Below are 57,671 nucleotides of genomic sequence, written 5' to 3'. Positions count from 1 at the left end.
GGGCGGATTCCCGGCAGGAACTCGTGCGCGTCCCAGACGAGTTTGACCGGCCGCCCCGCGGCGCGGCCCCGGATCGCGGCCCGGGCACCCACCCCGAGCATCCGGAAGTCGTTCGCGTGGATCAGGTCCGGGGCGAGTTCGTCGAGCACCGGCCCGTACGCCAGCTCGTAGTCCCACAGCCCCGGTTCGAGCCGTCGCCAGGCACCGTCGCCGTGCACCAACTGCCAGAACCAGGTGTACGCCCGGTCCCACGGGTTGCGGTACCGGCGGGCGTACTGGGCCCGGTTGTGCATCTTGGTCCGGACCCAGACCCAGTGGCCGAGCAGCGTGGCCAGGACCAGTTGGATCCGTCGCCACCGCTGCGCCACCGCACGGCGCCGCCCGGACCGGGCTTCGAGATCGAGTAGGGCTCCCCGCACCCGCAGGTCCGCCTGCCAGGCCGCCACCTGCTGGGCCCGGTGTTCGGCGATCCCGGTGGGGGGATAGGCAAGCGGCCAGCGCAGCCAGGCACGCCGGAACTGATGGCGTTTGCGGAACAGCGGCTCCGGCATGGGAAGCAACCGCACCAGCGCCGAGCCGAGCCGCCAGCTCTGCGGTGCTCCGGTCGGCGACCGGCCCAGCAGGGTCACGTCCCAGCCCGCGTCGGCGGCCGACCGGGCCTGCTTCTGCACCCGGGAGTCCCCGTTGACGCCGTTGTCGACCAGCATGACGATCCGGCCCCGCCCGCGACGGGGTCTTCCGGCGTCGTCGTGCGTCATCGTTCGCGCCTCCGTCCCGCCGGACCGCCCCGCGGACCCGGCGAGTGTACGGGGCACCGCTGTTGACCAGCGCGGGAACGAGGTGACGGGAACATGAACAGCTTCCGACGAGATCGATCGGCACCCGCTCCGTCGTCCGCCGCCCCGGACCGGCCGGGCACCCCTCAGCGGGTGACCCGGGCCGGGTGCTTCGCGGCCCACTCGGCGAGCGTGTCCCCCCGCAGGGCATCGAACAGGCTGTGGCTCTCGGCCGGGTCCAGGCTCTCGTACTCGCCCCCGGGTCCACGCTCGGAGTGGTACGTCCAGCCGATCCCGACCGCGTCGGTGGCGGCGACCGCGCGCAACGTGGAGAACAGCTCGGCCGGTGTCGTTCCGTCGAGATCCAGTACGAGGTTGCCGCCGACCGCCCGGACCAGCTCGGTGACCCGGACCGGATTCATCGCGGTCGCCGGGTCGGTGGCCCTGTGCATCAGCGCCTCGGCGAACCGTTGCCCGTTGCGGTCGCGGTCGTGTGCCCCGTTCTTCAGCTTGTACCGCTGACGGAGCAGGTCCTGGGCCGCGGCGCCGTCGAGTTTCTGGCAGCCGGCCGGGAAGGTCCGGGCGGTGTGGCGCGACCGGACCTGCTCCGGCAGGCAGACCCGGACTCCGTCGAGGGCGTCGGTCAGCTCCCGCAGGCCGGCGTAGGTGAGCGTGGCGGTGGCGTCGAACCGTACCTGCGACAGTTCGGTGACGGTCCGCTCGGTCAGCGCCGCCCCGGCCACCAGGTCGGGCCGGCTGCCGGGACGGTGACTGCCGAGGTAGAAGGCGGAACTGAGCTTGTCGAAACCGTGGCCGGGCACCTCGACGCCGAGGTCCCGGGGCAGCGAGACGAGATAGGGCCGGCTCCGGTCCGCCGGTATGTGCACGATCAGCACGGTGTCCGCGCGGTGTCCGTTGGTCCGGCCGTCCCCGCCGTCGACGCCGAGGATCAGGAAGTTCAGCGGCTCGGCGGGCCTGGTCGGTCCGGTCGCGAGCGGCGGTACGGCGATGTCCACGATCGGCGGCACACCCACGCCGCGACCCAGCGTCGGCAACACGAGTACGGCGATCATGGCGAGTGCGGCCCCGGCCGCCTGGACCGAACGCCGCCGGCGCCGTCGGGCCGTCGCCGCGACCCCGATCGCCGTACGAAGCGGCCCGATGTCCGGGGTCAACTGTTCGTGCCGGGCGAACGTCGCCCGCAACTCGTCCTCGACCACCCGTGGGTCCGGCCCGCGCGAGTCGTCGAACCCGCGCGGGTCGTCGAACACCCGCTTGTCGTCGTCGCTCATCTCAGGCCTCCACGAATTCGGCACGAAGGGTGGCAAGCGCCCGGGATATGGCCGACCGGACGGTGCCGACGGCACAGCCGAGTACCTCCGCGATCTCGGCGTCGGGCAGGTCCTCGTAGTACCGCAGCACCAGCGCCGCCCGCTGCCGGCGCGGCAGCCGGGCCAGCCAGGTCCAGACCTGGTCGCGGTCCACGGTCGCCTCGGCGTGGTCGACGCGTACGACCACCGCCTCGTCGGGATCCGCGCGCAGCAGAACCCGCCGGACCCAGGACCCCCGCTGCCAGTCGAGGTACTGGTTGGTCAGCATCCGGCGGACGTACCGCTCGGGTACGTCGGCACGGACGACCCGGCGCCAGTTGAGCTGGACCCGCACCATCGTCTCCTGAACGAGATCCTGGGCGAGATGGGGATCGCCGGTCAGCATCACCGCGTAGCGCAGCAGCGCGGGAAGCCGGGAGTCGGCGAACTCCTCGTACGTCACGGACACCTCCGGGGGCCTTCCCTCGTATAGACGGGTCGGCGGGTCGAGAAGATTGCCGGAAATGAAGATCATCTGTTCGGCTGACGTGACCAACGGGACAGCGCCGGACGTCAAGCGACCTTAATCTCCGCTGGCCGTACCGATCCTCACCGGAGCAACCCGCAATGCGGAACGCCACCCTCCGGCGCCGGCCGGCCGGAATCCGGTTCGCCGGGGTGCCGGGGTCGCGGGCGGCGGTAATCAGGACGACGGGACGTGCGGTGACCTGTCAGCATGGTTGCCGTGTTGATCACCGTGACCACCACCCACCAGCCGGCCACCGACCTGGGCTACCTGCTCGTCAAGCATCCGGACCGGGTGCATTCGTTCACGGTGCCCACCGGTACGGCGTACGTGGTGTATCCGGAGGCCAGCGCCGAGCGGTGCACGGCCGCGCTGCTGCTCGACACGGATCCGCTGGCCCTGTCCGGTGGCCGGGGCCGGTCGGGCCGGGGTACCGGCAGCACCACGCCCGACGACTTCACCCTCGGCCAGTACGTCAACGACCGCCCCTACGCCGCGTCGAGCCTGCTCTCCTCGGCGCTGTCCATCGTGTTCCGTTCGGCGCTGCGCGGTGCCTCGAAGGACCGGCCGGAGCTTGCCGCGACGCCGATACCGCTGGAACTGCGGGTGCCCGCGCTGCGTTGCCGGGGCGGGGCGGACCTGGCCATCCGGCTGTTCGCCCCGATGGGCTGGACGGTGACCGCCACCGGGATCCCGCTCGATCCCGAGCACCCCTCCTGGGGCGACAGCCGGTACGTCGACCTCACCCTCACCGGCACGCTCCGGCTCGCCGACGCGCTGAACCACGTCTACGTCCTGCTGCCGGTGCTGGATGACGCCAAGCACTACTGGGTCGCGCCGGACGAGATCGACAAGCTGCTCCGGGCCGGTGCCGGATGGCTGGCCGAACATCCGGAGCGGGGACTGATCACCCGCCGCTATCTGGCGCACCGGCGGGCGCTGGCCGGCACCGCGCTGACCCGGCTCGCCGAGCTGCGGCTGGCGGACGAGCCGGCCGGGGCGGACAGCGTCGTGGAAGCAACCGACGGTGGTGCCGACGAGGATGCCGGGCTGCCGGCCACCGTCGTCCGGCAGCCGCTCGCGGCGTTGCGCCGGGCCGCCGTACTGGAGGCGCTCCGCTCCTGCGGTGCCACCCGGGTCCTCGACCTCGGCTGCGGCGGCGGCGCGCTGCTGACCGACCTGGTCCGGGACCGCCGTTACACCGAGATCGTCGGCACCGACGTCTCGTCCCGGACCCTGGATCTCGCCCAGCGGCGGCTGCGCCTGGACCGGCTGCCCACCCGGCAGCGCGACCGGATCAAGTTGTGGCAGTCCGCGCTGACCTACCGGGACGACCGGCTGCGCGGGTTCGACGCCGCCGTGCTGATGGAGGTGGTCGAGCACCTCGATCCGCCGCGCCTGCCGGCGCTGGAGGCGGCCGTGTTCGGGCACGCCCGTCCGGAGACGGTGATCGTGACGACCCCGAACGTCGAATACAACGTGCGTTACCCGGGCCTGCCCGCCGGTACCTTCCGGCACCGTGACCACCGCTTCGAGTGGACCCGGGCCGAGTTCGCCGACTGGACCGCCGCCGTCGCCGCGGGCCACGACTACACGGTGGCGATCAGCGGTGTCGGGGACGAGGACCCCGAGGTGGGTGCGGCCACCCAGCTCGCCGTCTTCACCCGGTCCACCGCCGGCGCGGCGGCACACCCCACGGCACCCCCGGCACCCGCCGAACCGGCACCCGCGACGCCAGCCGAACCGGCACCCGCAGTGGCTGTGGCAGTGGCAGTGGAAGAGGAGATCTGATGGCCACGCTGGACATTCCCGAGCTGGCCCTGGTCGCCCTGGTCGGCATCTCCGGATCGGGCAAGTCGACCTTCGCCCGCACGCACTTCGGCCCGACCCAGGTGCTCTCCTCGGACACCTTCCGGGGCATGGTGGCGGACGACGAGAACGACCAGTCGGCCTCCGCCGATGCCTTCGACGTGCTGCACTACGTGGCTGGAAAGCGGCTCCGGGCCGGTCGGCTGACAGTGGTCGACGCCACCAACCTCCAGCAGCACGCCCGGGCCGGGCTGGTCACCGTCGCCCGGGAACACGACGTACTGCCGGTGGCGATCGTGCTGGACGTCCCCGAACCGCAGTGCTGGGAGCGCACCCGGAACCGGTCGGACCGGACCTTCGGTCGGCCCGTACTCGGCCGGATGCAGCGGGACCTGCGGCGCAGTGTCGGGCGGCTGGAGCGCGAGGGCTTCCGCAAGGTACACGTGCTGCGCGGCGTCGAGGAGATCGAGGCCGCCGAGATCCGTTACGAGAAGCTGTACAACGACCGCCGGGAACTGACCGGACCGTTCGACATCATCGGCGACGTGCACGGCTGCCGCGCGGAACTCGAGGCGCTGCTGCTCCGGCTCGGCTGGACGCTGCATCGCGACGAGGCCGGGCGGCCGGTGAACGCGATCCATCCGCAGGGGCGTACCGCGGTATTCGTCGGTGACCTGGTCGACCGGGGACCGGACTCGCCCGGCGTACTCCGCCTGGTGATGGGAATGGTCGCGGCCGGCACCGCGCTCTGCGTGCCCGGCAACCACGAGCAGAAGCTGCTCCGCAAGCTGCGCGGCCGCAACGTGACGGTGTCGCACGGCCTGGCCGAGACCCTGACCCAGCTCGACGCCGAGGAACCCGACTTCGTCGCCGAGATCGCCGCCTTCGTCGACGGCCTGGTCAGCCACTACGTGCTGGACGGCGGCCGGCTGGTGGTCGCGCACGCCGGGCTGAAGGCGGAGTACCAGGGCCGGGCGTCCGGCCGGGTCCGGGCGTTCGCGCTGTTCGGCGAGACGACCGGCGAGACCGACGAGTACGGCCTGCCGGTGCGCTACCCGTGGGCCCGGGACTACCGCGGCTCGGCCATGGTCGTCTACGGCCACACCCCGACCCCGGCACCCGAGTGGATCAACAACACCATCTGCATCGACACCGGCTGCGTCTTCGGCGGCACGCTGACCGCCCTGCGCTACCCCGACAGGGAACTGGTCTCGGTGCCAGCCGCGAAGGAGTACTACCCGCCGGTCCGGCCACTTCTCGCCGAGCCGGACCGGGCGGCCGGGAGCCCGAGCGCCGCCGAGCGGGGCGACTTCGGACTCGACCTGCGGGACGTGACCGGACGCCGGCACATCGACTACGGCTACGGCACGCTGACCGTACCGGCGGAGAACGCCGCCGCCGCGCTGGAGGTGATGAGCCGGTTCGCCGTCGATCCGCGCTGGCTGCCCTGGTTGCCGCCGACGATGGCACCCTGCTCGACCGCCACCGTCGAGGGATTCCTGGAACATCCGGCACAGGCGTTCGAGGACTACCGGAGCGCCGGGGTGGACCGGGTGGTCTGCGAGGAGAAGCACATGGGCTCCCGCGCGGTGGTGCTGGTCTGCCGGGACGGCACCGGCGCCCGACGGTTCGGCCCGGGTGACGGGGTGGTGTACACCCGTACCGGCCGACCGTTCTTCGGCGGCGAGCAGGACCGGGCCCTGCTGGACCGGGTACGCGCCGCCGCCACCGCCAGCGGGCTGTGGGCGGAACTCGACAGCGACTGGCTGCTGCTCGACTGCGAGTTGCTGCCCTGGTCGGCGAAGGCCGGAGGACTGATCCGGGAGCAGTACGCCGCGGTCGGTGCGGCGGGTCGGGCGGCGCTGCCGGCCGTACTGGAGCTGCTGGACCGGGCCGACGGGCGGGCCCTGCCGGTCGGCGAACTCCGGCACCGGATGGCGCGACGGCATGCGGACCTGGTCCGCTACACCGAGGCGTACCGCGGGTACGTACGGCCGACCGACGGTCTGGACGGGGTGACCCTGGCGCCCTTCGCCGTGCTCGCGAGTGAGGGCGCCACGCACGCCGCTCGGGACCACGGCTGGCACCTGGCCCTGGCCGACCGGCTGCGCGCCGCCGACCCGGAGCTGTTCACCCCGACCCGGCGCCGGGTGGTGGACCTCGCGGACGCCGGGGCGACCGCCGAGGCGACCGACTGGTGGCTGGAGCTGACCGGGTCCGGCGGCGAGGGAATGGTGGTGAAGCCGTACGCCGGGCTGGCCGCCCGGGACGCCAGGGGCCGGCTGCTCCAGCCGGGCGTCAAGTGCCGTGGCCGGGAGTACCTGCGGATCATCTACGGTCCGGAGTACGCCGAACCGGACCAGTTGGCCGTACTCCGGGACCGGTCCCTGGGCCGGAAGCGGGGGCTGGCCCTGCGCGAGCACGGGCTCGGCCTGGCGGCGCTGGACCGGCTGGCCGAGGGCGCTCCGCTCTGGCGACGGCACGAGTTGGTCTTCGCGATCCTCGCCAACGAGTCGGAGCCGGTCGATCCGAGGTTGTGACCGCCTCGATCCCCTCGGCCGGACCGGCCTCGCCGGCATCGCGCGACGGCTGCCGGTGCGCTCCGCCTAGACTGCTGTGGTACCCGCCACCATGCTGGCGGACCCCTCACCGCGCCATGCCGAGAATCTCGGAGGTCTGCTCGTGCCGACGCCCACCACCACGCTGGCCCTGGGTCCTGAATTCCTGGATCCGGAGTGGTTGATCTCCACGTTCGGGCTACTCGGCATCCTGGCCATCGTCTTCGCCGAATCCGGCCTGCTGATCGGCTTCTTCCTGCCCGGTGACTCGCTGCTGTTCACCGCCGGGCTGCTCACCGCCGACGGCGAGTACATCACCTTCCCGCTGTGGCTCGTCTGCCTGCTCATCACGATCGCGGCGATCGCCGGCGACCAGGTCGGCTACGCGTTCGGCAAGAAGGTCGGCCCGGCGCTGTTCCGCCGGCCGAACTCCCGGCTGTTCAAGCAGGAGAACCTGATCAAGGCGCACGACTTCTTCGAGAAGTACGGTGCCCGGTCCATCGTGCTGGCCCGGTTCGTGCCGATCGTCCGGACCTTCACCCCGATCGTCGCCGGGGTGAGCGGGATGCGCTATCGCACCTTCGTGACCTACAACGTGATCGGCGGCGTCCTCTGGGGCACCGGGGTCACGGTGCTCGGTTTCTTCCTCGGCCAGATCCCGTTCGTCAAGGAGAACATCGAGCTGATCCTGATCGCGATCGTCTTCGTCTCGGTGATCCCGATCGCCATCGAACTCCTGCGGGCCCGGCTGGCCGCCCGGCGCGGCACCACCCCGGCCGAGCAGGCCGAGCTGGAGCACGCCGCGCAGGAGGCCCAGCGGCACCGGCGCGGCGGATACTAGGCAGAGCGGGTAGGCGGCAGCACAGCGGCAGGTAGAGAAGCGGGTCGGCCGGTCAGATGCTGGTCGACCCGCTGTCGTCTGTCCGGGCGAGAAACTCGGCGGGGCAGTCGGGAAGATCATCCAGCCGTCCGGCGGCCAGCGCCCGATAGGTCAGCCGCGCCGCCTCCTCGAGGTTGGCGGCCCGCTTGTGGGCCAGTTCCACGCTGTCACCCAGCACCGAACAGCCGTGCTGGCTCAGCACCAGGCAGTTGGTGCCGTCCCGGGCCGCCTCGGCGGCCAACTCGGCGAGTTCGGTGGTACCGGGTGCCCGGAACGGTACCCGGGCCACCCGACGCAGGTAGAAGCCGTGATCGGTGGTGACCAGCCGGATTCGTTCGCCCAACGCGTCGAGTAGCAGGACGGTCTGGGGGTGCAGGTGCACGATCGCCTGGACGTCCGGACGGGCCCGGTAGGTCGCCAGGTGCAGCCCGACCTCGCTGGTCGGCATCGGCCCCGACGTGGTCGGCCCGCGTGGTCCGGGCGTAGTCGGGCCACGCGGTGCGGGCGTAGTCGGGCCGCTCGGTGCGGGCGGCCGGACGCCGTCCAGGAGGATGGTTCCGTCCTGGACGGTCGGCGGCGGACTCGGCGACACCGACTCTGCTCGGTGCACCGACTCCGCCGGACGCACTGACCCGGCCGGGTACGTCGCCCCGTCCGAGATGCGTACTCGGACGAAGGAGGCCCGGTCGAGCCGGTCCAACCAGGTGCCGCTCGCGGTGACCCAGCAGGAGTCACCGTCGGACAGCCGGGCGGACAGGTTTCCACCCGAGCCGACCACGAGGCCAGCCCGAACGACGTCGTGTCCGACGTACGCGAGCTGATCCCGCAGGTCGCCCCGGAGGTAGTTCACACCGCTGGTCCGGCTGGACCCACCGCGCCATCAGCGGTTGGACCGCCTGGCGCCGTCCTTGACAGGGCGGACACCAGACGGGCCGCGCGCTGAGTCAGCGAGCCTTCTTGGTGGCTCGCTTACGCGGCGGGGTCAGCAGATCGGCGATCGTCGCGATCGCCGTCGGCACCAGGCGGTAGTAAGCCCACACGCCCCGCTTCTCCCGCTCCAGCAAGCCGGCTTCGGTGAGGATACGGAGGTGATGGCTCACCGTCGGCTGCGAGAGGCCAAGCGGCGCGGTGAGATCACACACGCACGCTTCGCCCTCGGGCGCCGACTGGATGAGGCTGAGCAGCCGCAGCCGAGCGGGGTCAGCGAGGGCCTTGAGGACCCCCGCAAGCCGCTCAGCGTCAGCACGCTCGATCGGCTCGCCGGCAAGCGGCGAGATCTGAGGCATAGTCATTTCGGCCAACGCAGTTCCCACGTATTCCATCCTTCCACCAGCAGCATCGACCCGCCTGCATATCAGCAGATCCGAATCGGCAAACTTTTAGGCCACTAGGCCGAGGTCAGCCAACGTATAGGCTGCCCGGTATGGCAATCCGGCGGCTCGTACGGCGTCGCCCGCACCTCGATCAACAATAACCGCCACGCCCACGACCACGGCCCCGGCCTCCTGTAACGCCTCCACAGCGGTCAGCACACTGCTTCCCGTCGTAGAGGTGTCCTCTACCGCCAACACTCGGCGACCACTCAACTCCGGACCTTCGATCCGGCGCTGCAGACCATGCGTCTTTCCGGCCTTGCGTACCACGAAGGCATCCAGCCGACGCTGACTCGCCGAGGCGACGTGCAGCATCGAGATGGCAATCGGGTCCGCACCCAACGTCAGGCCGCCAACCGCCTCGAAGTCCCAGTCAGCCGTAAGGTCGAGCATGGTCCGACCGACCAACGGTGCCGCCGCGTGATGCAGAGTCACTCGCCGCAGATCGACGTACCAGTCCGCCTCACGACCCGAGGACAACACAACCCGTCCGTGTACGACGGCGAGGTCAGTGATGAATTTACGCAGGTCGTCGTGGTCCCCCATGGCGGGTAAGGGTACTGCGCCGAAGTGAGAGCCGAACGGCCGACCCGGCTAGAAGCCCTGGCACGCCGCCTGGACAGTGGCCGACGAGGCGTAAAATCAGCTACTCTCCGCACTGAATCTTGCCCATGCCCGGGTACCGCACACCCGCCCGGCGGGTCTGCGGATCCGCTACGCGGCGCGGCGTTCAGCCCTCCGTGCGACCAGTCCGCCCCCGGGTGTCCCGGGCGACCGCCCGCCACAGCCGACCCGGCGCGTGCCGCAGGCCGAAGACCACCAACTTGTACTTCCAGTCCGGCACGCTGACCATGCGGTTCCGATCCAGGTCACGTAAGGCGTCCCGGACCACGTCATCGGCGCGCAGCCACATCCACTCCGGAGTCTTCGACATGTTGATGCCGGCCCGGTCGTGGAACTCGGTACGGGTGTAGCCGGGGCAGAGCGCCATCACCCGTACCCCGGACGGACGCACCGACTGGGCCACGGACTCGCTGAAGTTCGTCACCCACGCCTTGCTGGCCGAGTATGTCGACCCGGGCATCACCGGCCCGAAGCCGGCAACGGAAGAGACATTTATCACTGCCCCATGTCCCCGCTCGGTCATCCCTGGCAGGGCGGCGAGGGTCAATCGGAGAACCGCGTGCACGTTCAACCGGAGCAGCCGCGACTCGTCCTCGACCGTCGAACTGACGAAGGACCGGTTGAGACTGATCCCGGCGTTGTTGACGAGCACGTCGATCGGTTCCGACGCGTCGGCCAGCCGCTTCTCGACCGTCGCGCAACCCTCGTCGGTGGCCAGGTCGGCGGAGAGGGTTCCGACGGTGATTCCGTACCGGGTGGTCAGCTCGGCGGCGGTCTCGGTGAGCCGCTGACCGTCCCGGGCCACCAGCACGAGGTGGTAACCCTCCTCGGCGAGCCGCCGCGCGAAGGCCGCTCCGATCCCGGCGGTGGCGCCGGTGACCAGGGCCCGTGCCGGCCGCCCGGCCCGGTCCGCGGTCGACCGCCAGGCAGGGCGGGGCGCGCTGCCGGGCCGGGTGGAGGCTTGGGCCACGGGCGGTTCCTCAGGTCGGCGGCGTCCGGCGGGAGTTGCTCGGACTGCGGCACCGGGGGGACGGTGGTACCGCTCCCACAACGTAGCGGAGCCGTCCCGGCCAGAAAAGAGCGGACGTGCGGCGATCCGGCCCGGACACGACGATCCCCCGGCGGTACGTCGGGTCCGGCCGGGGGATCGTCGCGAGAAGTCAGCTCGTCGGTGGGCTGCTCGGCGGTCCGGACGGATTCCTCGGGTCGGTGCCGGACGGATTGTTCGGGTCGGTGCCGGGCGGGTTGCTCGATGGCCCGGGCGGGTTGCTCGGGTCGGTGCCGGACGGCGGCGTCTGCCCCGGATAGGCCGGATCGGTACCCGACGACTGCTGCGGGTACGCCGGATAGGCCGGCTCGCCGCCTGACGACGCCACCTGCCCCGGGTAGGCCGCGCCCGGTACCGGAGGCTCGAAGCCGGCCGGCTGCTTCCGGAAGAAGGCGTTGGACGCGGGCAGCGCGAGCAGGACGATCACGGCCAGCAGCAGCACGAAGACGAGAATGGAGCAGACCAGCGAGAGCGGCCCGGTCCACGGCGGCAGGGCGTCCTCCAGCCTTTCCTGGATCACCTTCGGGTCCGGCATGTCTCCTGTGGAGCTGGTGTTCATGCCGCCGGCCGCCGTGCCGCCGAGACCGACCCCGGTGCAGCAGACCCCGAGGCCGGCCACCACCCAGGTGGCGATCCGAGCGCCGTTGCGCCCCTGGTTGTTCAGCAGCGCCAGCACCACGTAGCCGACGGCGAAGAGCAACTGCACCACCGCGACGAACGCGCTGACGCCGACGATGAAGTCCTCCGCGCCCTCGACCGAGGACCCGGCGTACGCGTCCCCGTAGACCTCGGAGACGGTGCCGATGGTGCTCAGGCCGGTGATCGCAACGACGGCGAGCAGCACGGCCGCCGCGTAGAGCAGGTAGCTGGAGATGGTGACGCTGCCCGGACGTGGCCTCGCGGCCGCGGTGGGATTCACTGGTTCCGACACGGCTCTCCCTTCCCTAGATGAAGTCCCTGGCTCAAGTTCCCGGAGTCGGGTTCCCCGAATCGGTGTTTCCGGAGCAAGGTTCCCAGATAACGGCCCACGGTAGCGGTAGCCACCTCATCGACGGGGGGCGAACCGCCGCTGACGGCACCGAGGACCGGCCGTGGACCAGGGCGGACGGCCAGCCGGACCGGCGGGGACCGTCAGTCGTGTTCGAGCCGTACGGCGGCGTACTCGCCCAGCGTGGTCTGGTCCATCAGGCAGCCGCTGAACGTGGTCAGCGTCGCCTCGTCGTCGACAAGCGCCCGCCAGGCGGCACGGGCGGCGGCGGGATCGACCCGGCCGAGCAGCGTGGCGGCGTACGCCCGGCCGGCGGCCGAACCGTTGTCCAGCAGCCAGTCCAGCCGGGACCGGACCGCCTCGCTCCGCTCGGGCAGCGCCGCCTCGATCGCCCGGTACGCGACGGTCGGCGGCAGGACCTGACCGGCGAGGCCCACTCCGCCGAACGCGACGACGTCGGCGGTGGCCAACTCGCGCACCGCCGACGTCAGGTCGTCGTTCTGTCCCGGCAACTCTGTCATGCCACCAATCCTCGCCCAGCGGACGGCGGTCCGCCCGGCGAGCACCTTCTGGCTCCGAGCGTCCGGGCTGGCTCCGAGCGTCCGGGGCTGGTTCGAGCGTTCAGCCCCGTGCCCGGAGCTCAGGCCCGTGCCCGGCGCTCAGGCCCGGACGACCGCCAGGCCCTCCTTGGTGTCGGCCAGGTCGACCCGGACGGTGTCGCCGTCGCGTACCTCCCCGGCCAGCAGCGCCTTCGCCAGCCGGTCGCCGATCGCCGACTGCACCAGCCGACGCAGCGGCCGGGCGCCGTAGATCGGGTCGTACCCGTGCTCGGCCAGCCAGGTCCGGGCCGCGTCGCTGACGTCCAGGCCGAGCCGGCGTTCGGCGAGCCGCCGCCGGAGCCGGTCGAGCTGGATGTCCACGATGCCGCGCAGCTCCGGACCGGTGAGCGTGGCGAAGACCACGATGTCGTCCAGCCGGTTCAGGAACTCCGGCTTGAAGTGGATCCGGACCACGGCGAGCACCGCCTCCCGACGCTCGTCCTCGGACAGGGTGGGGTCGGCGATCGTGGCCGAGCCGAGGTTGGAGGTGAGGATCAGGATGGCGTTGCGGAAGTCCACCGTCCGGCCCTGCCCGTCGGTGAGCCGGCCGTCGTCGAGCACCTGGAGCAGTACGTCGAAGACGTCCGGATGTGCCTTCTCCACCTCGTCCAGCAGGATCACCGAGTACGGGCGCCGGCGCACCGCCTCGGTGAGCTGCCCGCCCTCCTCGTACCCGACGTAGCCGGGCGGGGCGCCGACCAGCCGGGCCACCGAGTGCTTCTCGGCGTACTCGCTCATGTCGATCCGGACCATGGCCCGCTCGTCGTCGAAGAGGAACTCGGCGAGCGCCTTGCCCAGCTCGGTCTTGCCCACCCCGGTCGGGCCGAGGAAGAGGAAACTGCCGGTGGGCCGGTCCGGGTCGGCGACGCCGGCACGGGCCCGGCGGACCGCGTCGGAGACCGCGGCCACGGCCTCGGCCTGACCGACGACCCGGCCGCCGAGCGACGACTCCATCCGGAGCAGCTTGGCGGTCTCGCCCTCCATCAGCCGACCGGCCGGGATACCGGTCCAGGAGGCCACCACGGCGGCGATGTCGTCGGCGCCGACCTCCTCCTTCAGCATCGCCCCGTCGACCTGTAGTCCGGCGAGTTCCGCCTCGGCCCGGGACAGCTCGCCCTGCAGGCCGGGAATGCGTCCGTACCGCAACTCGGCGGCGCGTTCCAGCTCGCCGTCCCGCTCCGCCCGCTCGGCCTCGCCGCCGAGCCGTTCCAGCTCCTCCTTCGCGGTCGAGATCCGGGTGATGTGGTCCTTCTCCAGGTGCCACCGTTCGCTGAGCACGGTGAGCTGCTCCCGCTTGTCCGCCAGTTCCCTGCGGAGCCGTTCGAGGCGTTCTGCCGAGGCCGGGTCGGGCTCCTTGGCCAGCGCCATCTCCTCGATCTCCAGCCGGCGTACCGCCCGCTCGATCTCGTCGACCTCGGTCGGCCGGGAGTCGATCTCCATCCGGAGCCGGGAGGCGGACTCGTCGACCAGGTCGATCGCCTTGTCCGGCAGGAACCGTTCGGTGATGTACCGGTCCGACAGCGAGGCGGCGGCGACCAGGGCGGCGTCGGTGATCCGTACCCCGTGGTGAACCTCGTAGCGTTCCTTCAGGCCGCGCAGGATGCCGATGGTGTCCTCGATGGTCGGCTCGCCGACCACGACCGGCTGGAACCGGCGCTCCAGCGCCGGATCCTTCTCGATGTGCTCGCGGTACTCGTCCAGGGTGGTCGCGCCCACCATCCGCAGCTCGCCCCGGGCAAGCATCGGCTTGAGCATGTTGCCGGCGTCCATCGAGCCCTCGCCCCTGCCGGCGCCGACCACGGTGTGCAGCTCGTCCAGGAACGTGATGACCTGGCCGTCGGAGTTCTTGATCTCCTCCAGCACCGACTTCAGCCGCTCCTCGAACTGGCCCCGGTACTGCGCACCGGCGACCATCGCGCCGAGGTCGAGCGAGACCAGCTTCTTGTCCCGCAGCGACTCGGGCACGTCGCCGGTCACGATCCGCTGGGCCAGCCCCTCGACGATCGCGGTCTTGCCGACGCCGGGCTCGCCGATCAGCACCGGGTTGTTCTTGGTACGCCGGGACAGCACCTGGACGACCCGGCGGATCTCGGCGTCCCGGCCGATCACCGGGTCGATCTTCCCGTCCCGGGCGCTCGCGGTCAGGTCGACGCCGTACTTCTGCAACGCCTGGTAGGTCTGCTCCGGGTCGGCGGTGGTGACCCGGCGGTCGCCGCCGCGCACCGCCGGGAAGGCGGCGACGAGGTTCTCCTCGGTGGCTCCCGCGCTCTTCAGGGTGCTCGCCACCGCGCCGCCGACCCGGGCCAGCCCGGCCAGCAGGTGTTCGGTGGAGGTGTACTCGTCGCCGAGCGGCCGGGCGATCTCCTCGGCCGCCCCGATGGCGTTGACGAACTCGCGGGACAGGCTCGGTTCGGCGACGCTCGACCCCCGGGCGGCCGGCTGGTTCTCCACCGCGCGGGCGGCGGCCCGTCGGACGTCGGCCGGGTTGGCCCCGACGGCCCGCAGCAGGCCGGCCGCGGTGGAGCCGCCGGTGTCCAGCAACGAGAGCAGCAGGTGCCAGGGCTCGACGGTGGCGTGGCCGCGCTGGTTCGCCGTCGCGACGGCGCCGGTGATGACTTCGCGGGTCTTGGTGGTCAGACGTTCGGCGTTCATGGGCTCCCAATACGGTCCGCCGACCCTGGTACGGGTCGGCATCGGCAGCGTGGCGTCGGCGTCGCCGCCCAACGGGCGACACCGCCTCCAGTACTGACGACACAATCAGAGTTGAGTCTATTCCACTCAACTTCAGGACCGTGACGTCGGTCACAGTCGAAGCTGCGGTGGAGGCGGACCGCACCGGATGAACCGTGTTCCGGCCCCTCGATCGACAGACGGTACCGTTGGCCCCGTGCGAGTACGTGTGGAACAGACGGCGCTGCCCGGTATCGGTGTACGCCACGACCTGGTGACTACCTCCGGCCGTCGGCTCGGCGTGGTCACGCACCGCAATGGACGACGGGATCTGGTGCTGTACGACCCCGACGATCCGGATTCCTGCACCGCCGACATTCCGCTCACGGACGACGAGGCGGAGGCGCTGGCGGACATCCTCGGCGCCTCGCTGATGCTGGGCCAGCTCTCCGGCCTGCGCCAACAGGCTGCCGGACTGCTCACCGAGCAGGTCTCCATCCCGGCTGGCTCGCGGTACGTCGGCCGGCCGTTGGGCGACACGCAGACTCGCACCCGTACCGGCGCCTCCATCGTCGCGGTCCTTCGGGAGCGCGAGGTGATCGCCTCACCAGATCCGACGTTCCGGTTCGAGGCCGGCGATGTTGTGGTCGTGGTCGGCACCCGCCAGGGACTCGACGGTGTCACCGCGATCCTCGCCGAAGCCGATCCGGACGGCTGAGGCGTATGCATCACACCACTGTTCTGCTCATCGAGGTCGGTGCGCTGCTGCTCGTCCTCGGGCTGCTCAGCCGGCTCAGCCGGCGGATCGGGCTCTCGCCGATCCCGCTCTACCTGCTCGCCGGGCTCGCCTTCGGGCACGGCGGGGTACTGCCGCTGTCGGCCAGCGAGGAGTTCTTCGAGGTCGGCGCCGAGATCGGCGTGATCCTGCTCCTGGTCATGCTGGGCCTGGAGTACTCGGCCAGCGAACTCGTCGGCAACCTGCGCGCGGCCGCACCGGCCGGGCTGGTCGACGGTCTCCTCAACGCGTTGCCGGGCGCGGCCTTCGGGCTGCTGCTGGGCTGGGGCTGGGTCAGCGCGATCGTGCTGGCCGGGGTGACCTGGGTGTCGTCGTCCGGCGTCATCGCCAAGGTGCTCGCCGACCTGGGCCGGCTCGGTAACCGCGAAACGCCGGTGATCCTGTCGATCCTGGTCATCGAGGACCTCGCCATGGCCCTCTACCTGCCGTTGGTGACCGCGATCCTCAGCGGCCAGGCACTGCTCGGTGGCAGCATCGCGCTGACCGTCGCGGTGGTCACCGTGGTCGTGGTGCTCATGGTGGCGATCCGGTACGGCCACGTCATCTCCCGGATGTTCTCCGCCCAGGACCCGGAGGCGTTGCTGCTGGGCGTGCTCGGGCTGACCCTTCTGGTCGCCGGGATCGCCGCCGGGCTGAAGGTGTCGGCCGCGGTGGGCGCGTTCCTGGTCGGCATCGCCCTGTCCGGGCCGGTGGCGCACAACGCGACGGAGCTGCTCTCGCCGCTACGGGACCTCTTCGCCGCCGTCTTCTTCGTGTTCTTCGGGCTGAACACCGATCCGCGGGCCATCCCACCGGTCCTGCTGCCGGCCATCGCGCTGGCGGTGGTCACCATGGCCACCAAGGTGGTCACGGGCTACCTGGCGGCCAGACGGGTGGGCATCGCCCTGCCGGGCCGCTGGCGGACCGGTCTGGCGCTGGTACCCCGGGGCGAGTTCTCGATCGTCATCGCCGGCCTGGCGGTCGGCACCAGCCTGGTGAATCCGCAGCTCGCCCCGCTCGCCACCGCGTACGTGCTGGTGACCGTGGTGACCGGCCCGATGCTGGCCCGGCTGCCCGACTTCGGGTGGTTCAAGCGCTGGCTCCGCCGGCAGGCGGCCCGCGGGTTGCCACCGGCGACGGCGACCGAGTGACCGGTGCGCGACCCCGGCGTCGCGCACCACATAGCGGGATCACCGTTCGGCCGAGTTCACCGTCACGTAACGGGTTGATGAAATGGCACGTGGCGACCCTTCCGCAGCTTGGCAACAGCGCGTTACCGTGTCGCCGCAGTAGCCACTGGTACTTGCCGGAGCCAGGCGTTCCGGCGGTCGCGCGAGCGGAAAGGCGGCCCGTTTGAGCGTGCAGGACTCCGCGTTCCGAGGATTCGCCAATCCGGTCGACCCATCACCCGCCGAGCTGCGGGCCTGGGCGTACGAACCTGATTCGGTGCCGCTGCACACGATGCCGAAGGACTGGGATCTGCTTGTCTCCGGCGACCGGCTGATCACCACGCTGTTCGACCTGGCGATGGATCGATCATGTCCGGCCCGCCGGTTCGCGCTGCACTGCCTCTACATCTACGCGGCGGACGGGATCCGGACCAAGTTCCAGGCCCATCCGAAGCGGCGGTTGCGCAAGCTGGTCGAGCAGGCCGAACGGAACGGTGACGACCAGATGATCATCTGGGCCCACAACACCCGGATGCTCCAGGCCAGCCCGGACCTGTTCGACTACCGCGACTGGTGTGAGGGTGGTCTGGTCCGGCAGGGCCGCCGGCTCGGCTGACCACGGCCGCCCCGGGCAAGGCGGGTCCGGGACCCCCCGTGGACCCCGGACCACCAACCACCACTGGTGCCGACACCGGAGCAGGGGACCCGACCTGTGTACCGGCAGGCCCCGGCTTTCCGGGCCGCACCACTGGTCAGGGTACTGACCTCACCCGCCGTGGGCGTCCGAATCGGGGAGCCGGCCACGCGGGGTGCTCGGACCGTCCGGGATCGGCCCCGGGATCCGGCAGGAAGAGCTGGCGCTCGAACGACCTGTCGACGAGCGCCAGCGGAGATCTTCGCTTGAGCCGTCGCGATGCCGATCGGCGGCTGCCGTACCGGCGTGCGTCGTTGTTGCCCTCCTAGGTTGGCACCGGGATCCGGTCCCGGTCCGGACTACTCGCACCGCATCCAGTTGAAGTGGTACGTCGTGCTGACGGCGCCGTCGGTGGAGTCCATCATCATGAAACTGGTCGTCGTCGGCTGCGACGAACCACGGTTCACCCGCAGCTCCGTGTTGATGTTGAACAGGCGCACCTCGCCGCACGGGGCGTAGACCAGCGACGCCACGTCGGTGGTGTCGGTCGCCTGCCAACTGTCGCTGACCGGACCGGCGAAGGTGTGCGTCCGGGCGTCCGTCGCTGACGTGCCCTGGATGTAGTAGCTCGCTCGTTGCATGCCGCTGGCGCCGCGCTCGAGATGGGCGAAGCCACGGTAGTCGGCCTGCCCGATCGCGTACGTGAAGCCCCCCGGAACCTTTACCTCGAGGACCAGTTGACAGTTCTTCCGGAAGTCGGTCGGCGCGGTGCCGGCGCCGGCCTGGGCGAGGTAATCGCTGTAGGTCACCGTGAACGCCGTGTTGTCGGGCGCCGCGGCGACCGCCGCCGTCCCCTGCCGGCAGCCCGACCCGTTGACCGTCACTATCTCGACGGTGATGCGCTCGGCCGGGGGATTTGTGGTCGGCACGGGGTCATCGAGTACCGGCAAGCCCAGTAACGACGCCGCCAGAGTGCCGATGACTAACGTGTGCAACATTTGCGGGGCTCCCTTCGGTCACCGTCGCGCGAGCCGTTGCCCGCGCGATGTACAACACTTCATCCATCGATCGGATGGCCCTCTTCGTCGGGCACCCGCACCGGCTGGACAATGCCGGCCGGGCGGGTACCCGCCCCTGGGACGGGGTACGGGAACAGTTCCCGTATCCGCGGTTCAGGGGTACTGCGTCAGGACTCGTCGCACTCTTTCCACGCGAAGTGGTAGATGGTGCTGATGCCGCCGTCCGTCGAGTCCATCGTCATGAAACTGGTGGTGGTCGCAGGGTTGGACGTACCGAGGTTCACCCGCAGTTCGGTGTTGATGTTGAGGAAGCGCATCTCGCCGCAGGGCGCGTAGCTCACCGAGGTCAACTCGGAGGTGTCGGTCGTCTGCCAACTGTCGTCCAGTGGGCCGCTGAACGAGTGGTTCTTGTACGTCGTCGGCGAGGAACCCTGGAAGTAGTAGTTGGCCCGCGAAACAGCGGTCGCACCGGACGCCAGGTACCCGTAGCCCCGGTAGTCGGCCTGGAGAATCGCGTAGGTGAAGCCCTCCGGAACATGGACCTGCAGGGCCAGTTGGCAGTTCTTCCGGGAGTCGGTCGGCCGCGCCCCCACACCGACCTGGGCGAGATAGTCGCTGTAGGTCACAGTGAAGGCGGTGTTGTCGGGGGCGACCGCGACAGCCGCAGTCCCGGCCGGGCAACCCGAACCATTGATGGTAATGACATCAATGACAATCTGCGCATCCGGAGGCTCCGTCGGCGGATCCATCGGGATGACTATCGGGCCGCCGAGCATCGAGGCAACGAGACTGCCAATGGCCAGCACACTGATCATGGGTTCCCTCCCGATCGTGGCGATAATGTTGCGCGCGCACGTTCACTTTAACTCTCACTATTGATGTTCGTCAATGTCTGAAAAATGGATGCACCCTGGGCCGATTAGTGGTACGACCTGACTTTCAACAAAAAGCAAGGGCCCCCGGCCGATTGGATGGACATTAATCATTCCATCAAATCGGCCGGGGGCCCTATTTCGCGCCAGCCCCGCAAACCGCCGTCAGAAGACGCGTTGCGGCGGGGTGATCAGCACTCTCTCCAGCTGAGGTGGTACAGGCTGCGCACACTGCCACGGGTCGAGTCCATCGCCATGAAGCTCGTGCCGTTACCGGAACCGCCGCCATCCACCCGCAGCTCGGTGTTGACATTGAGATTGCGGTCCTCGCCACACGGCGCGTAGACCAGGGCCGCGGCGCGATCGGACGTGCGCCAGAAGTCGCTGTACGGTCCCTTGAACTCGTGACTCGTCTGCGCGGTCGGTGAGGTCCCCATGAAGTAGTAGTGCGAGTGCTGCGAGCCGGTGGCCCCCGGCTGGAGGTGTGCATAGCCCTGCAGGTCCACCTGGGCCACCGCGAAGGTGAGGCCCTGGGGGATCTGCACCCGCAGGCTGATCTGACAGTTCTTCCGGGATTCTGTCGGCCTCGCCCCGTCGCCTCCGAGGACGTAGTAGTCGCTGTAGGTAACCGTGAAGGATGTATCGTCTGCTGCGGTACTCACCCTGGCCGTTCCCGCCGAGCAGCCCGAGCCGTTGACGGTCTCCACGCTGATGGTGATCCGTTCAGCGGGTTCCGCCAGAGGCTCGGTAGTTACCGTCGAGGCAAACAGTGCCGCCGCGAGTACGCCGCCGACAGCCATCACGTTGGACATACTGGTTCCTTCCGGTCGTCGCGATGCGGTCGCGCCCGCCGCTCACCATAGTCACAACATTGATTAACGTCAATTAAAGAATCTTCACGTAATTTTCACACTGACACCGACAGTTGATTCTGGACCTGATCAATTAATCGACGCCCGACGAGCACACAGGCCACGCCGGGTCGGACACCATGATTCATAAGGCTCGCCGGCCAGCATGCTCGAACCCGGTCGGGGGTCGGACCGGATCGACGGTGCGTCTTCTGAACGCGTCGGCATGCGGTGGAAACCCGGTGGCGAACAGATCAACGGTTTGACGTCGCCAACACGTACGATCGACCCTCATGCCGATTACCGGGGTAATGAATCCCACGCGTTCGAGGTAATCGTTTCCGAGCGCCGGATGACGATTACTAGATCGACAGGGACGCCGCTTTCGAAAGCCTTCGGGTAATGGACGCCGGCCGGACCCGGTCAGGCCGAGGGATCGGACCGACGCGGGCGCCAGACCACCAGCGCGGTCGAGGCCCGGGTGGTGGGGACCAGGTCGCGGCGGGGCAGACCGCCGAGCGCCTCCAACTCCGCCATCCGCCGGTACGCCGCGTCCAGTTCCGCCTGCAGATGCGCCACCCGCTGCTGGAGCTCGTCGGCAAGCTGCTCCAGGACGATGATCCGCTTGATTCCGGCCAGGTTGACCCCGTCGTCCTGGCTGAGTCGCTGCACCTCGCGCAGCAGCGCGACGTCCCGGACGCTGTACCGGCGTCCGCCCCCGGGCGCGCGGCCGGGCTGGACCAGGCCCATCCGGTCGTACTGCCGAAGGGTCTGCGGATGCATGCCGGCCATCCGGGCCGCCACCGAGATCATCAGAACCTTGGCGTCGGACGCCTGCTCGATCGAGACGACGACGTATTCATCAGCCACCTTGATCACCTCCGCGTTGACCGGTCAGTTGAAACGACGCACCCGGGCGTCCAGATGTTCCCGTCCCGCCGAGGGCGTCTGTGCGGCGAACGCCTCCAGCGCCTCACGGGCCTCGGCGGAGAGCTGCTCGGGCACCACGATCTCCACGGTCACCAGCAGGTCACCGGCCTGGCCGTCGCGCCGGGCCACGCCCCGCCCACGGGCCCGCAGCGTACGACCGCTCGGCGTACCGGGCGGCACCCGCAGGGTGACCGCGGCGTCCAGCGTCGGCACCCGCAGGTCGGTGCCGAGCACCGCCTCGGCGATGGTGATCGGCACGGTCAGCGTCAGGTCGTCGCCACTGCGCCCGAACAACTCGTCGTTGCGCACCTTCACCAGCACGTACAGGTCGCCGGCCGGACCGCCCCGGTCACCGGGCTCCCCGCGCCCGGCGAGCCGGATCCGCTGGCCGTCCGCGACCCCGGCCGGGAACCGCACGTTGAGGGTGCGCGACTTGGTCACCCCGCCGGTGCCCCGGCACTCCGGACACTTCTCGTCCACGATCGTGCCGACGCCCTGGCACTCCCGGCACGGCTCGGAGAAGCTGAACGACCCCTGGTTCCGGGTGACCACACCGGCCCCGTGACACTGCGGACAGGTCCGGGGCAACGTACCCGGCTTGGCCCCGTCGCCGTGGCAGGTGTCGCAGACGCCGGGGGCGCGCAGCGTCAGGGGCACCGTGACGCCGCGTACCGCGTCGTCGAAGTCCAGCACCACCTCGGCCTCGACGTCCCGCCCCCGGGCCGGGCCACGGCCCCGGGTCGGACCGGTGCCGGCACCACCGGAGAAGATCGAGCTGAACAGGTCGGAGAATCCGGCGCCGCCGAACCGGCGGTCACCACCGGCGCCGCCCGGCTGACCCGCCCCGCCGAACAGGTCGGAGACGTCGAACGGGTAGCCGCCGGGCTGTCCGCCGGCCCTGGCGCTCCGCCGGAACGCGCCCGAGCCGAAGAGCGAGCGCATCTCGTCGTACTCCTTGCGCTTGCGCGCGTCGGCGAGTACGTCGTACGCCTCCGAGGCGGTCTTGAACCGTTCCTCGGCCTGCACGTCACCCGGATTGTGGTCGGGGTGCGACTCTCTGGCCAGCTTGCGGTAGGCCTTCTTGATCTCGTCTGCGGAGGCGGACTTGTCCACCCCCAGCACGGCGTAGAAGTCCTTCTCCAGCCAGTCCTTGGAACTCATCGATCGTCCACCCCCTTCCCCTGGGACGTGGTCGAGGTCCCGCCCGTGCCCGCCGCTACGGACACCACACCGGCGGTACCTCGACCACGCGACACCGGATCACCCTCGCTCGCGGCCATTCACTCCGACTCTGGATCGGCCACCGCAACCAGCGCGGCCCGCAACACCCGATCGCCGAGCTGGTAGCCCCGGCGCATCACCTCGACACAGGTCGACTCGGTGACCTCGGCGGAGGTCCGGTGCGCGACCGCCTCGTGCCGGTTCGGGTCGAAGGGGTCGCCCTTCTCGCCGAACGGGGTCAGCCCGAACTTGCCAAGCGTGGCATTCAACTGCTCGGCCACCGTGCCGAACGGCCCGACCAGGTCACCGTGCTCCCGGGCCCGGTCCAGGTCGTCGAGGACGGGCAGCAGGGCGACGAGTACCGCCCCGGTGGCCTGCTCCGCCACGAGTCCCCGGTCCCGGTCCACCCGCTTGCGGTAGTTGGAGTACTCCGCCGTCACCCGCTGGAGGTCCCTGGTCCGCTCGTCCAGCTCGGCACGCAGGGCCGCCAGCTCGGCACCCAGCGGGCCGGGGCCGTCGGTCTCCGGGGCGCCGTCACCGACCGGTGTGGCCGGAGCGTCCACCACCGGGCCGTCGGTGCCGGACGGCTTCTCCGCCTCCAGCACCTCGGCGAGTTCGGCGTCGTCCACCACCGGAGTGGCCGGCGCGGACTCGTCCGGCACGGCGTCGGGTTCGTCCGTTCCGTCACCCTGGTCGGTCACCGTCGCCGAGTCCGGCACGTCCGGCGTACCGTCGGTCGACTTCGCGTCGTCGACCGTGCCGGCGGCGGCACTCGACTCGGTGTCGTCGACCTCCCCGGTGGCGACGGTCGGCGCCTCGGCGCCCGCCGGCGGCTCGGGATCCGGGTTCGGATCCTTCACCGCCGTCGGGGCGCCGTCGGTCGGCGTGCCGGCCGCGTCCGTCTCGCCAGCCGTGTCGGGCTGGGCGTGCCGGCCCTGGCCGGCCTTGTCCCCGGTCATATTGATCTTCCGCTTGTCCCGGATGACGATGCCCTCGCCGGCCGTACCCTCGGCCCGGCCGGGCGCGGAGCCACCCGGCGTCGATCCGACGGTGTCCGGATCGGCGGCTCGTGGCTTGTCCGTCATGCGACTACCTCGATCCGTCTTGCTTACGGCCAACGTGACTGCGGCGAGAACGGGTCACTTCTTGTCGTCCTCGTCGACGATCTCCGCATCCACCACGTCGTCGTCGCCGGCCTTGGCGCCGGTCGGCCCACCGTCCGTGGCGCCCGCTCCGGCACCGGGCTGCGCCTGCTCGCCCTGCTGGGAGTAGAGCAGGGTGCCGGCCTCCTGGGAGACCTTGGCCAGCCGCTCGTGCGCCGACTTGACGTTCTCCAGGTCGGTACCGCCGAGCGCGGAGCGCAGGTCGCCCAGCGCCTCGCCGATCTTGTCCCGGGACTCGGCGGGCAGCTTGTCGCCGCTCTCGGCCAGGAACTTCTCGGTCTGCCACTGGAGCTGCTCGGCCTGGTTGCGGATCTCGGCCTCTTCCCGCCGCCGCTTGTCCTCGTCGGCGTGGTCCTGGGCGTCCCGCATCATCCGCTCGATGTCGTCCTTCGGCAGCGCCGAGCCGCCGGTGATCGTCATCGACTGCTCCTTGCCGGTACCGAGGTCCTTCGCACCGACGTGCACGATGCCGTTGGCGTCGATGTCGAAGGTGACCTCGATCTGCGGCACGCCGCGCGGGGCCGGCGCGATGCCGGTCAGCTCGAAGGTGCCGAGCTTCTTGTTGTACGCGGCCATGTCGCGCTCGCCCTGGAAGACCTGGATCAGCACCGACGGCTGGTTGTCGTCGGCGGTCGTGTAGACCTCGGACCGCTTGGTCGGGATGGTGGTGTTCCGCTCGACCAGCTTGTGGAAGATGCCGCCCTTGGTCTCGATGCCCAGGCTGAGCGGCGTCACGTCGAGCAGCAGGACGTCCTTGACCTCGCCCTTGAGCACACCGGCCTGCAACGCGGCGCCGACCGCGACGACCTCGTCGGGGTTCACGCCCTTGTTCGGCTCCCGGCCGGTAAGCTGCTTGACCAGTTCGGAGACGGCCGGCATCCGGGTCGAGCCGCCGACCAGGATCACGTGGTCGACCTCGCTGATCTTGATGTTGGCGTCCTTGATGGCCTGCTCGAACGGGCCCTTGCAGCGGTCCAGGAGATCCTGCGTCATCCGCTGGAACTCGGCCCGGCTGAGCGTCACGTCCAGGTGCAGCGGAGCCGAGGGAGCGCCGTCGGACCCGCTCGGACCCGCGGTGATGTACGGCAGGTTGATGCTGGTGGTGGTGGCGGCGGACAGCTCGATCTTGGCCTTCTCGGCCGCCTCGCGGAGCCGCTGCATCGCCATCTTGTCCTGGGACAGGTCGACACCGTGCTGACCACGGAAGGTCTTCACCAGGTGCTCGATGATCCGCTCGTCCCAGTCGTCGCCGCCCAGGTGGTTGTCACCGCTTGTCGACTTGACCTCGATGACGCCCTCGGCCAGCTCCAGCAGCGACACGTCGAAGGTTCCGCCGCCGAGGTCGAAGACCAGAACGGTCTGCTCCTTGGAGCCCTTGTCCAGACCGTAGGCGAGCGCCGCCGCGGTCGGCTCGTTGACGATCCGCAGCACGTTGAAGCCGGCGATCTCGCCGGCCTCCTTGGTGGCGGTCCGCTGGGCGTCGCTGAAGTACGCAGGCACCGTGATCACCGCGTCCGTGATCCGCTCACCCAGGTACGCCTCGGCGTCCCGCTTGAGCTTCATCAGCGTCCGCGCGGAGATCTCCTGCGAGGTGTACTTCTTTCCGTCGATGTCAACGGACCAGTTGGTGCCCATTTCCCGCTTGACCGACCGGATGGTCCGGTCCGGGTTGGTCACCGCCTGACGCTTGGCGACCTCACCGACGAGCACCTCGCCGTTACGGGCGAACGCGACGATCGAAGGAGTCGTCCGCGAGCCCTCGGCGTTCGCGATGACGGTGGGCTCACCGCCTTCGAGAACGCTGACGCAGGAGTTCGTCGTGCCGAGGTCGATTCCGACCGCACGTGCCATCTTCGCTTCCTCGCTTCGTTACAAGGCAGGTGACGGGCGCCGCCCGCAGCGCACCCACCGCAAGTTGAGTGGACCGGACTCAATAGTGCCACGATCTCCGCCAACGTCAAAGTCGGACTTGAGTCACATGGACGCAACCCGCCGATCCACCGCCCACCCGCCCCGGCCAGCGGTCGGACGCCCATCGAAGAAGGTCACAGCGGCACGGAACACCCGTGGGCCCGACCGGCAGCCGGCAACGCGCGGATCCGTAAGCAACCGTGCCTGTTGTCTGTGTTGAATGGATCGGGCAGTCTTTACCCGTGACGACCCACGGCGATCCGGCCACCGGCCTCGGTACGCCCATGGTCGGACCAAAAACCCCTATCACTGACATTCGTTTCGATACGGGCGATATTCCGCCCCAGTCGTCGAGCGCCGGTACGCCGGACGCCGACGCGGCCGGAAGCACTCCGGCGCCTTCCGCCGTACCGGCGCCGGGTTCCGGACCGCGGCCGCCGACCCACGCCGAACCGGCCGCCGGGACCGCCGAACCGGACCTGCGCGAGGCACTGGTCCGGCTGCGTACCGTGATCGACACGACGGCGTACCCCCTGACGCTGCCCGGCGCGGACGACTCGCGACACCTCGCCGCCGCGCTCGTGGCGCAGCTCGACGACTACCTGCTGCCGCGCCTCGCCCGGCTCGACGCACCGCTGCTGGTGGTCGTCGGCGGCTCGACCGGGGCCGGCAAGTCGACCCTGGTCAACAGCCTGGTCCAGGCCCGGGTCAGTGCGGTCGGTGTGCTGCGACCGACGACCCGCTCGCCGGTACTGGTCTGCGGTCCGGCCGATTCGGCCTGGTTCCGGCAGGGTGACCTGCTGCCCGGCCTCACCCGGACCGCCGAACCCGGCGACCGCCCGGACACGCTGCAACTGGTCGCCGCGCCGGCCCTGCCGGCCGGGCTGGCCTTCCTGGACGCGCCGGACATCGACTCGGTGGTCGACACCAACCGGGCCCTCGCCGCGCAACTGCTCGCCGCCGCCGACCTGTGGCTCTTCGTCACGACCGCGGCCCGGTACGCCGACGCGGTGCCCTGGGAACTGCTCCGTACCGCGAAACTGCGCGGCACGGCGATCGCGCTGGTCCTCGACCGGGTGCCACCGGCGGCGACCGACGAGGTGACCGCCCACCTGGCGGAGATGCTGGCCGCGCACGGGCTGGGCGCCGCGCCGCTGTTCGTGCTGCCCGAAACGGTGGTCGACGGGCAGGGACTGCTTCCGGGCCGGCTCACCGAACCACTCCGGTCCTGGTTCGCCCGACTCGCCGCCGACTCGGAGGCCCGCGCGTCCGTCATCCGGCAGACCCTGGACGGCGCCGTCACCGCACTCGTTCCGGCGATCGAGAACCTGGCCGTCGCCGCCGACCAGCAGGCCGCCGCCGCGCAGGCCCTGGACCTCCGGGTCCACGCGGCCTACCGGGCCGCCCGCCATTCCGTCGAGCAGAGTCTCCGGGACGGCCGGCTGCTCCGGGGCGAGGTACTGGCGCGCTGGCAGGAGTTCGTCGGCACCGGCGACCTGTTCCGGACCCTCGAGGCCCGGGTCGGCCGGTTGCGCGACCGGCTCGTCGCGGCGATGACCGGCCGCCCCGCCCCGAACGCCCAGCTTCGGACCGCGATCGAGTCCCAGCTGGTCACCCTGCTGCGGGAGACCGCCGCGGTCGCCGCCGAGCAGAGCCACGCGGCCTGGCAGGCACATCCGGCCGGGGCCGCGCTGCTCACCCCCGAGCTGGCCCGACCCGGCGACGACCTGCCGGAACGCGCCGAACGACTGGTCCGAGACTGGCAGCGGGGCGTCCTGGAACTGGTCCGCAGCCAGGGCGGCGACAAGCGCTTCGTGGCGCGCAGCGCGGCGTACGCGGTCAACGCCACCGGCCTGGCGGTCATGATCGCGGTCTTCGCCTCGACCGCCTTCATTCCGACCGGCCTGGAGATCGCGGCGGCCGGCGGCACCACCGTGGCGGCGCAGAAGGTCCTCGAAGCGATCTTCGGTGACCAGGCGATCCGTACCCTGGCCACCCGGGCCCGATCCCAACTGCTGCTCCTGGTCGACCAGTTGCTCGACCAGGAGGCAGCGCGCTACCTGACCCGGACCGCCGCCGCCGGGGTCGACGCAGGGCCCGGCGACCGGCTACGCGACGCGGGCCGGACGCTCGACGCCGCCCGCACCCATGCCCCGTCCGGCGACGATCCCGGAGCCACCGGACCGGAGGTGATCCGATGACCGACATCCTGGGCCGGGTACGGGACGCGTTCCGCGGCGACCAGCGGATCGACCCCGACCGGCTGGTCGAGCGGCTGACCGCGATCAACCGGTTCATGACCGCCGTCGACGGCCAACTGCCCGACGACCGGCTGGTTCCGGCACACACGCTGGTGGAACGCGCCGGCACCCGGCTCGCCCTCTCCGGCGCCCACACCGTGGTGGCGCTGGCCGGCGCCACCGGCAGCGGCAAGTCCAGCCTGTTCAACTCGCTGGCCCGGTTCGAGATGTCCCCGGTCGGGGTGCGACGGCCCACGACCGGAGTCACCCACGCCTGCGTGTGGGGTCCGCTGGACGGCGCGACGAGGCTGCTCGACTGGGTCGGGGTGCTGCCCCGGCACCGGTTCGTCCGGGAGAGCGCCCTCGACGGGACGGACGAGGCGGCCCTGCACGGCCTGGTCCTGCTCGACCTGCCCGACTTCGACTCGGTGGAGCGGTCGCACCGCTCCGAGGTCGACCGGCTGCTCGGCCTGGTCGACCTGGTGGTCTGGGTCGTCGACCCGCAGAAGTACGCCGACCGGGTGCTGCACCGCAGCTACCTGCGCGAGTTCCACCGGCACCGGGACGTCACCGTCGTGGTGCTCAACCAGGCCGACCGCCTGCCCGGAGCCGAACTGCCCCGGGTACTGGCCGACCTGCGCCGACTACTCGACGCCGACCAGCTCGCCGGGATCCCGGTGCTCGCCACCTCGGCCCTGCGCGACGCCGGAACGGCCCCGCTGCGGTCGGCCCTGGAACAGACCGTCGTCGAGCGGCAGGCGGCGCTGCGCCGGCTCTCCGCCGACGTGGACCTGGTGGTCGACGGGCTCTCGGACCTGATCGGATCCGCTCGGGCCGAAGCCGACGTCGACCGGCCGACGATGCGCCGGCTCATCGACGCGCTCGCCGGCGCAGCTGGCGTACCGGCGGTGGCCGAGGCGACCGAGCGCGCCTACCGGCACCGGGCGGTCGCGGCCACCGGATGGCCGCTGGCCCGGGGCTGGCGGCGGTTGCGGCCCGACCCGTTGCGTCGGCTGCATCTGACCGGGGCCACCGGACACGGCCAGAACGGCGCCGCCGCGTTGGAGGACGGCTTCGGCGCCGACCGCCCGGCACCGGCGGCCACCTCGGTGCCCGAGCCGACCGCGGCTCAGCTCGCCGCCGTCGGACTGGCCGTGCGCGCGGTCGCCGACCGGGCCGGTACGGGGCTGCCCGCCGCCTGGTCGACGGCGGTGACCGCGGCCGCCCGGTCCCGGATGGCCGACCTTCCCGACGCGCTGGACCGGGCCGTGGCCACCACCGACCTCGGGATGGACCGCCGACCGGTCTGGTGGCGGTTCGTCAACGCCGTGCAGTGGTTGGTGACCGTCAGCGCGGCGGCGGGACTGCTCTGGCTGCTCGTCGGGTACGCGGTCCGGGCGCTCGGCCTGCCCCGGCTGGAGTACCCGATGGTCGGGCTGACCCCGTTGCCCACGGTGCTGCTGCTCGGCGGCCTGCTGCTCGGGATGCTGATGGCGCTGCTGGTGAGGCCGGTCATCCGCTGGGCGGCCCGCCGGGCCCGCTGGCGGGCCGAGGGCCGGATGCACGACGCCGTGGCCGAGGCCGCCCAGGGGTACGTGATCGTGCCGGTCCGCGAGGTGCTCAGGTCGTACGCCGAGGCAAGGTCGGCGCTGGCGGTCGCCTCCTCGTCCCGGTGACGGGCACGGGAAGTGGCCGGGGCCGAACCGTCCTGGTCCGGGGCGGGCTGATCCTGCTCGGCCTCCTGCACGTCTCGTGGGGCGTACCCGCCGTGCTGGCGCCCCGCTGGTTCTTCGACAACTTCCCCGGTTTCGGGCTCAACTGGACGGCCGGCTATCCGCCGTACAATTCGCACCTGATGACCGATGTCGGCGCGGCGTTCCTCACCCTGGGCGCCATGCTGCTGGCCGCCGCATGGCTGGACGATCGCCGGGTGACCGCCGTGGTACTGAGCGGGCTGCTGCTCTTCTCGAGCCTGCATCTCGGCTTCCATCTGGCCCACGGCGGCACTCTGACCAGCACCGACCTGCTCGCCAGCCGTACCGTGCTACTGGCCGGGGTGATCGCTCCCGGCGCGCTGCTGGTACTGGACCACCGCTGGCGGGCGTAGTGTCGAGCCATGGCCTCGCCTCGGACCCCTTTTGAAGCCGTGCTGCACGCCGCTCGCGACGTGACCAAGCTCGACTGCGCGCTCGACGCCGAGATGCTCGGTACGGCACTTCTGGGCAGTGTCTATGCCATCGCGGAGGAAGACCGCAGCAGCGCCGTCCGGGAATTCGTCGGCGATTTCCTCTCCGCGACGTCACGCCGCCGGACCGCCGCCGCGACCACGATCCGGACCGTCTTCGCCGCGCTGGTGCCGGACGCCGTCGGCGCCGGCTCGGTCAAGCCCGGCACCCAGGCGCCGTCCTGGTCCGGCCAACTCGGCAAGGTACGCCTGACCGGCAGCTACGCCTACGGCGACGTGTACGGCGACCAGACGTCGTACCTCGCCACCTTCGCGTACGACGACAGTGAGGCGGGCGGCCCCGAGCACGCGGTGGTGGCCCTGGTCGACCACAACATCGGGATCACGAAGGACGTGTTCGTCGGTGGCCCCGCCGAGCGGATCCTCGGACAGGTCCGGGAGATGTGCGCCGACGACGCGTTGACCTGGTTCCGCGAGGAGGATCCGTCGCGGCTGCGCGGCGAGGTGGCCCGGCACCTGGACATCACCGACGAGTTGGGGGACCTGCCCGACGAGGGTTCGCTGGCCACCGATCGCGCCCTGGTGGGCCACCGGCTGGCACTGCTGCCGGCACCGGCGGCCCCGGTGGTCGGTGACGACGACGTCGAGCCGCTCTCCACGGCCGAACGCGACCGGCTGGTACGCGCCTTCCTGGCCTCGCCCGAGGCGGCCAGGTTCGGGCTGCACCAGGTGGCCGAGCCGGATCTCGCCTCCCTGCACTTCTGCCTGAGCCTGGTGCTGGACCATTCGGCGTCGTTTCCCGACGCGGACCCGATGCGCTGGAGTCCGGCGGTCGCCGGTCTCTTCCTGCTCGACTGGGTGCACCGGCGGGCGGTGCTGGACATGGACGACGCGGCGATGCTGCCCCGGGTGGTCCGGAGCTGGGCCGCGTACGCCGCCCGGCAGCGGGCCCTGCCGGGCGAGGCGGCCACCCAGACCGACAGTTCGGTCGAGGAGATGGTGCCGGAGTTCGTCCGCCTCTACACCACCGGCGAGCGGCGCAGCCCGGCCACGGCGGCCGTGGCGCAGCTGATGGCCGAGGGCGTCGACCCCAACGATCCGGAGGCGCTGGACGCCTGGATCGAGGCGAACCGGCAGCGGCTCGGCGACGACCCGGTGCAGTGATTCCGGGCGGGTCGCCCCGGCCCGGAAACCGCGTCTAGCGCTCGTCGGCGGGCTGGCCCAGCAGCCGGGCCCGGCGGGCGGTCAGGCCGGGCAGGTCGACCCGGACCGGCCACGGCTGGTCGGTCGCGAACGGCTCGGTGGTGTAGTGGGTGACGTACCGGTACTGCCGGCCGGCCGGGTCGAGCACCAGCTCGGCGAGCGCGATGCTCGGCTTGTCCTCCTCCGGCACGACGATCCAGTACGCCGGCACACCCGCCCGGGCGTAGAGCGCCCGCTTGGTCTCGGTGTCCCGCAGCGCGGAGGTCGGCGACACGACCTCGACGACCAGCAGCGCGTCGGCGATCGGGAACGGGGTACGCCGCAGGTGCTCCGCCCGGGTCACCACCACGTCCGGCCGGGGCTCGTTGTGGTCGTCGACGGTGGTCGACTGGTCGGTGCCGACGACGTATTCGTCGGAGGGATTCGAGTCCCAGAGGATGTTGGCGATCCACAAAGCGATGGTGTTGTGGTCGATCGTGGCCGAGGGGGACACGATGATGCTCCCGTCAATCAGCTCGTAGCGCCGGCCGTCGTCCGGCAGGGCGTGCAGGTCTGCCGTGGTGTAGCCGTGCGGGCCGGGCCGGTCGAGGGCGATCGGGGCGGCGGTCATCGGAGGACCTCCGGGATCGGTCGGGGGAGCCACGAGGTCAAGGCTACGGGTGGGACGTTCACGGGCGCCACGATAACGGTGAGCACCGACAGGTTCACGCAACGGCGGCGGGGCGGCGCTTTCGCACCGCCCCGCCGCCATACCCGGAAATCTCAGATCGCGACCTCGTGGTCGTCGTGCAGTCCGCCGCCGCCACCGGCCGGTGCGGTGGTGCCGCTGGCCGGGCCGCCCGTCGGCGCGGTCACGCTGCGGGTGTCGTAGGCGTAGGTGATGACCGCGTGCGCAACGGCGTCGGACATCTCGTCGATCGCCTTGAGGCTGATGTTGTCGATGTCGTCGCAGGCCTGGTGGTAGCACGGGTCGTACGCGACACCGGCGGTGCCGCCGTAGACCCTGGCCTCCTCGGCCGTCTTGACCAGCTCGGCTCCGGTGAACAGGCCACCGGACGGAATGTCCACACCGGCCGCGATGAACGGTCCGTAGTCGCTCCGTCCGGAGAACGGCGTCTCCGCCGAGGCCAGCCGCTGCGACCGGAAGTAGTCGTGGAACAGCTTCTCGATCGCCCCGGAGCCGGGCGGGCCGACCGCCGATCCGGTGCCGGGCGGGAACGCCGAGTTGTCGCCGTCGTAGACGAACCGGACGTAGTTCGGCGAGCCGACCATGTCGAAGTTGAGGTACAGGGCGATCTTGTCCCGCTCGGCCGCCGGCAGGTTCGCGACGTAGTACGTCGAGCCGACCAGGTTGGCCTCCTCGGCGCCCCAGAGCGCGAACCGGACCCTGTTCCGGGTCGGGAAGACGCTCATCTTCTCGGCGATCTCCAACAACGCGGCGCTGCCGCTGCCGTTGTCGTTGATCCCCGGGCCCTCCGGCACCGAGTCGAGGTGCGCACCGGCCATCACCACGTTGCCCGGGTTGCCCCAGCGCGACTCGGCCAGGATGTTCTCGGTGCTGGCCATGCCCCGGTAGGTGTCGGTGAAGACCCGAAGGGTGAGGCCACCGGCGACCTGACCGACCAGTTCCTGGCCGAGGGCCTGTGAGACGCCCAGCGCGGCGAAGTCCAGGGTGTACGTGTTGCCCAGGGTTCCGGAGAGGTCGCCACTGATGTTGTTGTAGATGACGGTGGCGGCCGCACCGGCGGCCGCCGCGTTGCTGGCCTTCTGCCCGAACGCGCAGGTGCCCCGGCTGATCAGGACGATGGTGCCGACGTTCGCCGGGCCGAAGTCGCTGGCGGCGCAGCCCTGGGAGTCGCCGGCCGGCACGCTGGCCGGCGCGGTGACGTCGGCACTGCCGGAGTAGCTCATGATCCGATGTGGCAGGTCGCCGGCCGGCGCCGAGGTCCGCTGCAGTTCGGACGGAGTGTTGATCAGGAACGTCTGGAAGTCGAACTTCTGCCGCGTCACCCGGTATCCGGCCCGCCGGAGCACCTTCTCGGCGTAGTCCACCGATCTGTCGTAACCGGACGCGCCCGAGGCCCGGTTGCCGCCGTTGCGGTCCGCGATCTTCTGTAGCTCCTTGAGATGCTTCTGTATGCCCTTGGCGGTCACCGCCTTGCGCAATGCCCAGGAGCCGAGGCTGCCCAGGTTCGCCTGGGCGGGTGCTGGCGCGGCCACGACCGCGAGCGCTGTCACGAGCGTGGTGGCCAGCAGGCCACGGCTCCACCTACCGCTGGTACGACCCACGCTGCCTCCTGTCGCTGATCACCGGGGTTTTCCGGTGTTGTCGAGGGACGTCAGCATAGCTACGGGTGGATGGCCGGTGAATAGTCCACATGAGTGTGCTTACCGGCCGGTAGGGCCGAGTCACCACAAACCACAGGCCTGGCGGGCGGCGGCGGTCGAGCCGGCGGGCTGTGGGTGGCTGTGGGTGGCCGGCTGCGGCTGCGGGTGGCGTGGCCGGGGACCGGCGGCCCGCGACGCGGGAGAGCGCGTCGCGGCCCGCCGGTCTTATCGAAAGACCGGTCCGCCCCTCGCCGGCCGGTCAGGGCGGCGGCGCTGACCGAGGTCAGCGCCGCCGAGGGCCGCCGTTGCCGGTCGGCGACCCCGTCTGAGGGTTGTGCTGCACCGGTGCCTTCCGGCCCGGAACTTTTCGTCCTGTTGACGATAACGGTTGTGGTAGCTTCTCGTCAAGGTGGTGATAATTCAGATGACCGAATATCCACCGTTCGCGGTGACCGTCGACCTGGTGGTCCTCACCGTGCGCGAGGACGAACTCTGCATCCTGCTGGTCCGCCGGGGCGTACCGCCGTACCACGGTCGCTGGGCGCTGCCCGGCGGGTTTGTCGGGATCGACGAAGACCTGGCGGACGCCGCCGCACGGGAACTCACCGAGGAGACCGGGGTCCCGGAGCCGATCGGCCACCTCGAGCAACTGGGCACGTACGGCACGCCGGGGCGCGACCCGCGCGGCCGGGTGGTGACGGTGGCGTACCTGGCCCTGCTTCCGGACCTACCGCCGCCGGTGGCCGGCACCGACGCGGCCGCGGCCGACTGGCTTCCGGTGTCCCGGATCGCCGACGCCGAGCTCGCCTTCGACCATGACGTCATCCTGGCCGCCGGGCTGGAGCGGGCCCGGGCCAAGCTCGAATACACCCCGCTGGCCACCGCCTTCTGTCCAGCGGAGTTCACCATCGCCCGGCTGCGGACGGTCTACGAGACCGTCTGGAACAGGCAACTCGACCCACGCAACTTCCACCGGAAGGTGACCGGCACCCCCGGCTTCGTGGAGCCCGCCGGCCGGGTCACCGAGGGAGATCGGGGCCGACCGGCTCAGCTCTACCGACGCGGATCGGCCGACCTGCTGCACCCGCCGATGCTCCGCCCGTCCGTCACCCGAGGCTGACCCTCACCCGAGACTGACCCTCACCCGAGGCTGAGTCCGGCGGCCGGCGCCGGGACAGGGCTCGGCGCCGGGACAGGGCTCGGCGCCGGGACAGGGCTCGGCGCCGGAGTCGGCGACGGGTCGGTCGACTCGGGGGCGGCGGTCGGTTCCCCGGACGGGGTCGGTTCCGCCGAGGGAGTGGCCTCCGACGGCCCGGTCGGTGCCGGAGACGTCGCGGGCGCCGTCGGCGACGGTTCGACGGTGCCGGTCGGCCCGGCCGACGGCGGCCCGCTGGGTTCGGCCGACGTGGACGGCTCCGGTAGCGGCGGGGAAGGCGACGGCTCCGGCACCGGGGACGGAGGCAGGGACGGAGCGGATGACGGCGGCACGGTCTGCCCCGGCTCCGGTGTCGGCCCCGGAAGCGTCGGCAGGCTGCCCGTCCCGTTCGGATTCGGGCCGCCGTCCGGCGGTCCGCCGGGTTCCGTACCCGACGTTTCGGCATCGTCGAGCCAGCCGCCGGAGGGGACGGGGAACGGCCGCGGTCCGGACCGCAGGGACCGGTCGCCCGTACCGGCCGGGCCCGGCGCCACCACGGGGGGCGTGGTCGAAACCAGCGGTACGACCACCAGCGGCCCGCCGGACGGCGGCGCGATGAACGGAGTTACCCCGGCCGGTGGCATGCCGTCGGCCACGGTCGCCGAACCGCTGCCGATCGCCGCCAGGATCGGCAACGACGACGTGCCGGCCAGCAACGCGACCGTGAACAGATAGCGTCGGGCGGGCCCCGCGAGCCCTTCGGCCCGGTGGATCCCGGTCACCCGGCGGTATCCGACGTGCGCGCCTCCGGACCGCCGGTGCCGGGCCAGCAGCATGGGAGCCGGCTCGTCGTTCCCGTGGTTGGGCACGGAAAGCTCCTCGTCGTCGCGGGGACAGCTGGGGGCCGGCGCGCCCGCAACGGCGGCATCGGCCAAATGGGACCGGGCGGGAACTCGTCTCGACCAGGCGACATTTCCGCTACCTACAGTGATGTAGTGACGATGAGTTTGCCAGCCTTACACAGCGTGTCAGCGACGGAGTTTGAAGTGTTCCGGTCGCCGTACCCGATCAAATGGGTTTATCTGGTGCGAACCTGGCGGCCATTCAAATCTGGCGGAGGCCGAACTACAGGTGTGCTGAGCTGCTCTGCGAATATGGAGCCGACGGCAACGCGGCCAAACCTTCCGCGCACCCCCCTGCGGCAGGCGGGACGCGGTGCCGGCGCTCGGTGGACCAGGATCGGCCAGAATCTGGTCCACGTCGCGTGGCTGCCCCTACCGGGGTAAGGCGCGACAGCCACCCCCGGTCCGGCACCAGCCGGACGGGCGCACCAGCTGCGCGGTCGGGACACCCCCGGTGCCGACGCACGAACGACAGGGAGATAGGGATGGCGAAGGGCGATCCTGCGGGTACGGCCCGCGGTAGGCGGGCCACAACCCGGTCCGCACGGCCTGGCGGAACAACCCCAGGCGCAGGGGATCTCGTGCAGCTGCTCACCCCGGACGGCGACCGGATCGACAAGGTCACCTGGTCGGACGGTACCGAGTACCGCGTCGACTTCACCGACGAGGAGTACCGCGGCCTGTACCGGGACCTCGTCCTGGTCCGCAAGCTCGACGCCGAGGCGACCGCGCTACAGCGGCAGGGTGAGCTGGGCATCTGGGCCAGCCTGCTCGGCCAGGAGGCGGCCCAGGTCGGTTCCGGTCGGGCCCTGCGCACCCAGGACATGGCCTTCCCGACCTACCGGGAGCACGGCGTGCTCTACTGCCGGGGAATCGACCCGATCATGCCGCTGGGTCTGTTCCGCGGCGTCGATCTCGGCGGCTGGGACCCGAACGAATTCAAGTTCAACATGTACACGATCGTGATCGGGGCGCAGACCCTGCACGCGACCGGCTACGCCATGGGCGTGAACATGGACGGCCGGACCGGCACCGACGACGGCGAGGCGGTGATCGCCTACTTCGGCGACGGCGCCTCCGCCCAGGGTGACGTGAACGAGGCCTTCATCTGGGCCAGCGTCTTCAACGCCCCGATGGTCTTCTTCTGCCAGAACAACCAGTACGCCATCTCCGAGCCGCTGGAGCGGCAGACCCGGATCCCGCTCTACCAGCGGGCCGCCGGCTTCGGCTTCCCCGGTGTACGGGTGGACGGCAACGACGTGCTGGCGACGTACGCGGTCACCCGGGCGGCGCTGGACAACGCGCGTCACGGTCAGGGCCCCACCCTGATCGAGGCGTACACCTACCGGATGGGCGCGCACACCACCACGGACGACCCGACCCGGTACCGGATCGCCAGCGAGGTCGAGGCGTGGCAGGCCAAGGATCCGATCGCGCGGGTCCGGACCTTCCTCACCAAGCAGGGCATCGCGGACGACGCGTTCCTCGCCGAGGTGGACGAGCAGGCGAAGCAGGAAGCGCTGCGACTGCGTGAACGGGTGCTCGAAATGCCCGATCCCGAGCCGCTGACCATGTTCGACAACGTGTTCCCACACGGCTCGCCGGAGGTGGACGCCCAGCGTGAGCTGACCGCCCGGTACATGGACTCGTTCGAGGGGAGTGCGCACTGATGGCCACCGAGACCCTCACCCTGGGCAAGGCACTCAACCGTGGCCTGCGTCGCGCGCTGGAGAGCGACCCCAAGGTCATCATCATGGGCGAGGACGTCGGCAAGCTCGGCGGCGTCTTCCGGATCACCGACAGCCTGCAGAAGGACTTCGGCGAGAACCGGGTGATCGACACCCCACTCGCCGAGTCCGGCATCATCGGCACCGCGGTCGGCCTCTCCATCCGCGGCTACCGGCCGATCTGCGAGATCCAGTTCGACGGTTTCGTCTACCCGGCCTACGACCAGATCGTGTCGCAGGTGGCGAAGATGCACTACCGCTCGCAGGGCAAGGTCAAGGTGCCGATCGTCATCCGCATCCCGTTCGGCGGCGGCATCGGCGCGGTGGAGCACCACTCCGAGTCCCCGGAGGCGTACTTCGCGCACACCGCCGGCCTGAAGGTCGTCGCCTGCGCGACGCCGCAGGACGCGTACACGATGATCCAACAGGCGGTCGCCTCGGACGATCCGATCGTGTTCTTCGAGCCGAAGCGGCGTTACCACGAGAAGGGCCTGGTGGACCTGGACGCACCGCTCGGCGACGCGTACCCGCTGCACGCCGCCCGGGTCGTCCGGCCCGGCCGTGACGCCACGCTGCTGGCGTACGGCCCGATGGTGCGGACCGCACTGGAGGCCGCCGCCGCGGCGGAGGAGGACGGACGTGACCTGGAGGTCATCGACCTGCGCACCCTCTCCCCGCTCGACCTGGGCCTGGTCTACGAGTCGGTCCGGCGGACCGGCCGGTGCGTGGTGGTCCACGAGGCGCCCGGCAACCTCGGTCTCGGCTCCGAGATCGCGGCCCGGATCACCGAGGAGTGCTTCTACTTCCTGGAGGCTCCGGTGCTACGGGTAACCGGCTTCGACACGCCCTATCCGGCCGCCCGGTTGGAAGAGGACTACCTGCCGAACCTCGATCGGGTGCTCGACGGCGTCGACCGCACCTTCGGGTGGTGAGCGGGATGTCGCGAGTCAGGGAGTTCCCCCTGCCCGACCTCGGGGAGGGGCTGACCGAGGGCGAGATCCTCAAGTGGCTGGTGTCGGTCGGTGACACGGTCGAGCTGAACCAGCCGATCGTCGAGGTGGAGACCGCCAAGGCTGCGGTCGAGATCCCGGCCAAGTGGGGCGGCAGGGTCACCGCGATCTTCCACGAGGAAGGCACGGTGGTCGACGTCGGCACGCCGATCTTCGCCGTCGACACCGATCCGGGTGCCGGCGACCTGCCGGTGCCGTCCGCCGCCTCGTTGGCGGCGGTCGAGCTGGCCCCGGCCGAGGGCGCCATCGAACCGGGCCTGATCGGCGGACCGGCACCGGGCGGACGGACGGCGGTACTGGTCGGATACGGCCCGAAGACCGGCGCCGCGAAGCGCCGACCCCGCAAGGGCGCCGGGCCGGCTGGCACTCCGGTGCCACGGTCCGCACCCGCATCGGTACCGGCGCCCGTGCCGGCTCCGACCCCGGTGCCGGCCGCTGCGCCGGTACGCCAGCCGGCTACGACGCCGTCTCCGGCGCCCGCCGCCGGGACCGGTACGGGCTCCGAGGCGCTGGTTCTGGCGAAGCCGCCGGTACGCAAGCTCGCCAAGGATCTCGGGGTGGACCTGCGTACCCTGACCGGATCAGGCCCGTTGGGCTCGATCACCCGGGACGACGTACACCTGGCGGTGGCCGGGGGCGGGGCGGAGGCCGAACCGGCGTCCGCGGCCCGGACCACGGCGGGCCCCGCCTTCGGACCCGACCGGGAACAGCGGATTCCGGTCAAGGGCGTGCGGAAGCTCACCGCGCAGAACATGGTCGCGTCGGCGTTCACCGCACCGCACGTCACCGAGTTCCTGACGGTCGACGTGACGCGGTCGATGAAGGCGCTCGACCGGCTGCGGAAGCGTCGGGAGTGGCAGGAGGTCCGGGTCTCGCCGCTGCTGCTCGTCGCCAAGGCGGTGCTGCTCGCGGTCGGTCGGCATCCGATGGTCAACTCGACCTGGACCGAGAACGAGATCGTGGTCAAGGAGTACGTCAACCTGGGCATCGCGGCGGCGACGGAGCGCGGCCTGATCGTGCCGAACATCAAGGACGCCGGCCGGCTGTCGTTGCGTGAACTGGCCGACGCGATGACCGCGCTGGTCCAGACGGCGAAGACGGGACGGACGGCGCCGTCGGACATGTCCGGCGGGACCCTGACCATCACCAATGTCGGGGTCTTCGGCGTCGACACGGGTACCCCGATCCTGCCGCCGGGCGAGTCGGCGATCCTCGCGTTCGGGGCGATCCGGGAGATGCCCTGGGTACACAAGGGCAAGATCAGAGTTCGTTCGGTGACAACGCTGGGGCTCTCCTTCGACCACCGGATCATCGACGGCGAACTGGGGTCGAAGTTCCTGCGTGACGTGGGCGACTTCCTGGCCGATCCGGAGGCGGCCCTGCTCGGCTGGACCTGACGCTCCGACGATCTGCACTGGCGGGACGCGGCCGGTGTGCTCCGGGTTACTCCCGGGCACACCGGCCGTATCCATAAGGTTACGAAGAACCGTCGCCACGAAGACCGTTGGACTTTTGATTCGTAGGCTGGTGTCCCAACTCACCTTAGAATCAGTGGCAGGCCGAGGCTCGGTGCGGTTGAATGGACACATCAGACGGGAAGACAACCGAATAGCCAGGGGGCGCACACCATGAGCATGATCAACCGACTTCGTAACCGACGGGCCAGCGTCCGACGCGCGCGGGCGATCGAGCGGGCACTGCAGGCGACCAGTTCGCCGGCGGTCCGCGACGAGATCCTGATCGCCGCGCAGCGCTACTACGGCTGACCCCCAGCGGAGCCTCCTCATCTCCGCACCAGATCGACGGCCCGCCCGGTCCTCCGGGTGGGCCGTCGGCGTTTCACCACGCAGGCCACCGGGATTCCGCGCCCACCGCGCCGCCCGGTACGGTGGGGCTCGGTCGTCGCCCGACCAACCGCCCGGGACGTATCGAGCAGACCTCGTCAGCTCCACGTTCCCGAACGGCCGGCCCCGGCGACCGGCGCTGCCCCCGGGCGGCACCGGCCTGGACCGGTTACCGTGCGGGGAGCTTGCTGAGCCGGTTTCGCGCCGGTACCGCCGGGCGACCCTGGCCGGAGGACCGACGCGCGATCGGCGCGGCCGACATGTGATGGAGGAGGCGCGCGCATGACGTCCGAGGACCCGCAGCACCCCGGCCGGTGGCCGGACGAGGCTGCGCCGGGCGCCGCAGGCCCAGCCCCGTACGGCAGTCCCGCACCACAGGGCGAGGACCGGTTCCCGCCCCAGGGTGCCGGTGCGCCACCGGCCGACTTCGGATGGGCACCACCACCGTCCGGGCGAGCGGGCGCACCCAACGGCTGGGACGAGCAGCCGGCCGGCCCGGGTGGCGGCCAGTCCGGCGCGCCCGGCTGGGAGCCGTCCGGCAACGAGCCGGGAGCACCCCGGCCACGCCAGGAGATGCAGTGGGGCGTACCGCCGGAGGCGCCCGCCCAGGCCAGGGCGACGCCCCCCGACGCCGCCGGCTACCCGCCGGAGTGGGGCACCCCACCGGCCCAGGACAGCCCGGCCGGCCCGCCGCGCTGGACCGGATCCGGCCAGTCCGAAGGGCCGTCGAGCGCCCCGCCGACGTATCCGGCCCAGTCCGCCGCTTCCGGCGGCCCGGAGAGCTATCCCGACCAGCACGCCGGGGGTCAGCCGGGCGGTTACCCCGGCCAGCCCGTCAGCGGCCCGCAGGGCGGCTACCCGGCCCAGTCCTCCGGCGGCCCGGCGTACCCGGCCCAGTCGTCCGGCGGCCCGGCGTACCCGTCGGCGGCTCCGGACGGGTCCGCGTACCCCGGCCAGTCCGCCGACAGCTCCGGCTACCCGCCGGCCAACCGGGGCGGCGGCGGCTTCGCCGGTCCCGAACCGTGGGGACCGGGCGAGGCGTGGGGCTCCCAGCGATCTGGTCCGGAGTCCGCCCCGCCACCGGGCGACTATCCGCAGCGACCCGCCGACTACCCACCGCAGGCCGAGGCGGGACAGCCACCCGGCGGTCCGCCGCAGGCTGCTGCCTGGGCACCACAGCCATCGACCTGGTCGTCGTCGCCGGGACCGAACGCCAGACCGGGTGCGTTCGAACCGTCCCATCCCGAATTCGACCGCCGGGAGCCGGGCAGCCCGGCCGACGGACCGGCCTACCAGCCCCGCCCGGCGCCGGGATTCTCACCGGAGAACGCCGTGCCGCTGCCGCCGCAGGAGACCCGGGTACCCGGCGCCAGCCTGGCCGCCGCGCCGCCGGCCGACTACCCACCGCAGGTCCCGAGCGACTACGCGGCGCAGTCCGGGCGGCCCGTGCCGGCCGGCTCGCCGGCCCCCGGCGACTACCCGGCCCGGCCCGGCTTCCAGCCCAGGTCCGACTCCCCGGCAGAGGGCCGGGACTACGGCCAGCCAGCGGACTACGGCCAGCCAGCGGAGGGCCGGGACTACGGCCAACCGGCGGACTACGGCCAGCCGGCGGAGGGCCGGGACTACGGCCAACCCGCGGACTACGGCCAGTCGCCCCGGGAGCCCGACGGCTGGACCCCGGGTGGTTACCCGTCGACCGCGCCGGAGGCGGCACCGCAGCCGCCCGCTCCGCCGCCCGGTGCCATGCCGGTCGTACCCCAGCCACGGGTGCCGACGGACTCCGCGGTCGGCGGTCGGGTGGCCGTACCCGGGGTGGGACGGCCGGAGCCGGCCGCCGACTCCGATCGGCCCGTCGGGCGGGCCAGCGCCGCCGTCCCGGCGGCCAGTCGGGTCCTGCCGCCGGCCGACCACGTCGCCGCGACCCCGATGCCGGCACCGCAGCCACGGGTGTACGGCCGGGCCGCCCCAGCCGACGAGCCCGACCAGGCCCGCGCCGCCGAGCCTGGCGGCTGGGAGGCCGACCGGTCCGGCGGCGAGAGCGCGAGAATGCCCGGAACGGGCGTCTACGGCGCGCCACCGGCACAGCCCGGCTCGGAAGACCATGGCGACCGCTTCCCGGATGACCCGCCCGCGACCCGGGTGGCCGTGCCGGGAGCCAGGGCACCCCAGACCGACGCCCCGAACCGCCCTCAGGCGGCCGGAGGCTCGCCATTCGCCGATCTGATCGACTCTCCCGGGACCGGTGCACCCGGATCCGGTCCATCCGATGTCCCCCGGTTCGGCGGAAACGGCCCAGCCGATCGCTTCGGTGGGCCAGGTCCCTCCGACGCCGACCGCTTCGGCGGACCAGGCCCCTCCGACGCCGACCGCTTCGGCGGACCGGGCGGAGCCGACCGCTTTGGTGGATCAGGTCCCTCCGACATCGACCGATTCGGCGGACCAGCCCCCTCCGACACCGACCGATTCGGCGGACCGGCCCCCTTCGACGCCGATCGATTCGGTGGGCCGGGTGGAGCCGATCGTGACCGATTCGGTGGGCCGGGTTCAGCCGAGGCAGACCGGTTCGGTGGAAACGGGACCGGACAGCCGGACTTCGGCCCGCCGATGCCGGGCGCCGGAGGCCCGGGCGGATTCGGCGCGTCCAACTCGGCGGCACCGGTACCGGCGGCGTACGGGGCGCCCGGAGCGGGTGCGACCTACGGATCGCCGGGAGCGGGTGCGACCTACGGCGCGACACCCGGAGCAGCTCCGACGACGTTCGGGGTACCCGGGGGTGCGCCGACGTACGGATCGCCCTCCCCGTCCGGTCCGAGTTGGGGCGGTGGACCGGACGGCGCCGATCAGGGCCGGTTCGACTCGTTCAAGCCGGAACCGGAACCAGAGATCAAGACCGAACCGCCAGCGCCCCAGGTACGCAACGGGAAGGTGCTGTTCCTGGTGCTGGTCGCCGCGGTCCTGCTGCTGGCGATTCCGCTGGGCACGCTCTGGCTGCTCGGCAAGATCGGCGAAGAGGACGCGGCTCCTCCGTTCAACCCGGCGGTGGGCGCCTGTGTCAAGGACTCCGGCGGCACTCCCGTCATCGCCGACTGCGCGGAGCAGGGTGTGTACAAGGTGGTCTCCAAGGTGACCGACAAGGCGGAGTGCGCACCGAACACCCCGCAGACCATCGTCATCCCGGGCCGCAAGGAAGTGCTCTGCCTGCAACCCGCGACCGCCGGGTAGCCGAGCCGGCCGGCTGATACGACGCCGCGCCCCGCCTCCCGTACGGGAGGCGGGGCGCTGGTCGTTCCACGGCGGGTCAGGCGAACAGGGCGAAGTAGATCGCCACGTGATGACAGATCGCCGCGACGAGGGTGCACGCGTGGAACAGTTCGTGATGGCCGAACACCGTGGGCCAGGGGTTGGGGCGACGTAGCGCGTAGCAGACGGCACCGATGCTGTAGGCGGCCCCTCCGGCGACCAGCAACGCCAGCACGGTCACCCCGCCGCGATCCAGGATGTCCGGCAGGACGGCGACGGCGACCCAGCCCAGCGCGAGGTAGAGGGGCGCGGAGACCCACCGGGGAGCGTGTGGCCAGACCAGCTTGAGCGCCACTCCGGCCACCGCGCCGGACCATACGACCACCAGCAGTACGGCCGCACTCCGCCCGGAGAGCAGCAGCAGGCAGAACGGCGTGTACGTGCCGGCGATGAACACGAAGATCATCGAGTGGTCGAGTCGGCGCATGGTGCGGTAGCCGCGTTCCGACCAGACCCGCCGGTGGTAGAGGGCGCTGGTGCCGAAGAGGCCGCAGACGGTGACGCTGTAGACGGTGCAACTGACCAGCGCTGTCCAGCCCGGCCGGGTCGCCGCGACGGCGCAGAGTACGACACCGGCCGCTACGGCCACGAAGAAGGCGTACGCGTGCAGCCAGCCTCGCATCCGTGGTTTGCCCAGGTCGACGGGGCGAAGCCGGATCGGCACAGAGGTACTCACCTGGACAGGTTACGACACCGTAGGTTACTCGAAGGTAGTGTATCGCATCACGTTGCCCGCGGGGTCGACTTCTCCTCCACCGAGAGCGCCTCGCCACGTCGGCGCAGCATCGCCAGCCCCGGGATGCCGGCGATGGCGAGCTTCAGGTCGCGGGTCACGGTGAGCAGGTCGTGGATGTCCGGGCCGACCCGGTCCAGGGTGGCCAGGATCGGCAGCACGTCCGCGGTGAGGTGTCCGGTCAACCGGGGCAGCTCGTCGATCAGGCGGATCGCCGCGTCGACCTCCTCCGGGGTGAGTTGCTCGACGAACCGGTGTGCCATCGGCGCGCCCTTGCGCAAGGTGTCGGCGTACGCGGCGAGCAGTTCGTCGACGGTGGTCATGGTTCCCTCGGCGCGGGCCATGGTCGCGGCCGCCCGGTCCGCGACCAGTTTCGCGTCGGCGACCACCAGCCCGGCCGCCGACGTGATCCGGGCCGCCTCGTCGATCGGGGCGACGGCGCGGCTGGTGACCGACCGCACCTGCTCGATCGTCTTCTCGGTGGCCTCGACGATCTGACCGGTGCGATCCAGGGTGGACTCGACGCGCTCCAGGACCGATTCCACCCGGTCCAGCACGGTGGCGATCCGGCGTACCAGCGCCTCGGTGGCGTCGAGCACCTCGAAGGCGCGGGCCGGCAGGCCGGTGAGTGTGGCTGCGGCGCCGGTGGCCTGGTCGACGGCGTTCCTGGTGAGGTGGAGCAGGGCCGAGGGGTGCGGGAGGGGGAGCGGCATTCCGCAATTGTGCGTCGCACCATCCAGGCCGGCCGAACGGGCGACCACCGAGGGGATGCTGCCGCACGGTCGATCCCGTCGTGCGCCTGGTGACGCCTCGCCCGTTTCCGGCCCTCGCGGACCGGCGTGCGGCTTTGCCGATTCCCGGTCCCGACGCCAGGTGAGGACGTGAGAATGGGGAACGGCGGGCGATGCGGTCGAGGTCGACGACTCGTGGACGGTCGGCGACGACGGCGTGGTGACGGGGGTGGCACGATGCGCGGAGCTGTCCAACCATGATCACCGTGGGTGAGCTGCTACTGAGCCGGCTCCACGACCTCGGCGTACGACACATCTTCGGCCTGCCGGGCGACTACAACATGGAGTTTCTCGACCAGGTCGAGGCGTTCGCAGGGATCGAGTGGGTGGGTAGCTGCAACGAGCTGAACGCCTCCTACAGCGCCGACGGCTACGCCCGACTGGCCGGGATCGCCGCGATCGTCACCACCTTCGGCCCGGGCGAACTCTCCGCGGTGTGCGGCCTCGCCGGGGCGATGGCGGAGTCGGTACCGATCGTGTCGATCGTGGGCGGGCCACCGGTCCGGATCATGGAGCAGCACGCGGCGATGCACCACTCGCTCGGCGACGGCGATTACGACCGATGGGTCCGGGTCGGCCGCGAGGTCACCGTGGCCCAGACCAGCCTGACCGCCGACAACGCGAGCAGCGAGATCGACCGGGTGCTGTGTGCCGGTTGGCTCGCCCGGCGGCCGGTCTATGTACGCCTGCCCGGAGACGTCGCCCGGCAGCAGGTGGCGCCGCCCTCGTCGCCGCTCATCCCGCCCGAGCCGGCGGTCGACCCGGAGCAGCTCGACGCGTTCGTCGACGCCGCCCGGCGGCTGCTCTCGAACGCCACCCGCCCGGCGCTGCTGGTGGGCAACCTGGCGATCCGCTACGACCTGCGGAACCTGGTGAACTCGCTGCTGAACGACCGGAACTGGCCGGTCGCGACACAGAGCATGGGACGCGGCTTCATCGACGAGTCCAGCCCGCACTTCGTCGGCATCTACAACGGCGGGGACAGTCTCGAGCCGGCCCGTACGGCGATCGAGGGCGCCGACGCCCTCGTCTGCGTCGGCACGAAGTTCTTCGACTGGGACGGGCTGTTCACCGCCGACCTGGACCTGTCCCGGATCATCGGGCTCAACGCCGACTCCGGCACCGTCGGGGAGGCCGTGTTCCCGTCCGTACCGCTGGCCACGGCACTGCGCGCGCTGCACGAGATCGCACCGGCCCGTACGGCCGACTGGGAGGTGACCATCGAACCCGGTCCCCTCCTACTTGACTCGACCAGCACCGCACCGCTCCGACAGGCGCGGCTCTGGTCCGCGGTGGCGGCCATGCTGCATCCGGGAGACGTGCTTGTTCCGGAGACGGGCACCCCGTCGTTCGGCGTGGCGAACTTCCACCTGCCGCCGGGCACCGACGTCCTGCTGGCGCCGCTCTGGGGCGCGATCGGGTACGCGACGCCGGCCGCGTTCGGCGCGGGGATGGCGGACCCCGACCGCCGGGTCGTCCTCATCACCGGCGACGGCTCCCTGCAACTGACGGTCCAGGAGATCAGCCGGATGCTCGCGACCGGCCAACGCCCGATCATCATCGTGCTGAACAACGGCGGCTACACCGTGGAGCGGACGATCGACGGCGCGCACCAGCCCTACAACGACATCGACGACTGGCGCTACGCCGAGCTGCCGTCGATGTTCGCCCGGAACACGCCGATGGAGTCGCACGTGGCCGCCACCGAGGGCGAACTGGCCGGGGTCCTCGCCGGCCTGGCCGGCAGACCCGACCGGCTGACCATCATCGAGGTACGGCTCGATGCCGAGGACGTGCCGCTCGGCATGCCCCGGTGGGGCAGGGAGACGACCGCCCTCGACTACCAGGTGCGGATGTCGATGGATCCTCCCCGGTTGCCGTGGGGTGGCCTGCCGGAGCAGACGGCGAGCTGATCCCGGGCGGGGACGGCGGGTCAGCTGTCCAGACCGCGCAGGACGAGCGGCAGCCGGTGTACCCCGTCCGGCGTGATCCGTACCGGCACTCCCCAGTCCTGCCGGCTCAGGTGGCAGGCGGCGTGCTCGGCCTCGGCATCACAGGTGGCAGCCTGGGCGACCACCTGCAACACCCCGCTGGCGACCTGGTCGCTGAGGACCAGTCGCCGGGACAGTTCGGTGCCGACCCCGGCGCCGTCGAGCAGCAGTTCGGGTGGGGACGCGGAGATCTCCAGGCGGGTGGAGGGGCCGAAGGACTCGTCCAACTTCTGCCCCGGCGGCGGCTCGAAGATCACGTCCAGGGTCAGTTCGCCTGCGGCGAGATCGGTCGGCGGCCGTTCCGTACGGTGCCGGGCGCCGGCGATCGTGCTGGCGCCGGCGGCCGAGAGCGCACCCGGCGCCAACCGGGTGAGCCGGTGTGCGGCGGACTCGACCACCAGCACCTCACCGTCGCCGGTGACCACCAGGTCGCTCGGCTCGGCCAGTCCGTCCGCGACCGTCGAGACGGTTCCCGACGCCGGGTCGAACCGCCGCACCGCGCCGTTGTACGTGTCGGCGATCAGCACCGACCCGTCCGGCAGCGCGCCGACGCCCAGCGGGTGCTGCAACAGCGCCTGTTCGGCCGGGCCGTCCACGTGGCCGAAGTCGAACAGGCCCTGCCCGACGGCGGTGTGCAGCTCGCCGTCCTCGACGTACCGCAGTGCGCTCGTCTCGCTGTCGGCGACCCAGAGCCGGCGGCCGTCGGCGGAGACCGAGAGCCCGGAGGGCTGGGCCATCCAGACGTCCGGCAGCGGACCGTCCCGCAGCGCCTCGACGGTGGTGCCGGCGTACATTCCGGCGGTCCGCTTGATCGGGTCGAACCACCAGAGCTGGTGGATCCCCGCCATCGCGATCACGACCCGGTCGTCGTACCAGGCCACGTCCCATGGCGAGGACAGGTCGACGGAGAGGGCGTCGTGGGCGTGGTCGTCCACCGTCGAACGCCACTGTCGACCCGTACCCGCGACGGTGGTCACCTCGCCGGTCTCCAGCCGTACGCCCCGGAGCAGGTGGTTCACGGTGTCCGCGACCACGATGTCGTACCCGGCGACCTCGGCCGCGTGCGCGGGCAGCCGGCACACTCCCTGCGGCTCGGCGAACCGGGCGGTGTCGGCCGGGCCGTCCACCCGTCCCCGGTCCCCGGCGCCGATCCGCCGCACTACCGTCTCGCCGTCCGGCGCGAGTTCGACCAGGGAGTGCCGGGCCGAGTCCGACACCAGCAGGTGACCGGCGTCCAGTTCGATCGCCTTGCCCGGAAAACGCAGCGGGGTGGCCGGCTCGGCCGGCGGGACGTACGGGCCGTCGCCGCGGTGCAGGGTGCCCTTGGCCTCGTGGGTGGCGATCAGCTCGTCGAGGAGCCGGGACAGCCCCTCGGCGTGTCCCTCCCCGGCCATCGCCGCGACCACGTAGCCCTCGGGGTCGATCACGTTCAACGTCGGCCACGCCTTCGCCGCGTACTGCTGCCAGGTGGCCATCTCCACGTCGTCCAGCACCGGGTGGGTGACGCCGTACCGCTCGACGGCGGCGGCGAGCGCATCCGGGTCGCGCTCGTGCTCGAACTTCGGCGAGTGGACCCCGATCACCACCAGGGCGTCGCCGTACTTCTCCTCCAACGGGCGCAGTTCGTCCAGCACGTGCAGGCAGTTGATGCAGCAGAAAGTCCAGAAATCCAGCAGAAGAACTTTTCCGCGTAGATCGGCAAGAGTCAGCTCTCGCCCGCCGGTGTTGAGCCAGCCCCGGCCCCGGAACTCTGGTGCGCGCACCCGTGCAGTCATGCGCCCCATATTGCAGGACCCGGCCGCGGTCCGCCCCGCGACCCCGGCCGGATCACCCCCGGTCAGAGCGGATGCCCGGGACGACGGACCTCCCGGTACTCCTCGACGACCTGGTCGTCCCGAGCGGGCACGACCCTCGGGTCGGCCACCGGGGTGACAACCGTGCGGCGACGACCGCGCCAGAGGTAGGCGGTCATGATCAGACCAACGACACCGGCGACCATCAACACCCAGCCGACGATGCTCAGGTTGAGCCAACCCACCTCCACGTCCACCGCGAACGCCAGGATCGCACCCAGTGCAATGAGGAAGATGCTTCCACCGATGCCCACTTTGTCGCCCTCCTAGGCTCTCGACCGGCTTGCGCCAGCACCGCCTACCGGTGCGGTTGCGGCACACATCGACATACCCAGGCGGTTCAAATCCGAATCAGGCAAGCTGGGCTGAACGAGACGGAGGAGTGGGGATCGACGTGACGGACACCAGTGGGTCCGGCCCGTTCGGGGCCGGTGGACGACCGAGGGCGCCGAAGCGGGTACTCGTGCTGCTCCGGCACGCGAAGGCCGAACGACCGACCAGCGGGCCGGACGCCGAGCGACCGCTGACCGCCCGGGGACACGCGGATGCCGCCGCCGCTGGCGCCTGGCTCGACCACGGCGGCTACCTGCCGACCGTCGTCCTCTGCTCCCCGGCGAAACGCACCCGGCAGACCTGGCACGACGCCGCTCTCGGGATGGCAGCGCCGCCGACCCGTCCCGTCGAGCCGGCCCACGCCGCCGGTCCGACGCCCGCCGGTCCGACGCCCGGCGGTCCCGCCGACACGCCACACCGCTCGACGACCATGTCGGCGGGTGCCGCGCCCACGCAGCGCCGGGTTCCGGCGGTCCGCTACGAACCGCGGATCTATCACGGGTACGCGGCGGACCTGCTCGAACTCGTCCGCTCCACCGACCCGCACGCGACGACACTGCTGCTGATCGGGCACAACCCGACCATCTCAGACCTGTCCACTCTGCTCGATCCGGTACATGCCGACCCCGGCGGCCTGCGTACCAGCGGGATCGTCATACACGGGATCGACGACGAGTGGGCGGATGTACGCGAGAATGCCGGACCGATCGTGAAGTGGCACACCGCGCGCGGTTGACCGTCGTGACACCGATGATTCGGGCCAGCCTGGGCAGAACAATGGTTCCGGCCCGCCCCGATCAGGTCGGTGGGGCGCTCGGTGGCGGCGGATCCGGTGGCGGCGGCATCATCGCCGTCGGATGCGACAGCCGGTTCTCCTCGACGATCAGGGTCCGGGCGCGCTTCTTGCGGTCCTGCCAGTACCAGAGGGTGGTAGCCACCACTCCGAGCCCGGCCAGGATGAAGACCCAGCCGACCGCGCGCAGGTCGAGCCACCAGATGTTCGCTCGGATCGCGAACGTCAGGATGGCTCCCAACGTGATGAGAAAGATTCCCGTACCAAGGCCCATGTCCGCTGCACTCCCCCGTGCGATGGGTCGTGGGCTTTCATGACAAATCAGGTCAAACTGCTCCTAGCATCGCCTCAAGAGTAACGCGGCGGCCGGCGAGCAACTGCTTCGCCGGCCGCCGTCGAGCGGGGAATCACCGCCATCGGTCGGCGGGAGATCGGGAAACGCTCAGAAGACGTCCTCGGCCAACTCCATCAACTCGAGGTCGGCGCCCTCGACGATGCGACGGTCGGCACCGATCCGGGGCAGGACCTCGCGGGCGAAGAACCGGGCGGCGGCCAGTTTCCCGGTGTAGAACGCCTTGTCCGCCTCGGACACCTCCGAGCTCAACGCCCGGAGGGCCACCTCGGCCTGCCGTTGCAGCAGCCAGCCGACGACGAGGTCACCGACCGCCAGCAGGAAGCGACGGCTGGCGAGCCCGATCTTGTACATCGCGCGCGGATCGTCACCCTGGGCCTCCGCCAGCCATCCGGTCATGGTGCCGAGCATGCTCTGCACCTCACCGAGCGCCCGGCCCAGCGCCAACCGCTCCTCCTTGAGCTGACCGTCGACCGGCTCGGCGGACACCGCGGGCACCGGGTCGGAACCGACCCCGGACTCGACAAAGCCCTGGATCTCGCCGGCCACGGCCATCAGGCTCACGCCCCGGTCCCTGACGATCTTCCGGAAGAACAGGTCGAGGCTCTGGATCGCCGTGGTTCCCTCGTAGAGGGTGTCGATCTTCGCGTCGCGGACGTACTGCTCCAACGGGTAGTCCTGGAGGAAACCGGAGCCGCCGAACGTCTGCAACGACTCGTGACCGAGCATCTCGTACGCCCGCTCCGAACCGACACCCTTGACCAACGGCAGCAACAGGTCGTTCACGCCCTTGGCGAGCTTGACGGTCGACTCGTCGCCGGCCGCCTCGGCCAGGTTGATCCGGTCCTGCCAGGTCGCCGTGTAGCAGACCAGCGCGCGCAGGCCCTCGGCGTACGCCTTCTGCAACATCAGTGAGCGGCGCACGTCCGGATGGTGGGTGATGGTCACCCGAGGGGCGTTCTTGTCGGTCGACCGGAGCAGGTCGGCACCCTGGACGCGGTTCTTCGCGTACTCCAGCGCGTTGAGGTAGCCGGTGGAGAGCGTGGCGATGGCCTTGGTGCCGACCATCATCCGGGCGTACTCGATGATCAGGAACATCTGCCGGATGCCGTCGTGTACGTCGCCCAGCAGCCAGCCCTTGGCCGGAACACCATGCTCGCCGAAGGTCATCTCGCAGGTGTTCGAAACCTTGAGGCCCATCTTGTGTTCGAGGTTCGTCGCGTAGACGCCGTTGCGGTCGCCCAGTTCGCCGGTCTCCGAATCGAAGTGGAACTTGGGAACCACGAACAGCGACAGGCCCTTGGTACCCGGGCCGCCGGCACCCTCCACGCCGACCGGTCGGGCCAGGACATAGTGGATGATGTTGTCGGTCAGGTCGTGCTCACCACTGGTGATGAACCGCTTGACGCCCTCGATGTGCCAGGAACCGTCCGGCTGCGGGATCGCCCGGGTCCGCCCCGCGCCCACGTCCGAGCCCGCGTCGGGTTCGGTGAGCACCATGGTGGAGGCCCACTGCTTCTCGACGAAGAGCTTGGCCCACTTCTTCTGCTGTTCGGTGCCCTCGCGGTGGAGGGTGTGTGCGAACGACGGACCGCTGGCGTACATCCAGAGTGGTGCGTTGGCGCCGAGGATCAGCTCGGCGGCCGACCACCACAGGGCGCGCGGGGCGGGTGTGCCGTCCAACTCGGCGGGCAGGTCCATCCGCCAGAAGTCCGACTCCATCAGTGCCCGGTAGGACTTCTTGAACGCCTCGGGCAGCGCCGCGGTGTGGTTGGCCGGATCGAACACCGGCGGATTGCGGTCGCTCTCGGCGTAACTGACCGCCAGGTCCTCGCGGGCCAGCCGGTCGACCTCGGCGAGGACGCTCCGAGCGGTGTCGGCGTCCAGTTCGGAGTACGGGCCGACGCCGAACGTCTGGTCCGCGCCGAAGACCTCGAAGAGGTTGAACTCGATGTCGCGCCGATTGCTCCTGTAGTGGGTCATTTGCCCCCCGCTTCCGCACACAGGTTACCCAGCAGTAACACGGGCTATATTACTCGCGGGTAGTACGCCCGGAGCCGGTCAGACCAGTGAGGAATGCCACAGTGCCGGGAACCCGACCCCGCTGCCGACCGCCGCCGGCCCGGTCCCCCGGTTCGGCGCGGCTCAGCCGTCGGCGGCGCCGACCTCCCAGCTCGGTACGGCGGTGGTGGTTGCCGAGCGCGGTCCCGGGTACTCCATGAGCACCAGGGCGATGTCGTCGTCGAGCCGGCCCCGCACCCACTCGACCAGCGCCGACTCCAGCGAGGCCAGCCCGTCGGCCACGGTGCCGTGCCCGAGCAGCCGCCAGGCCCGGTCCGCCGTCGGGAAGAACTCGCCGTCCCGGCGTGCCTCGCCGAGTCCGTCGGTGAACAGCAGCAGCCGGTCGCCGGGCTCGAGCCGCTCGACCCTGGGCCGGACCACCGGCATGAAGCCCAGCGGCGGCGCGGGTGCCGGCGGCTCCATCGGAATCACCTGGCCGCCCCGGAGCAGCAACGGCGCCGGATGGCCACAGTTCACGATCGTCAGCGTGCCGCCCCGCTCCTCGACCAGGGCCGCCGTCACGAAGTCCTCGTCGCCGACGTTGCGCGCCACCGCCCGGTCGAGGTCGGCGACGATCGCCCGCAGGTCGGCCCGTTCGTAGGCGACGTGCCGGTAGGAGCCGAGCACGATGCTGGCCAGTCGGACCGCGTCCAGACCCTTGCCCCGGACGTCTCCGATGATGATCCGCACTCCGTACGGTGTGTCGATCGCCTCGTAGAGGTCGCCGCCAATGTCCGCCGCCGCCGTGGACGAGATGTAGTGGCCCGCCACCGCCAGGCTGCCGACCTGTGGACCGACCGGACGCAGTACGGCTTGTTGGGCCACTGATGCGAGTTTGGACAATTCGGCGATCCGGTCGGCCTGCCGTTGCCGGATCACCGCGAACAGCGCGGCGATCGCCGTGGCGAGGAGGACGCCGACGATGTTGACCGAGGCGGCCAGCGGAACCACATGCCCACCCCAGGCCAGGGACACCGCCAGCACGGTCGCGATCACCCCGACCGCCAGCACCATCCGCCAGGACGCGAACGCCGCGGCCAGGAACGGCGCCGCCGCGACCAGGCCGACATAGTTGACCTTCGAGTCGTCCGCGAGCTCCACCACGGAGACGAGTGCGAGCAGCACAATGGCCGCGCCGAGACCGGCGCGGGAGCCAGGGCTCATCGGGCCATCGCCCGACGGCATCATTCGCATGGGTACGCCGAACAGCATGCCTGATCGACAAGCGCGATTGAACGAAGTTGGCTCCTCGTCCGATCGGGTTCTGGCCACCTGGCGCAGTCAACCGCCCCGGTTTCGCCGGACGACATCGCCGAGTCAGCCAGCCGTTGCACGTCGAATGAACAATCTGTGATCATTTCGCCGGCCCGGCGAACACGCACCGCCGTCACCCCGCCACGCCCCGGCCGAGTCGCCCGGTCCCGGCGCCACCGAGTCACTCGGTCACGGCGCCGAGTCGCCCGGTCACAACATCGAGTCGCCCGGTCACGGTGCGCCGATCAGCCGAGGACCTCGTACCGCACGTCGAGCGCACCCTGGTCCAACGAGGCGATCGCCTGGAACGCCCCTCGGGACAGGTCGATGCAACGCCCGTCGATGTACGGCCCCCGGTCGTTGATCCGGACCACCACCGACTTGCCATTGGCCGGATTGGTCACCCGGACCCGGGTGTTGAACGGCAGGGTCTTGTGCGCGGCGGTCAACCCGTCGGGATTGAACGCCTCCCCGTTCGCGGTGACCTGTCCCTGGTCGTAGTACGACGCGCCGCAGGAGCCGGTGTCGACCACTCGGACCGTCGGCGTCGAGGCCGACCGCTTCGTCGTGGCGGGTCGCTTCGTCGCGGCGGAACGGGTCGGGCTCGGCGTCGGCCGGGTGCTGGACCGGGAGGAGTGCTCGGCCGAACGGGTCGGATCGGGGCTGGTCGGCGCCGGGCTGGTCGAGGTCGTCGGCAGTACGTTCGGGCTGCCCGGTACGACCGGGGCGGTCACCAGCGGCACCGACGACGAGTTGGCGGCGGGTTCGGTGCCGAGCCGTACCGCCCCGGCGGCACCCGCGCCGACCAGCGCGACCGCCACCGCACCGGCGGCCACCAGACCGGTCGGCGTCCTGAAGATTCGAGCTCGGACATGTCTCCCGGCCACCGGCACTTCCCCTCGTACGACGACATGGATCGGGTCGGACCGTAACGAGACAGGTACTTCGGAAGTCAACGTGATCATGTGCTTTTGCCCGTTTATGTGGTGAAACGTGTAGCCGATCATCCGATCCCGGCTGGGTCGGACGTGCCCGTACCGCGAACCGGTCCGCCGGAGTGCCGCAAGATGGTCTGCGTGCGACGGGCCGAGCTGAGAAAACGACTGGTCGAGGGGTTCCGGTGGACCGACCCGGGACCGGAGAGCACCCACCTGGTCAGTGACTCGTCCGGCTGGTGGCGGGACCCGGCCATCCTCGCCGGTCTCGGACCAGCGCTGGCCGAGCCCTTCCGGGACGAGCGTCCCAGCGTCGTGATCGCGCCGGAGGTGACCGGCCTGCTACTGGGCCCACTCGTGGCGAACGCGCTCGGTGTCGGTTTTGTCCCGGCGTACAAGAACACCGGGGACCGGCGGATCGCCGAGCCCACCACCTGGGCCTGGACCGACTCCGATTACCGGGGGCGGCGACTGGCCCTCGGCGTACGGAACCGGCACCTCGGTCCGGCCGACCGGGTACTGGTGGTGGACGACTGGGTGGCCAGTGGCGCCCAGATACGCGCCCTCTACGAGGTCATCACCATCCGGGGCGGTACGGCGCTCGGCACCGCGGCGCTGGTCGCCGAGTGTTCGCCGGAGATGGCCCGGGAACTCCGCCTCGACAGTCTGCTGACCGCCGCCGACCTGCACACCTGACACCCGCCTCCGGACGCCCGCTCCGCAGACCCCGCCTCCGCACGCCCCGCCGCCGCAGACCACGCGGTGCGGGCGCGTCGGCTGGCGCTTTTCCCAGCCCCGGGGGTTATCCACAGGGCAGCGCGGTTCTCCACAGGTTGTTCACAACGCGCTCCACGATCACACACGGGCGGTCCCTACAGTCAGGGCCATGACGGAACGCCGGATCCTGGTCGTCGAGGACGAACGCACCATCGCCGAGTCGGTCGCGGCCCGGCTGCGCGCCGAGGGCTTCCTGGTGGCGATCGCCCGGACCGGGCCGGACGGCGTCGAGGCGTTCCGGACGGGTCGCCCCGAACTGGTCGTCCTGGACGTGATGCTGCCCGGCTTCGACGGGCTGGAGGTGTGCCGGCGGATCCAGGCCGACCGACCGGTCCCGGTGCTGATGCTGACCGCCCGGGACGACGAGACGGACCTGCTTGTCGGGCTCGCCGTCGGCGCCGACGACTACCTGACCAAGCCGTTCTCGTTGCGCGAGCTGGCGGCCCGGGTACACGCCCTGTTGCGCCGGGTCGACCGGGCCAGCAGCGCGGCGCGTACCGGGACCGAGATCCTCCGGATCGGAAACCTCGAAATCAACCAGGCGGAACGCCGGGTCCGGCGCGAGGGCGTCGAGGCGCACCTGACCCCGACCGAGTTCGACCTGCTGACACACTTCGCCAACCGTCCCCGGATGGTGCTGCCCCGGGAACGCCTGCTCGCCGACGTCTGGGGCTGGATGGACGGCTCCGGCACCCGAACCGTCGACAGTCACGTCAAGGCGCTCCGCCGCAAGCTCGGCGCCGACCTGATCCGCACCGTCCACGGGGTCGGTTACGCGTTGGAGGTACAGCCGTGACCAGGTTCTGGAGCGGGTTCAACTCTGCCCTCGACGTCCTGCCCCGACCGCTGGACCCGATCTGGTCGATCAAGCTGAAGCTGGGCATCCTGATGGTCGGCTCGGGAGCTGCCGGGCTGGCCGTGTTCATCATCGGCATCGGCTGGATCCCCTGGTGGACCGCTGGCACCGCCTGCGGCGTGGCCCTGCTCACCTCGCAGTTCCTCGCCCACGGCATGACCTCTCCGCTGCGCGAGATGACCGCTGCGGCCCGGGCGATGGCCCGGGGCGACTACACCCGACGGGTCCGGGCGACATCTCGGGACGAGGTCGGTGAACTGGCCGCCGCCTTCAACCAGATGGCGGGCGACCTGGCCGAGGCCGACCGGCGACGCCGGGAACTGATCGCGAACGTCTCACACGAGCTGCGTACCCCGATCACCGCCCTGCAGGGCGTACTGGAGAACATCGTCGACGGCGTGGCCGAGCCGGACCTGTCCACCCTGCGGGTCGCGCTGACCCAGACCGAGCGGCTCGGTCACCTGGTCGCCGACCTGCTCGACCTGTCCCGGCTCGACGCCGGGGTGCTACCGCTGCGCCGAGAGAACATCGACGTCGCGGAGTTCCTGGACGAGGTCGTCCAGCAGGCCGCGGTCAACGCGGCCGGTGCCGGGCGCGAGGTCCGGTTCGAGGTACGCCAGCAGCCGGCGCCGTTGCACGTCGAGGCCGATCCCCGGCGACTGCACCAGGTCTTCGCGAACCTGCTCGACAACGCCGCCCGGCACAGCCCGGTGGGCGGGCGGGTACTCGTCGCCGCGAAGCGGGTGGCGGACGAGTTGCGGTTCGAGGTGACCGACGAGGGTGAGGGCATCCCCGCACGGCTCCGGCCGGAGGTCTTCGAACGCTTCACCCGGGGCGAGCGGACCGGCGACGGCGGCACCGGCCTCGGTCTGGCGATCGCGCACTGGGTGGTGGAACTGCACGGCGGCACGATCGCCGTCGCCGACCGGCCGATGACCGGGACCGGGCCGCCGAACGGATCACGACGAGCGGTCGGCTGTCAGATCCGGGTGACTCTCCCGGTCGCCGCCGGTACGTCCGCCAACCCCACGACGGTGGAGGTACCGCGATGAGCGACACGGCCGCGACGAATCCGGGAGAACCGAGCGGGGACCCGGGCACCTTCAGCCCGAAGGACGGGCGGACCACCCAGGCTCCGGCGGTATCGGTAGCGGTTGCCGCACCAGCACCCGCACCCGCATCCGCACCCGCACCCGCACCCGCACCCGCACCGACACCCGCACCCGCACCGACACCGGCACCAGCGCCCGCACCCGCACCGGCACCGGCACCGGCACCGCGTGCGGCGTCGGGCGGGGAAGGACCCACCGGAGCGACGCCGCCGGCCGCCCCCCGTACGGCGACGTCGATCAGTCCCGCCAC

At 71.1% G+C, this 57,671-nt stretch carries 49 protein-coding genes (1 of these 49 running past the window's edge); 21 read left to right on the top strand and 28 right to left on the bottom strand.

The window, feature by feature from the left end; genetic code table 11:
- The 3 genes from I0C86_RS17410 to I0C86_RS17400 form a co-directional block, all read right to left on the bottom strand.
- A protein-coding gene (locus I0C86_RS17410; protein WP_407676315.1) for a glycosyltransferase family 4 protein crosses the window boundary here: on the bottom strand, positions 1-758 show its start. The gene continues 871 nt to the left of window position 1, outside the view; only the first 758 of its 1,629 coding nucleotides appear in the window; it begins with the start codon at positions 756-758; the stop codon falls past the left edge of the window.
- 164 nt (positions 759-922) lie between these two features.
- Positions 923-2,068, bottom strand: coding sequence for an LCP family protein (locus tag I0C86_RS17405; RefSeq protein WP_196202287.1), 1,146 nt, complete (start codon positions 2,066-2,068; stop codon positions 923-925).
- Position 2,069: 1 nt separating this feature from the next.
- Entirely contained in the window at positions 2,070-2,549 is a 480-nt protein-coding gene (locus I0C86_RS17400; RefSeq protein WP_196202286.1) for a SigE family RNA polymerase sigma factor, read from the bottom strand.
- 282 nt (positions 2,550-2,831) lie between these two features.
- Between I0C86_RS17400 and I0C86_RS17395 the strand changes: the two genes are divergently transcribed.
- The 3 genes from I0C86_RS17395 (at position 2,832) to I0C86_RS17385 (ending at position 7,820) form a co-directional block, all read left to right on the top strand.
- Positions 2,832-4,403 (top strand): 3' terminal RNA ribose 2'-O-methyltransferase Hen1, encoded by a 1,572-nt coding sequence (locus I0C86_RS17395; protein ID WP_196202285.1) that lies wholly within the window; start codon positions 2,832-2,834, stop codon positions 4,401-4,403.
- Positions 4,403-6,961, top strand: coding sequence for a polynucleotide kinase-phosphatase (locus I0C86_RS17390; RefSeq protein WP_196202284.1), 2,559 nt, complete (start codon positions 4,403-4,405; stop codon positions 6,959-6,961). The genes I0C86_RS17395 and I0C86_RS17390 overlap by 1 nt, the downstream gene beginning before the upstream one ends.
- 142 nt (positions 6,962-7,103) lie before the next feature.
- Positions 7,104-7,820 carry a DedA family protein gene (locus I0C86_RS17385; protein ID WP_196202283.1) on the top strand — a complete coding sequence of 239 codons (717 nt, stop codon included), beginning with the start codon at positions 7,104-7,106 and terminating at the stop codon, positions 7,818-7,820.
- 52 nt (positions 7,821-7,872) lie between these two features.
- On the opposite strand, the gene I0C86_RS17380 is transcribed toward I0C86_RS17385, so the two are convergent.
- The 7 genes from I0C86_RS17380 to clpB all read right to left on the bottom strand — a co-directional run bounded on the left by I0C86_RS17380 (position 7,873) and on the right by clpB (position 15,143).
- Complete coding sequence (locus I0C86_RS17380) at positions 7,873-8,709, bottom strand: class II aldolase/adducin family protein (protein WP_196202282.1); 837 nt, start codon at positions 8,707-8,709, stop codon at positions 7,873-7,875.
- A 94-nt stretch (positions 8,710-8,803) separates the two neighbouring features.
- Complete coding sequence (locus tag I0C86_RS17375) at positions 8,804-9,181, bottom strand: ArsR/SmtB family transcription factor (protein WP_007073957.1); 378 nt, start codon at positions 9,179-9,181, stop codon at positions 8,804-8,806.
- 57 nt (positions 9,182-9,238) lie between these two features.
- Positions 9,239-9,778, bottom strand: coding sequence for an orotate phosphoribosyltransferase (gene pyrE / locus I0C86_RS17370; protein ID WP_196202281.1), 540 nt, complete (start codon positions 9,776-9,778; stop codon positions 9,239-9,241).
- A gap of 184 nt (positions 9,779-9,962) precedes the next feature.
- Entirely contained in the window at positions 9,963-10,739 is a 777-nt protein-coding gene (locus I0C86_RS17365; RefSeq protein WP_230394314.1) for an SDR family NAD(P)-dependent oxidoreductase, read from the bottom strand.
- 277 nt (positions 10,740-11,016) lie between these two features.
- Positions 11,017-11,835: a hypothetical protein gene (locus tag I0C86_RS17360; protein ID WP_196202279.1), complete on the bottom strand. Its 819-nt coding sequence runs from the start codon at positions 11,833-11,835 to the stop codon at positions 11,017-11,019.
- Between the two features lie 200 nt (positions 11,836-12,035).
- The gene (locus I0C86_RS17355) at positions 12,036-12,413 is read right to left on the bottom strand and encodes a hypothetical protein (protein ID WP_196202278.1); all 378 of its coding nucleotides are present in this window, start codon (positions 12,411-12,413) and stop codon (positions 12,036-12,038) included.
- A 138-nt stretch (positions 12,414-12,551) separates the two neighbouring features.
- Positions 12,552-15,143, bottom strand: coding sequence for an ATP-dependent chaperone ClpB (gene clpB, locus I0C86_RS17350; protein WP_196202277.1), 2,592 nt, complete (start codon positions 15,141-15,143; stop codon positions 12,552-12,554).
- Positions 15,144-15,378: 235 nt separating this feature from the next.
- Here clpB and I0C86_RS17345 point away from each other — a divergent pair, with 235 nt between their 5' ends.
- From I0C86_RS17345 to I0C86_RS17335, 3 genes are all read left to right on the top strand, one after another.
- Positions 15,379-15,879 (top strand): cation:proton antiporter regulatory subunit, encoded by a 501-nt coding sequence (locus I0C86_RS17345; protein ID WP_196202276.1) that lies wholly within the window; start codon positions 15,379-15,381, stop codon positions 15,877-15,879.
- A gap of 5 nt (positions 15,880-15,884) precedes the next feature.
- Positions 15,885-17,087, top strand: a complete 1,203-nt coding sequence (locus I0C86_RS17340) for a cation:proton antiporter (RefSeq protein WP_196202275.1) — start codon at positions 15,885-15,887, stop codon at positions 17,085-17,087.
- 202 nt (positions 17,088-17,289) lie between these two features.
- A complete protein-coding gene (locus tag I0C86_RS17335; protein ID WP_196202274.1) occupies positions 17,290-17,721 on the top strand; it encodes a hypothetical protein in 432 nt (143 codons plus the stop codon).
- Between the two features lie 377 nt (positions 17,722-18,098).
- Here the strand turns inward: I0C86_RS17335 and I0C86_RS17330 are convergent, their stop codons facing one another.
- From I0C86_RS17330 to dnaK, 7 genes are all read right to left on the bottom strand, one after another.
- The gene (locus I0C86_RS17330; protein WP_196202273.1) at positions 18,099-18,737 is read right to left on the bottom strand and encodes a DUF4360 domain-containing protein; all 639 of its coding nucleotides are present in this window, start codon (positions 18,735-18,737) and stop codon (positions 18,099-18,101) included.
- Between the two features lie 188 nt (positions 18,738-18,925).
- On the bottom strand, positions 18,926-19,573 hold the full coding sequence (locus I0C86_RS17325) for a DUF4360 domain-containing protein (RefSeq protein WP_196202272.1): 648 nt from the start codon (positions 19,571-19,573) through the stop codon (positions 18,926-18,928).
- 248 nt (positions 19,574-19,821) lie between these two features.
- Positions 19,822-20,442, bottom strand: a complete 621-nt coding sequence (locus tag I0C86_RS17320; protein WP_196202271.1) for a DUF4360 domain-containing protein — start codon at positions 20,440-20,442, stop codon at positions 19,822-19,824.
- Between the two features lie 462 nt (positions 20,443-20,904).
- Positions 20,905-21,351, bottom strand: coding sequence for a heat shock protein transcriptional repressor HspR (locus I0C86_RS17315; RefSeq protein WP_407676314.1), 447 nt, complete (start codon positions 21,349-21,351; stop codon positions 20,905-20,907).
- Between the two features lie 24 nt (positions 21,352-21,375).
- Positions 21,376-22,572, bottom strand: a complete 1,197-nt coding sequence (dnaJ, locus tag I0C86_RS17310) for a molecular chaperone DnaJ (RefSeq protein WP_196202270.1) — start codon at positions 22,570-22,572, stop codon at positions 21,376-21,378.
- Between the two features lie 119 nt (positions 22,573-22,691).
- The gene (gene grpE, locus I0C86_RS17305; protein ID WP_196202269.1) at positions 22,692-23,717 is read right to left on the bottom strand and encodes a nucleotide exchange factor GrpE; all 1,026 of its coding nucleotides are present in this window, start codon (positions 23,715-23,717) and stop codon (positions 22,692-22,694) included.
- A 54-nt stretch (positions 23,718-23,771) separates the two neighbouring features.
- The gene (gene dnaK, locus I0C86_RS17300; RefSeq protein ID WP_196202268.1) at positions 23,772-25,646 is read right to left on the bottom strand and encodes a molecular chaperone DnaK; all 1,875 of its coding nucleotides are present in this window, start codon (positions 25,644-25,646) and stop codon (positions 23,772-23,774) included.
- 302 nt (positions 25,647-25,948) lie between these two features.
- On the opposite strand from dnaK, the gene I0C86_RS17295 reads away from it, so the two are divergent.
- From I0C86_RS17295 to I0C86_RS17280, 4 genes are read left to right on the top strand one after another with little or no spacing between them, the layout of a single operon-like run.
- Complete coding sequence (locus I0C86_RS17295; RefSeq protein ID WP_323373698.1) at positions 25,949-27,907, top strand: GTPase domain-containing protein; 1,959 nt, start codon at positions 25,949-25,951, stop codon at positions 27,905-27,907.
- Complete coding sequence (locus I0C86_RS17290; protein ID WP_196202267.1) at positions 27,904-29,622, top strand: GTPase; 1,719 nt, start codon at positions 27,904-27,906, stop codon at positions 29,620-29,622. The genes I0C86_RS17295 and I0C86_RS17290 overlap by 4 nt, the downstream gene beginning before the upstream one ends.
- On the top strand, positions 29,619-30,053 hold the full coding sequence (locus tag I0C86_RS17285) for a hypothetical protein (RefSeq protein WP_196202266.1): 435 nt from the start codon (positions 29,619-29,621) through the stop codon (positions 30,051-30,053). Before I0C86_RS17290 ends, I0C86_RS17285 begins: the two co-directional genes overlap by 4 nt.
- Positions 30,054-30,062: 9 nt before the next feature.
- The gene (locus tag I0C86_RS17280) at positions 30,063-31,295 is read left to right on the top strand and encodes a hypothetical protein (RefSeq protein WP_196202265.1); all 1,233 of its coding nucleotides are present in this window, start codon (positions 30,063-30,065) and stop codon (positions 31,293-31,295) included.
- A 34-nt stretch (positions 31,296-31,329) separates the two neighbouring features.
- Here the strand turns inward: I0C86_RS17280 and I0C86_RS17275 are convergent, their stop codons facing one another.
- Together I0C86_RS17275 and I0C86_RS17270 are read right to left on the bottom strand one after the other, a co-directional pair.
- Positions 31,330-31,944: a Uma2 family endonuclease gene (locus I0C86_RS17275; protein ID WP_196202264.1), complete on the bottom strand. Its 615-nt coding sequence runs from the start codon at positions 31,942-31,944 to the stop codon at positions 31,330-31,332.
- A gap of 152 nt (positions 31,945-32,096) precedes the next feature.
- Positions 32,097-33,623 (bottom strand): M28 family metallopeptidase, encoded by a 1,527-nt coding sequence (locus I0C86_RS17270; protein ID WP_196202263.1) that lies wholly within the window; start codon positions 33,621-33,623, stop codon positions 32,097-32,099.
- Positions 33,624-34,086: 463 nt separating this feature from the next.
- Between I0C86_RS17270 and I0C86_RS17265 the strand changes: the two genes are divergently transcribed.
- Complete coding sequence (locus I0C86_RS17265; protein ID WP_196202262.1) at positions 34,087-34,782, top strand: NUDIX hydrolase; 696 nt, start codon at positions 34,087-34,089, stop codon at positions 34,780-34,782.
- A 20-nt stretch (positions 34,783-34,802) separates the two neighbouring features.
- Here the strand turns inward: I0C86_RS17265 and I0C86_RS17260 are convergent, their stop codons facing one another.
- Positions 34,803-35,666: a hypothetical protein gene (locus I0C86_RS17260; RefSeq protein WP_196202261.1), complete on the bottom strand. Its 864-nt coding sequence runs from the start codon at positions 35,664-35,666 to the stop codon at positions 34,803-34,805.
- A 518-nt stretch (positions 35,667-36,184) separates the two neighbouring features.
- On the opposite strand from I0C86_RS17260, the gene pdhA reads away from it, so the two are divergent.
- From pdhA to I0C86_RS17235, 5 genes are all read left to right on the top strand, one after another.
- Complete coding sequence (gene pdhA, locus I0C86_RS17255) at positions 36,185-37,369, top strand: pyruvate dehydrogenase (acetyl-transferring) E1 component subunit alpha (protein WP_196202260.1); 1,185 nt, start codon at positions 36,185-36,187, stop codon at positions 37,367-37,369.
- A complete protein-coding gene (locus tag I0C86_RS17250) occupies positions 37,369-38,358 on the top strand; it encodes an alpha-ketoacid dehydrogenase subunit beta (protein WP_196202259.1) in 990 nt (329 codons plus the stop codon). Before pdhA ends, I0C86_RS17250 begins: the two co-directional genes overlap by 1 nt.
- Before the next feature lie 5 nt (positions 38,359-38,363).
- The gene (locus I0C86_RS17245) at positions 38,364-39,833 is read left to right on the top strand and encodes a dihydrolipoamide acetyltransferase family protein (RefSeq protein ID WP_196202258.1); all 1,470 of its coding nucleotides are present in this window, start codon (positions 38,364-38,366) and stop codon (positions 39,831-39,833) included.
- Between the two features lie 231 nt (positions 39,834-40,064).
- Positions 40,065-40,202, top strand: a complete 138-nt coding sequence (locus I0C86_RS17240; protein ID WP_196202257.1) for a hypothetical protein — start codon at positions 40,065-40,067, stop codon at positions 40,200-40,202.
- Positions 40,203-40,562: 360 nt separating this feature from the next.
- Positions 40,563-43,502, top strand: coding sequence for a hypothetical protein (locus tag I0C86_RS17235; RefSeq protein WP_196202256.1), 2,940 nt, complete (start codon positions 40,563-40,565; stop codon positions 43,500-43,502).
- A gap of 76 nt (positions 43,503-43,578) precedes the next feature.
- Here I0C86_RS17235 and trhA read toward each other — a convergent pair whose 3' ends face one another.
- Together trhA and I0C86_RS17225 are read right to left on the bottom strand one after the other, a co-directional pair.
- Positions 43,579-44,256, bottom strand: coding sequence for a PAQR family membrane homeostasis protein TrhA (gene trhA / locus I0C86_RS17230; RefSeq protein WP_196202255.1), 678 nt, complete (start codon positions 44,254-44,256; stop codon positions 43,579-43,581).
- A gap of 47 nt (positions 44,257-44,303) precedes the next feature.
- The gene (locus I0C86_RS17225) at positions 44,304-45,026 is read right to left on the bottom strand and encodes a hypothetical protein (protein WP_196202254.1); all 723 of its coding nucleotides are present in this window, start codon (positions 45,024-45,026) and stop codon (positions 44,304-44,306) included.
- Positions 45,027-45,301: 275 nt separating this feature from the next.
- On the opposite strand from I0C86_RS17225, the gene I0C86_RS17220 reads away from it, so the two are divergent.
- Positions 45,302-47,017: an alpha-keto acid decarboxylase family protein gene (locus tag I0C86_RS17220; protein WP_196202253.1), complete on the top strand. Its 1,716-nt coding sequence runs from the start codon at positions 45,302-45,304 to the stop codon at positions 47,015-47,017.
- Between the two features lie 20 nt (positions 47,018-47,037).
- Here the strand turns inward: I0C86_RS17220 and I0C86_RS17215 are convergent, their stop codons facing one another.
- Positions 47,038-48,870, bottom strand: a complete 1,833-nt coding sequence (locus I0C86_RS17215) for an NHL domain-containing thioredoxin family protein (RefSeq protein WP_196202252.1) — start codon at positions 48,868-48,870, stop codon at positions 47,038-47,040.
- A gap of 62 nt (positions 48,871-48,932) precedes the next feature.
- Entirely contained in the window at positions 48,933-49,202 is a 270-nt protein-coding gene (locus tag I0C86_RS17210; RefSeq protein ID WP_196202251.1) for a DUF6458 family protein, read from the bottom strand.
- A gap of 140 nt (positions 49,203-49,342) precedes the next feature.
- On the opposite strand from I0C86_RS17210, the gene I0C86_RS17205 reads away from it, so the two are divergent.
- A complete protein-coding gene (locus I0C86_RS17205; protein ID WP_196202250.1) occupies positions 49,343-50,017 on the top strand; it encodes a SixA phosphatase family protein in 675 nt (224 codons plus the stop codon).
- Positions 50,018-50,078: 61 nt separating this feature from the next.
- Here I0C86_RS17205 and I0C86_RS17200 read toward each other — a convergent pair whose 3' ends face one another.
- From I0C86_RS17200 to I0C86_RS17185, 4 genes are all read right to left on the bottom strand, one after another.
- Entirely contained in the window at positions 50,079-50,348 is a 270-nt protein-coding gene (locus I0C86_RS17200) for a DUF6458 family protein (protein WP_196202249.1), read from the bottom strand.
- A gap of 168 nt (positions 50,349-50,516) precedes the next feature.
- Positions 50,517-52,409 (bottom strand): acyl-CoA dehydrogenase, encoded by a 1,893-nt coding sequence (locus I0C86_RS17195; RefSeq protein WP_196202248.1) that lies wholly within the window; start codon positions 52,407-52,409, stop codon positions 50,517-50,519.
- A 162-nt stretch (positions 52,410-52,571) separates the two neighbouring features.
- A complete protein-coding gene (locus I0C86_RS17190) occupies positions 52,572-53,699 on the bottom strand; it encodes a PP2C family protein-serine/threonine phosphatase (RefSeq protein ID WP_196202247.1) in 1,128 nt (375 codons plus the stop codon).
- 287 nt (positions 53,700-53,986) lie between these two features.
- A complete protein-coding gene (locus I0C86_RS17185) occupies positions 53,987-54,628 on the bottom strand; it encodes a septal ring lytic transglycosylase RlpA family protein (protein WP_323373697.1) in 642 nt (213 codons plus the stop codon).
- Positions 54,629-54,817: 189 nt separating this feature from the next.
- On the opposite strand from I0C86_RS17185, the gene I0C86_RS17180 reads away from it, so the two are divergent.
- The 3 genes from I0C86_RS17180 (at position 54,818) to I0C86_RS17170 (ending at position 57,361) form a co-directional block, all read left to right on the top strand.
- On the top strand, positions 54,818-55,372 hold the full coding sequence (locus tag I0C86_RS17180; protein ID WP_323373696.1) for a phosphoribosyltransferase family protein: 555 nt from the start codon (positions 54,818-54,820) through the stop codon (positions 55,370-55,372).
- Positions 55,373-55,562: 190 nt separating this feature from the next.
- On the top strand, positions 55,563-56,249 hold the full coding sequence (locus I0C86_RS17175; protein ID WP_196202244.1) for a response regulator transcription factor: 687 nt from the start codon (positions 55,563-55,565) through the stop codon (positions 56,247-56,249).
- Positions 56,246-57,361, top strand: a complete 1,116-nt coding sequence (locus I0C86_RS17170; protein WP_323373695.1) for a sensor histidine kinase — start codon at positions 56,246-56,248, stop codon at positions 57,359-57,361. Before I0C86_RS17175 ends, I0C86_RS17170 begins: the two co-directional genes overlap by 4 nt.
- Positions 57,362-57,671: the final 310 nt, after the last annotated feature.

The organism is Plantactinospora alkalitolerans (genome assembly GCF_015690345.1).
Lineage (GTDB): Bacteria > Actinomycetota > Actinomycetes > Mycobacteriales > Micromonosporaceae > Plantactinospora > Plantactinospora alkalitolerans.
This window is presented reverse-complemented; position numbering and strand designations above follow the sequence as displayed.

Excerpts from the sequence above, each read along its gene's own strand:
- I0C86_RS17405 (WP_196202287.1), bottom strand. The coding sequence starts at position 2,068 with ATGAGCGACGACGACAAGCGGGTGTTCGACGACCCGCGCGGGTTCGAC.
- I0C86_RS17390 (WP_196202284.1), top strand. The coding sequence starts at position 4,403 with ATGGCCACGCTGGACATTCCCGAGCTGGCCCTGGTCGCCCTGGTCGGC.
- I0C86_RS17375 (WP_007073957.1), bottom strand. The coding sequence starts at position 9,181 with ATGGAATACGTGGGAACTGCGTTGGCCGAAATGACTATGCCTCAGATC.
- pyrE (WP_196202281.1), bottom strand. The coding sequence starts at position 9,778 with ATGGGGGACCACGACGACCTGCGTAAATTCATCACTGACCTCGCCGTC.
- I0C86_RS17355 (WP_196202278.1), bottom strand. The coding sequence starts at position 12,413 with ATGACAGAGTTGCCGGGACAGAACGACGACCTGACGTCGGCGGTGCGC.
- clpB (WP_196202277.1), bottom strand. The coding sequence starts at position 15,143 with ATGAACGCCGAACGTCTGACCACCAAGACCCGCGAAGTCATCACCGGC.
- I0C86_RS17340 (WP_196202275.1), top strand. The coding sequence starts at position 15,885 with ATGCATCACACCACTGTTCTGCTCATCGAGGTCGGTGCGCTGCTGCTC.
- I0C86_RS17330 (WP_196202273.1), bottom strand. The coding sequence starts at position 18,737 with ATGTTGCACACGTTAGTCATCGGCACTCTGGCGGCGTCGTTACTGGGC.
- I0C86_RS17325 (WP_196202272.1), bottom strand. The coding sequence starts at position 19,573 with ATGATCAGTGTGCTGGCCATTGGCAGTCTCGTTGCCTCGATGCTCGGC.
- I0C86_RS17320 (WP_196202271.1), bottom strand. The coding sequence starts at position 20,442 with ATGTCCAACGTGATGGCTGTCGGCGGCGTACTCGCGGCGGCACTGTTT.
- dnaJ (WP_196202270.1), bottom strand. The coding sequence starts at position 22,572 with ATGAGTTCCAAGGACTGGCTGGAGAAGGACTTCTACGCCGTGCTGGGG.
- grpE (WP_196202269.1), bottom strand. The coding sequence starts at position 23,717 with ATGACGGACAAGCCACGAGCCGCCGATCCGGACACCGTCGGATCGACG.
- dnaK (WP_196202268.1), bottom strand. The coding sequence starts at position 25,646 with ATGGCACGTGCGGTCGGAATCGACCTCGGCACGACGAACTCCTGCGTC.
- I0C86_RS17290 (WP_196202267.1), top strand. The coding sequence starts at position 27,904 with ATGACCGACATCCTGGGCCGGGTACGGGACGCGTTCCGCGGCGACCAG.
- I0C86_RS17280 (WP_196202265.1), top strand. The coding sequence starts at position 30,063 with ATGGCCTCGCCTCGGACCCCTTTTGAAGCCGTGCTGCACGCCGCTCGC.
- I0C86_RS17275 (WP_196202264.1), bottom strand. The coding sequence starts at position 31,944 with ATGACCGCCGCCCCGATCGCCCTCGACCGGCCCGGCCCGCACGGCTAC.
- I0C86_RS17265 (WP_196202262.1), top strand. The coding sequence starts at position 34,087 with ATGACCGAATATCCACCGTTCGCGGTGACCGTCGACCTGGTGGTCCTC.
- pdhA (WP_196202260.1), top strand. The coding sequence starts at position 36,185 with ATGGCGAAGGGCGATCCTGCGGGTACGGCCCGCGGTAGGCGGGCCACA.
- I0C86_RS17250 (WP_196202259.1), top strand. The coding sequence starts at position 37,369 with ATGGCCACCGAGACCCTCACCCTGGGCAAGGCACTCAACCGTGGCCTG.
- I0C86_RS17245 (WP_196202258.1), top strand. The coding sequence starts at position 38,364 with ATGTCGCGAGTCAGGGAGTTCCCCCTGCCCGACCTCGGGGAGGGGCTG.
- I0C86_RS17240 (WP_196202257.1), top strand. The coding sequence starts at position 40,065 with ATGAGCATGATCAACCGACTTCGTAACCGACGGGCCAGCGTCCGACGC.
- I0C86_RS17235 (WP_196202256.1), top strand. The coding sequence starts at position 40,563 with ATGACGTCCGAGGACCCGCAGCACCCCGGCCGGTGGCCGGACGAGGCT.
- I0C86_RS17225 (WP_196202254.1), bottom strand. The coding sequence starts at position 45,026 with ATGCCGCTCCCCCTCCCGCACCCCTCGGCCCTGCTCCACCTCACCAGG.
- I0C86_RS17220 (WP_196202253.1), top strand. The coding sequence starts at position 45,302 with ATGATCACCGTGGGTGAGCTGCTACTGAGCCGGCTCCACGACCTCGGC.
- I0C86_RS17215 (WP_196202252.1), bottom strand. The coding sequence starts at position 48,870 with ATGACTGCACGGGTGCGCGCACCAGAGTTCCGGGGCCGGGGCTGGCTC.
- I0C86_RS17200 (WP_196202249.1), bottom strand. The coding sequence starts at position 50,348 with ATGGGCCTTGGTACGGGAATCTTTCTCATCACGTTGGGAGCCATCCTG.
- I0C86_RS17195 (WP_196202248.1), bottom strand. The coding sequence starts at position 52,409 with ATGACCCACTACAGGAGCAATCGGCGCGACATCGAGTTCAACCTCTTC.
- I0C86_RS17190 (WP_196202247.1), bottom strand. The coding sequence starts at position 53,699 with ATGCTGTTCGGCGTACCCATGCGAATGATGCCGTCGGGCGATGGCCCG.
- I0C86_RS17175 (WP_196202244.1), top strand. The coding sequence starts at position 55,563 with ATGACGGAACGCCGGATCCTGGTCGTCGAGGACGAACGCACCATCGCC.